Source organism: Tropicimonas aquimaris (assembly GCF_042676185.1).
Lineage (GTDB): Bacteria > Pseudomonadota > Alphaproteobacteria > Rhodobacterales > Rhodobacteraceae > Tropicimonas > Tropicimonas aquimaris.
The window spans coordinates 1-40630 of sequence record NZ_JBHTJT010000010.1 but is presented as its reverse complement, the minus strand read 5'-3'; the positions used below and the strand labels follow the sequence as shown (position 1 = coordinate 40630).

38 protein-coding genes and 1 pseudogene are annotated in these 40630 nt (G+C 61.6%); 22 read left to right on the top strand and 17 right to left on the bottom strand.

Annotated elements, in window-relative coordinates; translation table 11 throughout:
• Nucleotides 1-46: 46 nt before the first annotated feature.
• The 3 genes from ACFQ2S_RS10345 to ACFQ2S_RS10335 form a co-directional block, all read right to left on the bottom strand.
• Nucleotides 47-1288: a flagellin N-terminal helical domain-containing protein gene (locus ACFQ2S_RS10345; protein ID WP_386074385.1), complete on the bottom strand. Its 1242-nt coding sequence runs from the start codon at nt 1286-1288 to the stop codon at nt 47-49.
• A 213-nt stretch (nt 1289-1501) separates the two neighbouring features.
• Nucleotides 1502-1846 (bottom strand): hypothetical protein, encoded by a 345-nt coding sequence (locus ACFQ2S_RS10340; RefSeq protein WP_386074384.1) that lies wholly within the window; start codon nt 1844-1846, stop codon nt 1502-1504.
• A complete protein-coding gene (locus ACFQ2S_RS10335; protein WP_386074388.1) occupies nt 1836-2129 on the bottom strand; it encodes a rod-binding protein in 294 nt (97 codons plus the stop codon). Before ACFQ2S_RS10335 ends, ACFQ2S_RS10340 begins: the two co-directional genes overlap by 11 nt.
• Before the next feature lie 116 nt (nt 2130-2245).
• Here ACFQ2S_RS10335 and ACFQ2S_RS10330 point away from each other — a divergent pair, with 116 nt between their 5' ends.
• Together ACFQ2S_RS10330 and ACFQ2S_RS10325 are read left to right on the top strand one after the other, a co-directional pair.
• A complete protein-coding gene (locus ACFQ2S_RS10330; protein ID WP_386074383.1) occupies nt 2246-4705 on the top strand; it encodes a flagellar hook-length control protein FliK in 2460 nt (819 codons plus the stop codon).
• A 7-nt stretch (nt 4706-4712) separates the two neighbouring features.
• Nucleotides 4713-5384, top strand: coding sequence for a flagellar hook capping FlgD N-terminal domain-containing protein (locus ACFQ2S_RS10325; RefSeq protein WP_386074382.1), 672 nt, complete (start codon nt 4713-4715; stop codon nt 5382-5384).
• A 19-nt stretch (nt 5385-5403) separates the two neighbouring features.
• Here ACFQ2S_RS10325 and ubiB read toward each other — a convergent pair whose 3' ends face one another.
• Both ubiB and ubiE read right to left on the bottom strand, forming a co-directional pair.
• Complete coding sequence (gene ubiB / locus ACFQ2S_RS10320; protein WP_386074381.1) at nt 5404-6936, bottom strand: 2-polyprenylphenol 6-hydroxylase; 1533 nt, start codon at nt 6934-6936, stop codon at nt 5404-5406.
• A gap of 4 nt (nt 6937-6940) precedes the next feature.
• The gene (ubiE, locus tag ACFQ2S_RS10315) at nt 6941-7693 is read right to left on the bottom strand and encodes a bifunctional demethylmenaquinone methyltransferase/2-methoxy-6-polyprenyl-1,4-benzoquinol methylase UbiE (RefSeq protein WP_386074380.1); all 753 of its coding nucleotides are present in this window, start codon (nt 7691-7693) and stop codon (nt 6941-6943) included.
• A 92-nt stretch (nt 7694-7785) separates the two neighbouring features.
• Between ubiE and mutM the strand changes: the two genes are divergently transcribed.
• The 7 genes from mutM (at nt 7786) to gyrB (ending at nt 16800) form a co-directional block, all read left to right on the top strand.
• On the top strand, nt 7786-8637 hold the full coding sequence (gene mutM / locus ACFQ2S_RS10310; RefSeq protein ID WP_386074379.1) for a bifunctional DNA-formamidopyrimidine glycosylase/DNA-(apurinic or apyrimidinic site) lyase: 852 nt from the start codon (nt 7786-7788) through the stop codon (nt 8635-8637).
• Between the two features lie 64 nt (nt 8638-8701).
• On the top strand, nt 8702-9478 hold the full coding sequence (locus tag ACFQ2S_RS10305; protein WP_089233766.1) for an enoyl-CoA hydratase: 777 nt from the start codon (nt 8702-8704) through the stop codon (nt 9476-9478).
• An 87-nt stretch (nt 9479-9565) separates the two neighbouring features.
• Nucleotides 9566-9832 (top strand): 30S ribosomal protein S20, encoded by a 267-nt coding sequence (gene rpsT / locus ACFQ2S_RS10300; protein ID WP_089233765.1) that lies wholly within the window; start codon nt 9566-9568, stop codon nt 9830-9832.
• Nucleotides 9833-10400: 568 nt separating this feature from the next.
• Nucleotides 10401-11837, top strand: coding sequence for a chromosomal replication initiator protein DnaA (dnaA, locus tag ACFQ2S_RS10295; protein ID WP_386074387.1), 1437 nt, complete (start codon nt 10401-10403; stop codon nt 11835-11837).
• A gap of 105 nt (nt 11838-11942) precedes the next feature.
• A complete protein-coding gene (gene dnaN / locus ACFQ2S_RS10290; protein ID WP_386074378.1) occupies nt 11943-13061 on the top strand; it encodes a DNA polymerase III subunit beta in 1119 nt (372 codons plus the stop codon).
• 61 nt (nt 13062-13122) lie between these two features.
• Nucleotides 13123-14229, top strand: coding sequence for a DNA replication/repair protein RecF (gene recF, locus ACFQ2S_RS10285; protein WP_386074377.1), 1107 nt, complete (start codon nt 13123-13125; stop codon nt 14227-14229).
• Nucleotides 14230-14382: 153 nt separating this feature from the next.
• The gene (gene gyrB / locus ACFQ2S_RS10280) at nt 14383-16800 is read left to right on the top strand and encodes a DNA topoisomerase (ATP-hydrolyzing) subunit B (protein ID WP_386074376.1); all 2418 of its coding nucleotides are present in this window, start codon (nt 14383-14385) and stop codon (nt 16798-16800) included.
• Between the two features lie 466 nt (nt 16801-17266).
• On the opposite strand, the gene ACFQ2S_RS10275 is transcribed toward gyrB, so the two are convergent.
• On the bottom strand, nt 17267-17575 hold the full coding sequence (locus ACFQ2S_RS10275) for a hypothetical protein (protein WP_129634872.1): 309 nt from the start codon (nt 17573-17575) through the stop codon (nt 17267-17269).
• A 781-nt stretch (nt 17576-18356) separates the two neighbouring features.
• Here ACFQ2S_RS10275 and ACFQ2S_RS10270 point away from each other — a divergent pair.
• Nucleotides 18357-19184 carry a helix-turn-helix domain-containing protein gene (locus tag ACFQ2S_RS10270; RefSeq protein WP_386074375.1) on the top strand — a complete coding sequence of 276 codons (828 nt, stop codon included), beginning with the start codon at nt 18357-18359 and terminating at the stop codon, nt 19182-19184.
• Nucleotides 19185-19264: 80 nt separating this feature from the next.
• On the opposite strand, the gene ACFQ2S_RS10265 is transcribed toward ACFQ2S_RS10270, so the two are convergent.
• Nucleotides 19265-20590 carry an aspartate ammonia-lyase gene (locus ACFQ2S_RS10265; protein ID WP_386074374.1) on the bottom strand — a complete coding sequence of 442 codons (1326 nt, stop codon included), beginning with the start codon at nt 20588-20590 and terminating at the stop codon, nt 19265-19267.
• Between ACFQ2S_RS10265 and ACFQ2S_RS10260 the strand changes: the two genes are divergently transcribed.
• On the top strand, nt 20546-20869 hold the full coding sequence (locus ACFQ2S_RS10260; protein WP_386074373.1) for an integrase core domain-containing protein: 324 nt from the start codon (nt 20546-20548) through the stop codon (nt 20867-20869). The two genes, ACFQ2S_RS10265 and ACFQ2S_RS10260, sit on opposite strands and share 45 nt — an antisense overlap.
• Before the next feature lie 66 nt (nt 20870-20935).
• Here the strand turns inward: ACFQ2S_RS10260 and ACFQ2S_RS10255 are convergent, their stop codons facing one another.
• Both ACFQ2S_RS10255 and ACFQ2S_RS10250 read right to left on the bottom strand, forming a co-directional pair.
• Nucleotides 20936-21727 carry a COG3904 family protein gene (locus ACFQ2S_RS10255; protein ID WP_386074372.1) on the bottom strand — a complete coding sequence of 264 codons (792 nt, stop codon included), beginning with the start codon at nt 21725-21727 and terminating at the stop codon, nt 20936-20938.
• 2 nt (nt 21728-21729) lie between these two features.
• Nucleotides 21730-23046: a hypothetical protein gene (locus ACFQ2S_RS10250; protein WP_386074386.1), complete on the bottom strand. Its 1317-nt coding sequence runs from the start codon at nt 23044-23046 to the stop codon at nt 21730-21732.
• A 67-nt stretch (nt 23047-23113) separates the two neighbouring features.
• Here ACFQ2S_RS10250 and ACFQ2S_RS10245 point away from each other — a divergent pair, with 67 nt between their 5' ends.
• Nucleotides 23114-23659: a CIA30 family protein gene (locus ACFQ2S_RS10245; RefSeq protein ID WP_386074371.1), complete on the top strand. Its 546-nt coding sequence runs from the start codon at nt 23114-23116 to the stop codon at nt 23657-23659.
• 51 nt (nt 23660-23710) lie between these two features.
• Nucleotides 23711-24175, top strand: coding sequence for a tryptophan-rich sensory protein TspO (gene tspO, locus ACFQ2S_RS10240; RefSeq protein WP_386074370.1), 465 nt, complete (start codon nt 23711-23713; stop codon nt 24173-24175).
• Between the two features lie 173 nt (nt 24176-24348).
• Here tspO and ACFQ2S_RS10235 read toward each other — a convergent pair whose 3' ends face one another.
• The 4 genes from ACFQ2S_RS10235 to ACFQ2S_RS10220 all read right to left on the bottom strand — a co-directional run bounded on the left by ACFQ2S_RS10235 (nt 24349) and on the right by ACFQ2S_RS10220 (nt 29659).
• Nucleotides 24349-25338, bottom strand: a complete 990-nt coding sequence (locus ACFQ2S_RS10235) for a SphA family protein (protein ID WP_386074369.1) — start codon at nt 25336-25338, stop codon at nt 24349-24351.
• Between the two features lie 14 nt (nt 25339-25352).
• Nucleotides 25353-27173 carry a DUF3604 domain-containing protein gene (locus ACFQ2S_RS10230; protein WP_386074368.1) on the bottom strand — a complete coding sequence of 607 codons (1821 nt, stop codon included), beginning with the start codon at nt 27171-27173 and terminating at the stop codon, nt 25353-25355.
• 9 nt (nt 27174-27182) lie between these two features.
• Nucleotides 27183-29027 (bottom strand): DUF3604 domain-containing protein, encoded by a 1845-nt coding sequence (locus ACFQ2S_RS10225; protein WP_386074367.1) that lies wholly within the window; start codon nt 29025-29027, stop codon nt 27183-27185.
• A 77-nt stretch (nt 29028-29104) separates the two neighbouring features.
• The gene (locus ACFQ2S_RS10220; protein WP_386074366.1) at nt 29105-29659 is read right to left on the bottom strand and encodes a hypothetical protein; all 555 of its coding nucleotides are present in this window, start codon (nt 29657-29659) and stop codon (nt 29105-29107) included.
• Between the two features lie 400 nt (nt 29660-30059).
• Between ACFQ2S_RS10220 and ACFQ2S_RS10215 the strand changes: the two genes are divergently transcribed.
• The 6 genes and pseudogenes from ACFQ2S_RS10215 to ACFQ2S_RS10190 all read left to right on the top strand — a co-directional run bounded on the left by ACFQ2S_RS10215 (nt 30060) and on the right by ACFQ2S_RS10190 (nt 33745).
• Entirely contained in the window at nt 30060-30746 is a 687-nt protein-coding gene (locus ACFQ2S_RS10215; protein WP_386074365.1) for a Crp/Fnr family transcriptional regulator, read from the top strand.
• Complete coding sequence (locus tag ACFQ2S_RS10210; RefSeq protein WP_386074364.1) at nt 30709-31098, top strand: DUF3604 domain-containing protein; 390 nt, start codon at nt 30709-30711, stop codon at nt 31096-31098. The genes ACFQ2S_RS10215 and ACFQ2S_RS10210 overlap by 38 nt, the downstream gene beginning before the upstream one ends.
• On the top strand, nt 30983-31276 hold the full coding sequence (locus ACFQ2S_RS10205; RefSeq protein ID WP_386074363.1) for a DUF3604 domain-containing protein: 294 nt from the start codon (nt 30983-30985) through the stop codon (nt 31274-31276). Before ACFQ2S_RS10210 ends, ACFQ2S_RS10205 begins: the two co-directional genes overlap by 116 nt.
• 146 nt (nt 31277-31422) lie before the next feature.
• A complete protein-coding gene (locus tag ACFQ2S_RS24810) occupies nt 31423-31686 on the top strand; it encodes a DUF3604 domain-containing protein (RefSeq protein ID WP_449369415.1) in 264 nt (87 codons plus the stop codon).
• A gap of 261 nt (nt 31687-31947) precedes the next feature.
• A pseudogene (locus ACFQ2S_RS24805) lies at nt 31948-32150 on the top strand (transposase); the annotation flags it as partial.
• 410 nt (nt 32151-32560) lie between these two features.
• The gene (locus ACFQ2S_RS10190; RefSeq protein WP_386074362.1) at nt 32561-33745 is read left to right on the top strand and encodes a tyrosine-type recombinase/integrase; all 1185 of its coding nucleotides are present in this window, start codon (nt 32561-32563) and stop codon (nt 33743-33745) included.
• A gap of 368 nt (nt 33746-34113) precedes the next feature.
• On the opposite strand, the gene ACFQ2S_RS10185 is transcribed toward ACFQ2S_RS10190, so the two are convergent.
• Complete coding sequence (locus ACFQ2S_RS10185; protein ID WP_386074361.1) at nt 34114-34923, bottom strand: SDR family NAD(P)-dependent oxidoreductase; 810 nt, start codon at nt 34921-34923, stop codon at nt 34114-34116.
• Nucleotides 34924-35103: 180 nt separating this feature from the next.
• Between ACFQ2S_RS10185 and ACFQ2S_RS10180 the strand changes: the two genes are divergently transcribed.
• On the top strand, nt 35104-35739 hold the full coding sequence (locus ACFQ2S_RS10180; RefSeq protein WP_386074360.1) for a DUF6962 family protein: 636 nt from the start codon (nt 35104-35106) through the stop codon (nt 35737-35739).
• Here the strand turns inward: ACFQ2S_RS10180 and lgt are convergent.
• A complete protein-coding gene (gene lgt / locus ACFQ2S_RS10175; protein WP_386074359.1) occupies nt 35727-36668 on the bottom strand; it encodes a prolipoprotein diacylglyceryl transferase in 942 nt (313 codons plus the stop codon). The genes ACFQ2S_RS10180 and lgt overlap by 13 nt on opposite strands.
• A gap of 428 nt (nt 36669-37096) precedes the next feature.
• Here lgt and ACFQ2S_RS10170 point away from each other — a divergent pair, with 428 nt between their 5' ends.
• Nucleotides 37097-38668 carry a phytoene desaturase family protein gene (locus tag ACFQ2S_RS10170; RefSeq protein WP_386074358.1) on the top strand — a complete coding sequence of 524 codons (1572 nt, stop codon included), beginning with the start codon at nt 37097-37099 and terminating at the stop codon, nt 38666-38668.
• Nucleotides 38669-38946: 278 nt separating this feature from the next.
• Here the strand turns inward: ACFQ2S_RS10170 and ACFQ2S_RS10165 are convergent, their stop codons facing one another.
• On the bottom strand, nt 38947-39885 hold the full coding sequence (locus tag ACFQ2S_RS10165) for a LysR family transcriptional regulator (RefSeq protein WP_386074357.1): 939 nt from the start codon (nt 39883-39885) through the stop codon (nt 38947-38949).
• Between the two features lie 54 nt (nt 39886-39939).
• On the opposite strand from ACFQ2S_RS10165, the gene ACFQ2S_RS10160 reads away from it, so the two are divergent.
• Entirely contained in the window at nt 39940-40164 is a 225-nt protein-coding gene (locus ACFQ2S_RS10160) for a hypothetical protein (protein ID WP_386074356.1), read from the top strand.
• Nucleotides 40165-40360: 196 nt separating this feature from the next.
• Here the strand turns inward: ACFQ2S_RS10160 and ACFQ2S_RS10155 are convergent, their stop codons facing one another.
• A complete protein-coding gene (locus ACFQ2S_RS10155; protein ID WP_386074355.1) occupies nt 40361-40522 on the bottom strand; it encodes a hypothetical protein in 162 nt (53 codons plus the stop codon).
• Nucleotides 40523-40630 lie beyond the last annotated feature (108 nt).

Here is a 40630-nt window from a genome sequence, read left to right as displayed (position 1 = left end):
AGATGGAACCAAGGCGGGTCATGCACTAACAATCAAACCGGACCAGTCAGATCAGGCTCCCCAGCGACTGGTTCGCGATCGACAGCGACTGGATCCCGAGTTGCTGTTGAACCTGCAGCGCTTGCAGCTTGGCCGAGGCTTCCTCCATGTCTGCGTCGACCATCGAGCCGATGCCGGATTTCAGGGAATCCGTGAGGTTGCTGATGAAGGAGGCTTGAGTCTCGATGCGCCCTTCCACCGAACCGAAAGCGGCCGCTGCGTCGATGCCGGCCTGAATCAGGGTCTCGATGGTTCCAAGCGCATTTACTGCGCCGGTGGCGTCCGACACGTCAATCGTGGAAAGCGCGCCTAGCCCACCGGAACCGGCGTTGGTGAATTGACCAGAAATGGTCAGGTCGGCGAGCGTCGCGAATACTTCCGGCGGACCGGCAGAATAGGCAGCAGCTTCGGACGAAATATCGAGCTGTGCATCATTGGTACCATCGTCGGCCGTGAAGTCGACCTTCAAACCGACAATCCCGAGCCCGTCGATCTTGGATTTCAGCGAGGCTGCGATCAAGTCATGGGTCTTGGAGGCAGCGACCTCGTCAGCCGTCACGGTGTGGGACACCGTCTGGTCTCCGATCGAAATGGAGATCTTGTCGCCGGCCGCATAGGTTATGTCCGCGATTTCAACAGTCTCGGCAGTTGTCGACCCTTGGGCGAGCGTGGTGGCGAAGGTATCCGCGTTGGTCGAGACGCCGTCGGAAGCGGTGAATGCCGCTTTTGCAGTGTAACCGCCGGTAGAAAGGTTCTGTGCCGTGACGTTAATCGACGACGACGTCACCCCACCGGAGGCATCCCGGTCCAGAGAGGCGAGGATATCGGCGCTTGCCGTACTGCCGTCCACCAGGTTCAGACCGTTGAACTGGGCCGCGCTGACGACAGAATCGATCTGATCCTTCAGCGCATCGATATCGGTCTGGATCTTGGTGCGATCGACGTTGTCTTCCCGGGCGGCGACGATCTTTTCCTTCATCTGCGTCAGGAGGTCGGTCACCGTCTCCGATGCCTGGCGGGCCACTGCGACGGTCGACTCACCCAGCGACAGACTGTCGGAAATGGCTTGGAAACCAAGCACGTCGGACTCCATTACCTTGGAGATTGCCCAGATCGCGGAGTTGTCCTTTGCGGACGCCACAGACTTGCCGGTGGAAATCTCGGACTGCACCTGATTGAGATTGCTGTTGATACCTTTCAGGGTCTGCAGGGCGACCATCGAGCTGGTGTTGGTAAGAATGCTGGTCATATTCCATGTATCCTTTCGAAACGGCGCTTCACGCCGGGAACCCGACCGCCGGAATTGCCCGGCGGCTCAAATGGCCTTCTCTGCCCTGCGAACGGTCGATTGATCGTTCACGCCACCTCTTCGGAAGTGCGGATGAAGGTTTGGCTGAAGGTCCCTAAGAGAGTGCTAAAGCGGGAACTCGCCCTGCGCAGCATTTAGCTACAAGTCGACGCATCACGCGCGCCGCTCGACATTCACGTTGCCACCGATCAGGTTCCTTCGCTCTCCACCATGTGTGTAGGTTTCGAGCCTGTTTGCGGCCTGACGGACGTCCTCAAGACGCTTGCGGGCGGCTGCGACCCCCGCAAGCGCGGCCTCAAGAAGCTCGTGATTGCGCCGCGCCTCGCGTCTCAGGTCCGCCAAAGCCTCCCGATCTCCGACTTCGATTTGCTGCAGGACTTTCGCCAGATTCGCACGGCGGGTCGTCAACTCACCCATCTCCGACAGACGCCCTTGCAGTAACGCGTCGCGCTCATCGCGCAGGTGATTTCGCAGCCGTGCAACCACATCATCCGACATCAGCCGACTCCTTCAGAGCGTCGAAAATAGCTTCGGCCAATCCGATACCGCCATGGGCGGCTATCTCCTGGGCCTGGACGTCGCGAAGGAAACTGGAGAATTGCTCCTCTCCAATCCCTCCTCCAAACGTACCCGACGTCTCGCCCAGGCCTGCATGACCAAGCATTTCCGAAAGGAAGGACGACTCAAGATCACGGGCGACCCTTCTTAGATCCGAGTTGTCCGAGTCGACCGACGGCAAAGCTCGGTGCGTGACCTGGGAAGTGTCTAAAATTTTCTGCATTTCCATCTGGGGCTCACTTCGAAGTGGTTCGGTATTCATGAGTTACTTCGAGGCGAGTAAAGGATCGGTAACCCAAGACATGCATTGTCCCGAGAGAGAAGTAGCCCGGGATCGCAATGCAAAACGTCCTCCATCCTTCGCACGTTCGACTCGCCGGAACACCGGGAAAGACGCTCCCGAGTGGCGAGACTGCCGTCCCCGGACCGGCCGGCCAAACCTTCGCACTGCATCTCCATCGACTGGATGTCCCGACGACAGAGGTTCATCGTGCCGGTCAGGCAACGGACGGCACTCACGCCACTGTGGTCAGAACTCCGACAAGTGAAGTGAACTCTGCGCATGTTGAGCAGCTCTCCGAAAACCCTCACGATCCTGTGCCTCAATTGGCCGGCGCGACTGCGCCAGCAGGCAGACAAAGAGATCGTGTTACCTCGATTGTCGAGGGGCTGGGTTCTCTGCCGGGCGATACCCTGCACTTTGGCATTGCCAAAGTCAGCACCACATCTTTGGCTCGTCCTCTGGCAGCGACCGAGGCAGATTTGGAGAGCGTGTCGAAAGGGCAATCGACCGGGCCGGTGGCCGAAGTATCAAATGCGGGAGTCGCGCAATCGGATTTCCGGTTTCTGTCCTCGCTGCGAGCGCAGATCATTCTGGCGCCGGAAATCGGCTCGAAAGACGGTGTCCTTAACCTTTCGGAATTGGTCGCTGAAGCATCAACGAATGCAGCATCTTTCGAAGCACCTGGTGATGACTGCGTGATCCCGGAACAGCGTTCAAGTCGTAGGTGGAACCACCTGGAAACACCGGAAGGTCTCATCGCAAGCGCCGTCGCTCCCAATCAATCGAATGGCCGTGAAACGATGTCGGAAACCCTTGGATCAGACAGACCTGAAATGGTGGAGGCGGTTGCTTCGCAGGGCTTGGAGCGGCTGGCCATGCCGCTTCGTACACCGGGCGCGACCAGGGAAATGGATAGCCCCCGAAACCACATTGCCGAGGGGAACCAGCAAGGCGCGACCCGGCGGCTCGACGCCCTCGGCGACTCTGGCCCATCGATAGCAGTGGAAAATGCGTCGATCAGTTCCAAAAACCTGATGTCGGACGCACTGACAATGAAATCTGCCCCGCCTGGCTTTCCGCCACACGCAAGCCCTTTGGGTATAATCGCGGACGCCAGCGCATCTGCAACGGTCCCAACCGGATCAGCGCAGGGAGAAGAGACCGGGGCGCCACACTCCGCCCAGGCAAGACCACCCGTCGAAGCCTCGCGGACGTCTGAAGCGGGTATCAATGCCATCGCCGGTCCGAGGGTCGATCAGGTCAATAGTTCCGACATGGACGATGTTCAAAGGTCCGTGTCTACAAACGTCTCAAGTGGGCAATTTCCATCGGCCGCAGCGTCAAGGAAAAACCCCGAGTTGGCACAGCCCGGCTTGACGGCCGTCTCGCCTGAAGTCCTGACCGCCGGTCGGTTACCAGCTCAGCCCGGAGTCTACACGTCGCTCCACGAATTTGGCCGACAAACCGACTCACCGGCGAAACATATCCTCGACGCGCTTGGTTCTGAGGGAGCAGCCCTGCTCTCGACTGACGACGTCGGCGATCGCCTTTATTCATTCACCAGCATCCGCCGGACCTCCACGTTGCCCGGCTTTTCCGGGGACCTTGACGTTTCCAGCCTCCGGGCCGACCGAGCAAGTCACGACAATCTGGACGCCCTTGCCTCGAACCCGCAAATTGCCGGGCGCTTCAATCAGCCGTTTGAAGAGACAGCCCTACGAGAGCAGACCATCGCCGTCTCTCGGCAACCGACCTTCAAGACCGAACCATCCATGATGGAGCGCGAGAGCGTTGTTGCCGCTGACATGGCGGACACTTCCGCCACGTTCCGCGGCGTTGACAAGGCAAACCGAGATCCGATCGATCCAGCGACCCGGCCGACAACTGTCGCGACCATCAGCTGGGCCGCACCAGCCCTCAAGGCGTATCAAGAGACCGAAGCACCTTCTCTGAACAATGAGACGGCTACGAAAGCTGAAGCAGAGGCCCCATGGAAGGACCTGATCGTTCGAGACCTCGCACCTGGAGTGGAAGGAACTGGTCCGCGATTTGCAGTACAGACGACGGCCGCCTTCAACGCTTCGAGCGGCAGTGCGGCATCGGCCAGCATCGCTGGTCAAAGCACCGCCGTTCAGATTGCGGAAGCGTCCCGTGGCACGTCCGACGGCACGCTGGATATCCAGCTGGCTCCCGAAGAACTTGGTCGCGTGAAGATATCCTTCAACTCCCATGAAACCGGCCTCTCCGTTTCGATCCAGGCGGAGCGACCTGAGACTGTGGATTTGATCCGCCGTCACCTTAATGATCTGATTCGCGAATTGAGAGCCCAGGGATTGGAGCCCGCATCCGTCGATGTCGACTCGTCCAGATCGGAGAATTTCCAGGGCTCGGATAGCTCCATGAGCGGACACAGCGTTCCGGACGGCGAAACCGTCAGTCAGATCGATACTCCCCATGCAACCGACCATCGCGGGCGCCGAAATCAGGCGTCGGACGGCTTGGATCTGAGATTATGAGGGCCCAATGGACGCAGTTTCCTCAAGTACAACCGCAACGACCTCCACTACGAGCACGAATTCTTCGGGCAACCTGACGAGCGCGGTTTCCTCGGATTTCGAAACGTTTCTGAAAATGCTGACGGTTCAGCTCCAGAATCAGGATCCGCTCAACCCTCTCGATTCGAACGATTACGCGGTGCAACTCGCTACGTTCTCTGGCGTTGAACAGCAGGTCAGGACCAACGATCTGCTCTCCGCGATGCTCGAGCAATCCACCTCCGAGGACATGGCACGCATGGGAGAGTGGGTTGGGCAGACGGTACGGGTTGAAGCCGACGCCTTTTTCGAAGGCTCTCCGATCACCGTCGCGCCGTCGCCGGCGAATGGCGCCGACCATGCGGAACTGGTGATCCGCGATGCCTACGGGCTGGAAAGAAACCGGTTCTCGATTTTGCTCGACGGCACGCCGGTGGAGTGGTCCGGAATCGACAGCAGGGGCGCGACCGTGGGCTGGGGCAGCTACTCGTTCCAGGTTGAAAGCTACGATGCAAACGACACGCTGATGGCGCGGAGCGATGCGGAAATCTACGCCGAGGTCGTGGAGGCCAGGACCGACGGCAGGTCGGTCTCCCTCGTCCTGTCCGGTGGCACGGAGGTCGCCTCGTCACTGGTCACGGCGATCCGCGTTCCGTACTGAGTGCGGCCGGAAGATGAGGTCAGAGCAAGGATTGGATCCAGCCGGACAGCACGGCCACCCCAGCCCCTGCGGCAAACCAGGCAAAGCTGCGCGCCGGGTGAGATCGCTTCTCTTCGGGGGGAGGCGGCGCGGATTGCCGGGCCAGCGCGTCCTCGGCCAATTGCGGCAGACGCGGCGTGAAACGCGACAGAACGATTGCCGTCCGACTCAGATCGCGCAGGAACGCCTTTGGTCCGATGCTGTCCTTGATGTAATCCTCGACCACGGGCTGCGCGACATCCCACATATTGATCTGCGGATAGAGCGTGCGCGACACGCCTTCGACGACAACCATGGTCCGTTGGAGGTGGATCAGCTCGATTCGCGTTTCCATGCCGAAGCGTTCGGTCACCTCAAACAGGTACGACAGCACCCGCCCCATTGAGATGTCGCCAGCCGACATGCCGAAAATCGGCTCGCCGACGACCCTCAAGGCGCTCGCGAATTCATCAATGTCTCGGTCCGCTGGAACGTAGCCCGCCTCGAAATGCACCTCCGCGACGCGCCGGTAATCCTTCTTGATGAAGCCGAAGATGATCTCGGCATAGACCCGCCGGGTGTAGGCGTCGAGGCGCCCCATGATCCCGAAGTCGAGCGCGATGACGTCGCCATTCGGCGCGATCTTCAGGTTCCCCTGGTGCATGTCGGCGTGAAAGAAGCCATCGCGCAACGCATGGCGCAAGAACAAGGACAGGATCCGCTCGCCAAGCGCCTTGCGGTCATGGCCGGCCGCAATGATCCCGTCCATATCGTTCGCGGACAGACCCTCTGCCCAGTCAAGCGTCATGATCCGGCGGTCGGAGAGTTCCCAGTGCATCCGCGGCACACGGAACCCGGCGTCCCCCCGGGTGCTCGCTTCGAACTCCGACGCCGAAGCGGATTCGAGACGGAGATCCAACTCGCCGCGCACGGATCCTTCGAAATGTTCGATCACCGCGCGAGGATGCAGGCGTCGGGACGAGGGGGAAAGGGTCTCGATGATCCAGGCTGCCAGGTAGAAGGCGTCGAAATCCCGGCGAAACGCCTGCTCGATGCCCGGGCGCAGAACCTTGACCGCGACCTCCTCGCCCGTCTCCGCAACGCGGGCGCGATGGACCTGGGCAATGGAGGCGGCCGCGATGGGTTCGGAGAACTCCAAGAAGACCTCATCGACCTTGACCCCCAGTTCACGTTCGATCGACGCAACCGCCACGGCACGCGGGAACGGGGGCATCCGATCCTGCAGGATCTTCAGCTGGAGCGACAGGTCATCGCCGACCACATCGGGCCGGGTAGACAGGATCTGCCCGAGCTTCACATAGGCCGGCCCCATCGCCTGCAGCGCCCGCAGAAGCGGCGGCAGCGTTGGGTCGCCCTTGCGCCCCATCCAGGCAAAGGTCCAGCCGACGGTGCGCGACACGATCCGGACCGCCGGCGGCGCGTTGAACGCTTCCAGCACGACACCCATAGCGCCGGTTCGCTGGAAGGTGGCGCCGGTCCGGATCAGCCGCCAGATGTTGTGAGGGCCGCGCAAGGGGTCAGATCTTCCAGCCGGAGTGTAGGGCCACGATCCCCATCGACATATTGCGATACTTCACCTGCTCGAAGCCCGCATTGCGGATCATCTCGGCGAAGCGCTCCTGGTTGGGGAACTTGCGGATCGATTCGACGAGGTACTGATAGCTGTCGCGATCGTTGGCCACGATCTGCCCCATCGGCGGGATGACGTTGTAGGAATAGCGGTCGTAGGCCCATTGCAGCGCCGGGTTCGGAAGCTGCGAGAATTCGAGGTTCATCAGCCGGCCACCGGGCTTCAGGACCCGATAGGCCTCGGCCAGCGCATCCTCGATCCGCGTGACGTTGCGGGTGCCGAAGCTGTTGGTGACCACGTCGAAGGAGGCGTCCTCGAACGGCAGGTCCATCGCGTCGCCGACGATCCAGTCGAGCTGGTCGGCGAGGCGCTCTGCCTCGGCGCGTTTGCGCCCTTCCTCCAGCATGTCGGCGGTCATGTCGCAGACCACAGCCGACGCGCCCGGCGCGCGTTTGAGGAAGCGGAAGGCGATGTCGCCGGTTCCCCCGGCGACGTCGAGCAACCGCTGGCCATCGCGCGGGGCGAGCCAGTCCATCATCGCGTCCTTCCAGACGCGATGGATGCCGACGCTCATCAGGTCGTTCATCAGATCGTAACGCGAGGCGACGGAGGAAAAGACGCCTTCGACAAGGCCTTTCTTCTCGTCTTCGGGCACGGTGCGGTCGCCGAAATGGGTGGTTCTGGTCGAGTCGTTGCTCATGGGACTTGCCCCCGGTCGTTTCCCCCTTCTTATAGGGCGCTGCCGGGGGGTTACAATGCACCCTGCCGGCGACTGCGGCGAAGGGGACCAGCATGCCGGAGCTTCCGGAAGTCGAGACGGTGCGGCGCGGCCTCGAGCCAGCGATGAGCGGCGCGACGATTTCGCGGGCGGAACTGCGCCGCGCGGGGCTGCGCTGGCCATTTCCGGACGGCATGGCCGAGCGGTTGACCGGCCAGCCCGTGCTGCGCCTGCGTCGACGATCGAAATACATTCTCGCCGATCTCGGCAGCGGCGAGACACTGCTGATCCACCTCGGCATGTCGGGCCGGATGACCGTCGCGGGCGACGTGCCGGGCCTGTTCGTGCGCAGCCTGGAGCCTTTGGAGAAACACGACCACGTCGTGCTCGAGATGGACAACGGAGCTCGCATCACCTTCAACGATGCGCGACGGTTCGGCGCCATGGACCTCGTCGACACGCTGCAGGCCGACGCGCACCCGCTGCTCGCCAGCCTCGGCCCTGAACCGTTGGGAAACAGCTTCGACGAAAGCTACCTCGCCGCGGCGCTTCACGGCCGCCGGACACCGATCAAGAGCGCACTGCTCGACCAGCGTCTGGTGGCTGGACTGGGCAATATCTATGTGTGCGAGGTCCTGCACCGGACCGGCATCTCCCCAACCCGGCGCGCCAATCGGATCGCGCCGAAACGTGTCGCCACTCTGGTTCCGGCGATCCGGGAGGTGCTGACGGAAGCGATCGCGGCCGGGGGCTCCAGCCTGCGCGACCACCGGCAGGCGGATGGCGATCTGGGGTATTTCCAGCACGCCTTCCGGGTCTACGGCCGCGAGGGCGAAGCCTGCGCGACACCCGGCTGCGACGGCACGGTCAGACGTGTCGTCCAATCGGGCAGATCCAGCTTCTACTGCCCAAACTGCCAAAGATAGCTTGATTGCGGCTCACAGGGTGGTAAGCCTTCCTTCCTGTGAAATCACAGAAAGGCTCGGCCGCATGGCTTTCGAGACACTGATTGTCGAAATCTCCGATCATATCTGCCTGATCAGGCTGAACCGCCCCGAAGCCCTGAACGCGCTGAACACCCAGCTGCTCGGCGAATTGGGGCAGGCACTCCGCGAGGCGGAAGAGAACGAGAAGGTCCGCTGCATCGTCCTGACGGGTTCCGAGAAGGCTTTCGCCGCCGGCGCCGACATTGCAGAAATGTCGCAGCAGTCTTTCGTGGAGGTTTTCGGCTCCGACCTTTTCGGCGCGGAAGCCGAGGCGATTCTGCGGTGCCGCAAGCCGATCATAGCGGCGGTGGCCGGCTATGCCCTGGGAGGCGGTTGCGAGCTTGCGATGATGTGCGACTTCATCATCGCGGCCGACACCGCCAAGTTCGGACAGCCCGAGATCAACCTCGGCGTCGTCGCAGGCATGGGCGGCACCCAGCGGCTGACGCGATTCGTCGGCAAGTCCAAATCCATGGACATGCACCTGACCGGTCGTTTCATGGACGCAGAGGAAGCCGAGAAATCCGGCCTCGTGTCACGCGTCGTGCCGGCCAAGAAGCTGATGGAAGAGGCCATGGGCGCGGCGGCCAAGATCGCCCGCAAATCGGCGCTCACCACCATGGCAGTAAAGGAAGCGGTCAACCGCAGCTATGAAATGCCGCTGCGCGAGGGCCTTTTGTTCGAACGGCGGCTGTTCCACGCGCTGTTTGCGACCGAAGACCAGAAGGAAGGCATGGGCGCTTTCCTGGAGAAGCGCGAGGCGCAGTTCCGCGACAAATAAGTGGCACAACCGGGTTGACTCGTCCCGGCAAGCCGCCTAGAGACGCGGCTTCAAGAACGTAATCACCGACATTCGGAACCCGATCATATGGCAAATACGCCCCAGTCCAAGAAGCGCGCCCGCCAGAATGAACGGCGCTATGCCGTAAACAAGGCGCGCCGGTCGCGCATCCGCACGTTCCTCCGGAACGTCGAGGAAGCGATCGCCTCCGGGGACCAGGAGGCCGCTGCCGCAGCCCTTCGTGCCGCTCAGCCCGAGCTGATGCGCGGCGTGACCAAGGGTATTCTGCACAAGAACACCGTGGCACGGAAAATGTCCCGCCTGTCGTCCCGCGTTAAGGCCATCAGCGCCTGACCGCACTCGACTACCGAAATTGACGGACGCGTCCCCTCTTCGGGGTGCGTCCGTTTTTCGTTTCCGGGTATGTTGTTTCTTTTCAGGGACTTAGTGACATTTTTGGGATTCGCCGCGACAAAGCGTGAGTCAAGATCGAAGTTCAGTTGCGCGATCTGAGCCCCTGTTGCTAGCTTGCTCCTGCGATTCACATCGTCCGGGGGGACATGGATCGATCGCGGCTGACAGGGGTTTTGGGGAAGTTTCCGCTGTCCGTTCGCAAACAGATCGAACGCCTGCTGCACCGGCTCTGCCGCCGGTCAGTGGGAGGGGAAAGGGAAAAAATCGGGTATATCCCGCGCTTTAACCGACCCCATGTCCATAGTGTTTATTACGCGCAGCCGTCCGAAATGGCGGTAACTTGCGTTTTTTCGGGGTCCTCGATCCCGGGAATCCAGTGTTCTGTGGCACTGGAACGATAAGCATCTGCCCCCTGATCATTTGAGCCGCGCCTCCGCCGGGCCCAACCGATTCTCCGAGATCGGCCGGCCATGCGGAAACAAAAAGAATGAAAACGGACAAGGGCACGATGACAAAAGACACCTGGGGACGTGTGCAGCAAGATCTTCTGAAGGCAGTGGGCAAGAACAACTTCGTTACCTGGATCGAGCCGATGGAATTTGATGGCGTTGAAAACGGCATCGCGCGATTCCTCGTGCCAACGAATTTCATCGGTAACTGGGTGTCCCGAAACTTCGGCGAGCAGATTCAGCACCATTTCTCGCGGGCCGGTGAGCCGGTCGAGCGGATCGAATTCAGCGTCGCGGCCGAGCGCCCGGCGAAAGCCGCGAATGCCGGCGCGGATGACGTTGCAAACGAGCCGGAACTGGAACACGCAGCGGCGAAGCCCGTCATGAACGGCCATGTTGCCGCATACGGTCGCAGCTCCGCGTCCCGGCAGTCAGCGAGCGGTTCCGGCATCGAGCTTCCGGGCGCTCCGCTCGACAAGCGTTTCACCTTCGACAGTTTCGTCGTCGGCAAGCCGAACGAGCTGGCCCATGCCGCCGCGCGTCGCGTGGCCGAAGGCGGGCCGGTGAGCTTCAATCCGCTGTTCCTTTATGGCGGCGTCGGTCTCGGCAAGACCCACCTGATGCACGCGATCGCTTGGCACCTGCACACCACCCGGCCCGAGTTGCGCGTGGTCTACCTCTCGGCGGAGCAGTTCATGTACCGCTTCGTGCAGGCACTCCGCGAGAACAGCTCGATGCAGTTCAAGGAAATGTTCCGCTCCGTCGACGTGCTGATGGTCGATGACGTGCAATTCATCGCCGGCAAGGACAGCACCCAGGAAGAGTTCTTCCACACGTTCAATGCGCTGGTGGACCAGAACAAGCAGATCATCATCTCCGCCGACCGTGCGCCGGTCGAGATCAAGAAGCTGGAAGATCGTATCGCGAGCCGCCTGCAGTCCGGCCTTGTGGTCGACCTGCACCCGACCGACTACGAGTTGCGCCTCGGCATCCTGCAGCACAAGGTCGATCAGTATCGCGAGAGCTATCCGGGGCTGAGGATCCAGGACGGGGTCCTCGAGTTCCTCGCGCACCGGATCTCGACCAATGTCCGCGTGCTCGAAGGTGCGCTGACCAAGCTCTTCGCCTTCGGCTCTCTGGTGGGCCGCGAGATCACGCTGGAACTGACCCAGGATTGTCTCGCCGACGTCCTGCGCGCCTCGGACCGCAAGGTTACGGTGGAGGAGATCCAGCGCAAGGTGTCGGAGCATTACAACATGCGCCTGTCCGACATGATCGGCCCCAAGCGCCACCGCACCATCGCCCGCCCCCGCCAGATGGCCATGTATCTCGCCAAGAAACTGACCTCCCGGTCGCTGCCCGAAATCGGCAAGCGGTTCGGCGGTCGCGACCACACGACCGTGATGCATGCCGTGAAGCGGATCGAGGAGCTGAAGGCCGTCGACAACCAGATTGCCGAAGACCTCGAATTGCTGCGACGCATGCTGGAGGCCTGAGGCGCGCTAAACGCTGTTCAAACTGCCGAACTGTGCTCAATATGCACTTGTGCGGCAGGGCGAAAGCGATAGGGTGGCGGTCCCGGTGGAATTGGGAGCGATTGCATGAAAATCAGCATCGAACGCGGCACCCTTCTGAAGGCGGTGTCTCAGGCGCAGTCGGTGGTCGAACGCCGCAATACGATCCCGATCCTGGCCAACGTGCTCATCGAGGCGGAGGGCGACACGGCCAGCTTCCGGGCGACGGATCTCGACATCGAGGTTGTCGACAAGGCGCCCGCGGTCGTGGAGCGCGCCGGTGCGACGACCGTGTCGGCGGTGACCCTGCACGAGATCGTGCGCAAGCTGCCCGACGGCGCGCTGGTCAAGCTTTCCGACGACGGCGCTTCCGGCCGGCTGACGGTCGAAGCGGGTCGCTCGAACTTCACTCTCGCCACGCTGCCGAAAGAAGATTTCCCGGTGATGGCGAGCGCGGAATACACGTCGAACTTTGCCGCGCCGGCTCCGGTACTGCGGCGGCTTTTCGACAAGTCGAAATTCGCGATCTCCACCGAGGAGACGCGCTACTACCTGAACGGCGTTTACATGCATGTGGCCGATGGCGAGGGCGGAAAGGTCCTGCGATGCGTCGCTACCGACGGCCACCGCCTGGCCCGGATCGATGCCGACCTGCCGCCCGGCGCCGAGACAATGCCCGGCGTGATCGTGCCCCGCAAAACGGTGGGCGAGATGCGCAAGCTGCTCGACGATGACGAGGCGCAGATCGCGGTTTCGGTTTCCGAGACCAAGGTCCGTTTCGCCACCCCGGAGATCACCCTGACCTCCAAGGTCATTGACGGCACCTTCCCCGACTACGCGCGCGTCATCCCCGTAGGGAACCCGCGCAAGATGGAAGTCGACGCCAACGAATTCGCCAAGGCGGTGGACCGCGTCGCGACCGTCTCCTCGGAGCGCTCCCGCGCCGTCAAGCTGGCGCTGGACGAGGACCGGCTGGTGCTGTCGGTCAATGCGCCTGACAGTGGTGCGGCCGTCGAAGAACTCCCGGTCGCCTATGGTGACGAGAAGCTGGAGATCGGCTTCAACGCGAAATACCTGCTGGAGATCGCAAGCCAGGTGGACCGCGAGAACGCCGTGTTCATGTTCAACTCCTCCGGCGACCCGACGCTGATGCGCGAGGGATCGGACACCAGCGCCGTCTATGTGGTCATGCCGATGCGCGTCTGATGCACGGCGCGCGGGCTTACAGGTCGCGCCGGGGTATTTTTGCCAAGAAGAAGAGGGTTGAATGACGGGTCTGGCCGTCACCTCTCTGGCGGTTTCGCATTTCCGCTCGCACCGTTCCGCCCGGCTGACGCCGGGAGGCGGGCAGGTTGCTTTGTTCGGACCGAACGGAGCGGGAAAGACCAACCTTCTGGAAGCAGTGTCGATGCTGTCGCCCGGGCGCGGCCTGCGCCGGGCGGCGGCGGAGGAGATGGCGCGACGGCCGGAAGCGCTCGGCTGGAAGATCTCGGCGGAAGTGTCGGTCCTCGGCAAGGTTCACGAGGTCGAAACCTGGTCCGAGGGCGGCGCCGCGCGGCAGGTCAGGATCGACGGGAAGACAGCGACGCAGCTTGCGCTCGGACAGATCGTCCGGGTCGTCTGGCTGGTGCCGGCGATGGACCGGCTCTGGATCGAAGGCGCCGAAGGGCGGCGGCGCTTCCTCGACCGGCTGGTTTTGAGTTTCGAACCCGGGCACGGCGAGGCCGTGCTGACCTACGAAAAGGCGATGCGGGAGCGCAACCGGCTGCTCAAGGACCAGGTGCGTGACGGCGCCTGGTACGATGCGCTGGAAATTCAGATGGCGGAGTCGGGCGCGCAGGTGCAATCCAACCGCCTCGCCGCCCTCAAACGGATCACGGCGGCGCAGCAGGCGGCGCGCACCGCCTTTCCGGCGGCCGATCTGGAACTCGCCGGTCCGGACGGGCCGGAGTTCCCCGTAACTGAGGAGGAGCTGCGGAAGGCTTTGCTGACCAGCCGCCGGGCCGACATGGCCGCGGGCAGGACCCTGGTCGGCCCCCACCGCGCCGATCTCGCCGCACAATATGCCGAAAAGGGGATCGCCGCGCGTCAGAGTTCCACCGGTGAACAGAAGGCGCTGCTTCTGTCGTTGATCCTGTCAAATGCCCGCGCACTTGCGGCGGAGGGCGGAGCCCCGCCGCTCCTGCTGCTCGACGAGGTGGCCGCGCATCTGGACGAGACACGGCGGGCCGCGCTCTACGACGAGATCGCGGCGCTCGGCGTTCAGGCCTGGATGACAGGCACCGGGCGCGAGCTTTTCGCCGAACTCGGTGCGGATGCACACCGGCTGGAAGTGGTCGACGTGGCGGGCATCTCGGAGGTGCGCGGGGGGTAAGCCGGAGCCTGCGCCGCGTTTTTCCCTGCCCCGGCTTCCGGCCCGGCAGGGACCGTGGTGGTGGCGCAAACGGACCCCCAAATCTTGTGTCATTGGCGTGACAAAGCCCCGAGGGGGAAGTATAAACTCGCAAGGTTGATAAGGAAGGGCCGCATGGCAGACGACGCGAACCGGGCAGAAGAATACGGCGCAGGATCCATCAAGGTTCTCAAGGGCTTGGAAGCAGTCCGCAAACGCCCCGGCATGTATATCGGCGATACGGACGATGGCTCGGGCCTGCATCACATGGTGTACGAGGTCGTCGACAACGGGATCGACGAGGCGCTCGCGGGCCACGCGGATGCGGTGACGGTGACGATCCGCTCCGACAGCTCCGTCTCCGTGTCGGACAACGGCCGCGGCATCCCCGTGGACATCCACCCCGAAGAAGGCGTGAGCGCAGCCGAGGTCATCATGACCCAGCTGCACGCCGGGGGTAAGTTCGACAGCAATTCCTACAAGGTGTCCGGCGGCCTTCACGGCGTCGGCGTCTCGGTTGTGAACGCCCTGTCGGACTGGCTGGAGCTTCGGATCTGGCGCAACGGCAAGGAGCATTTCGCCCGTTTCGAACACGGTGAATGCGTGGAACATCTCCGCGTCGTCGGAGATTCCGACGGGCGCAAGGGGACCGAGGTCACTTTCATGGCCTCGACCAACACGTTCTCCAACCTCGAATACTCCTTCAAGACACTGGAGACGCGCCTGCGCGAACTAGCTTTCCTCAACTCCGGCGTGCGGATTGTTTTGCGTGACGAGCGCCCCGCGGAACCGCTGGAAGTGGAGATGTGCTACGATGGCGGCGTGAAGGAGTTCGTCAAGTATCTCGACCGCTCCAAGTCCTCGACAATGGCCGAGCCGATCTACATGGAAGGCGAGCGCGACGGGATTGGCGTCGAGGTTGCGATGTGGTGGAACGACAGTTACCACGAGAGCGTCCTTCCTTTCACCAACAACATTCCGCAGCGCGATGGCGGCACCCACCTCGCCGGGTTCCGGGGGGCACTCACGCGCACCATCAACCTCTATGCCAACACCTCCGGGATCGCGCGCAAGGAGAAGGTGAACTTCACCGGCGACGATGCACGCGAAGGCTTGACCTGCGTGCTATCCGTCAAGGTGCCCGATCCGAAATTCTCCAGCCAGACCAAGGACAAGCTGGTGAGTTCCGAGGTTCGCCCCGCCGTCGAGGGGCTGGTGAATGAAAAACTTGGCGAGTGGTTCGAGGAAAACCCGGCACAGGCCAAGATCATTGTCGGCAAGATCATCGAGGCGGCGCTGGCCCGCGAGGCTGCGCGCAAGGCGCGCGAACTGACCCGCCGCAAGACGGCGATGGACGTGGCCTCGCTGCCCGGCAAGCTCGCCGATTGCCAGGAGAAGGACCCGGCCAAGTCGGAGCTGTTCCTCGTCGAGGGTGACTCCGCCGGGGGATCGGCCAAACAGGGGCGGCATCGCTCCAACCAGGCCGTCCTGCCGCTCCGGGGCAAGATCCTCAACGTGGAACGCGCGCGCTTCGACCGGATGCTCTCGAGCCAGGAGATCGGCACGCTGATCACCGCCATGGGCACCGGCATCGGCCGCGAGGAGTTCGACATCTCCAAGCTTCGGTATCACAAGATCATCATCATGACCGACGCCGATGTCGACGGCGCGCACATCCGGACACTGCTGCTGACCTTCTTCTTCCGGCAGATGCCTGAGATCATCGAAGACGGTCATCTCTTCATCGCCCAGCCGCCGCTCTACAAGGTGTCGCGCGGCAAGTCGGAGGTCTATCTCAAGGACCAGGCGGCGCTGGACGACTACCTGATCGAAATGGGGATCGAGGGCGCGCGCCTGCGTCTGGGAACCGGCGAGGAGATCGTTGGTCAGGACCTGAAGCGCGTGGTCGAGGAGGCGCGGCAGGTTCGCCGTATGCTCCAGGCCTTCCCGACCCACTACCCGCAACACATCCTCGAACAGGCCGCGATCGCCGGCGCTTTCGTTAGCGGCCAGGTGGATTCCGACCTGCAGGGCACTGCCAATCGGGTCGCTGAACGGCTGGACCGGGTCTCGGTGGAATACGAACGCGGCTGGCAAGGCCGTCCTACCCAGGACAAGGGCATCAGCCTGTCCCGCTCCGTGCGAGGTGTCGAAGAAGTTCGCCGGCTCGACGGCCAGGTGCTCCGCTCACGCGAAGCCTTGCGCCTCGGCGAGCACACAAAGCCGCTGCAGGATGTTTATGGCGACGGGGCGGCTCTGGTTCGGAAGGACAAGGAATTCCCGATCCTCGGCCCGCTCGGCCTGCTCGCCGCGATCCTCGAGGAAGGGGAGAAGGGCCTGAGCCTTCAACGCTACAAGGGTCTCGGAGAGATGAACCCGGATCAGCTCTGGGAAACGACGTTGGACCCGGAGGCGCGAACCCTGCTGCAGGTGCGGATCGAGGACATGGCGGAAGCCGACGATATCTTCACCAAGCTGATGGGCGACGTGGTCGAACCGCGACGCGAATTCATACAGTCGAACGCCCTCAGTGTGGAAAACCTGGACGCCTGAACCTCTGGAGGATCGCGCAAAACCGTACATTCCACCCAAAGGATTGCACGATTAGCGCAAAGGTTTGCGTGCTCTCTAAGCAAACGAACCCGTTAGGGTGAATGAACCTCTGCCGAGGTTCGTCTTCGTCTCCCATCAAGGCGCGGCATCATCTTCACGGCCATAGGCATTCGCGTCGCCTTTGTCATACTCCGGACCGCCTTTCCTCGCCGATGCAGTATCGGTCAGGAAGGGCGGATTCCGGTCATTCGCCGCGACCGGCGCAGATGACCGGGTTGCGGGACGAAGTGGACCTTCGTTCGCTGAGCCCAAACCATAAAGAACGACCCTGTTCTGACCTCCACCATGGCCCAGACAGAGGCCACTGATCCCGACGAAGCTGCCGTTGTGCCTATCGCGGCAAAGGTCCAGAGGGCGGGCCAATGCTTCGGCCTTCATGAAGCACCGGGATGAGTGAGCGTCGCCCTCAGTGCAGGAAAAGGAGGTAGGCTGTGAGCACGATGATAATCGCCCCCAGTGCCCAACAGAGGCGCTCCACTGATTTCTCGTGCGGAATCTTCGCATAGGCCGCCGTAAGGCCCGCGACACCTACGACCGAGACGATCAGGGTGGCCCAGAGCGCGTAGGGGATCGCCAGGAACACTCCGACGGCGAGGGCGGCGTAGGCGATTCCGAAGGCGAGCGGAGGCTCGTTTCCCTTCACGCCGAAGCGAGCAATGATCATCCCGTGCAGGACCGCGTTCACCGCAAGAAGCGAAGCAAGTATCGAAATCATCGCGCCGTCCCCCCGACCTCACGCCAACGCTTTCACCTTCAGGGAATTCGCTGGCGAGGCAAGCTCTTTCTCGCAAGTCCCTCGGGAGGCCGTACTGCTATTTCCATAGGGAGCAGCTTCGCTCTCCGACGCTCCGATCGTCGTACCATGGCGGGTATCCGCCTGATGACACAGAAGTCACCAAAATCGCCGAACCGGACCTCAGAGCTTTGTGCGACGAACGGCCCCGTTCCGCCTTGAGTGTCGAATGCTGCGCTCAACCCGAAGGTCCGAGATGGGCTCGTTGCAGCCGTCCGCCGCGGCTCGCGCAAAAGTCGGCTCTGGGCCGAAAGCGACGATCGGTGATTTGAGCGCCGCACCCGCTGCGCTGCGGCGCGCAGCACAACAGGGAGGGCGGTATGCGTACTTTCGCTACGGGTAGAATCAAGGTCCGGTTAATGTGATTGTTTTCTCGTTGGCAGGCGGAAGAGTTCAGGACTCCGTAAGCTATGCCACTTCGAAAATGGCCTTTCCAAACAGGTCTTCATGTTCCTGACCATTCTTTGCATCAGCATGATGGGAGACAGGCTGCGTAAGCTCACCGATGTCAAACCTGGCAATGGCTGAGCCGAGACCCGCCAGCCGAAGATCCCCTGCCCCGCCGGCGTGCAGCCCCAACCGGACACGGCACGCCCGACTCGATCGGCCGGCGGCGGCACAGGCTTGACCCGCTTTTCCTTGGCTCTATCGTCCGAGGTGTGCATGTCGCCACATGGCGCTTCAGAGGATACAGCACGCTCGCATGACCGATTTCACGACCGAGAACTTCATGGCGAACCTCAAACTCGCCGCGAGCTACTATCCCTCGATCTCTGAAATGTGCCGAAAGCTGCAGATCAATCGGCAGCAATTCATGAAGTATCTGTCAGGCAGTTCCTTTCCGTCCCGATACAACCTTCGTCGGATCTGCGATTTCTTCGGTTTTGACGAGTATGAGATCCTGCTTCCGCACGACCAGTTCAAGAACCTCGTTCGGCTTCGTCCGGTTCACGGCGGCGAGGACATCCTGATGCCACCTGGGCTCTCGGATATGCTCTCTCAGGCACAAAGAAATCGAGGAATGCTGAGCCGGACTCAAGGATACTATCACCAGTATTATCTGTCCTTCTCGCATCCGAACCACATCCTCAAATCACTCGTCTACATATACGGCTGGAACGACTACACGTTGTACAAGCGCCTGGAACGTTTGAAGTACGATGGAAAGGTCGGTCCGCCCGACGTTTTCAAATATGCGGGTCTCGCTACGGTCGTGGGCGATAGAATGCATATGCTGGACCAGGAAACCCTCACTGGATCAGAATTGACCCAGACGGTTCTCTTCATGAATTACAGGAACCGCGTATCAATGCTGACCGGGTTGAACATGGGTGTTTCGGGGCGTGATACACATGAACCGTCAAGCTCACGGGTGGTCATGGAGTACATCGGGCGATCCGTGAACTTGCGGCAGGCCATATCCGATTGCCGGCTGTATGCGATGGAGTCCGAGAGCGTCCCCGAGCGCATTCGCAGCCACCTGACGGCGGCAGGACGGATCGGCGGCCCGTTGCGAGGCGCGACCTTCTGACCCCCGTCAAGATGATCGCGTTTCCGTCATGCAGAGCAGGTCACGCTGCGTGACCGCATCCGACGCGCAGACACTCAACCTCAATTAGAAACAGTGGCTTCGATTCCCAGTTCAATCAATGCCTCGGAAATGGACAGGTTTTTGGCGAGAGCGTACTTGGCGGCCTGCGCAGCTCTCTCATATCCGATCTCCGGCACCAGGGACGTCGCATATGCAAGGCTGTTGTTCAGCAGAAAATGGCAACGCGCTTCATCAGCCTCGATGCCTAATACGCATCTATCCGTAAGGCATGCCATGCCGGACTTCAGAATTCGCAATGATTGCAATATATTCAGGATGGCGACGGGTTTCATTGCGTTCAGTTGCAACTGCCCCGCCTCGGCAGCCATCGTGACGGTCAAGTCGTTCCCGATAACCTGGAAAGCGATCTGGTTCACCACTTCGGGAATGACCGGGTTCACCTTGCCCGGCATGATCGAGGAGCCGGCCTGAACCGGCGGAAGCCGGATCTCTCCGAATCCCGAACGGGGTCCGGAACTCAAGAGGCGGAGATCGTTGCAGATCTTGGAGAGCTTTACCGCCACGCGTTTCAGGATGCCGGAGAACGCAACAAATGCTCCCAGATCCGAGGAGGCTTCAACGAGGTTGCGTGCAGAACGGAGCGGGAAACCGGAAATGCGCCGCAACTCCCCTACAGCGACTTCGGCGTAGTTGGCAGGCGTGTTCACCCCGGTACCAATCGCCGTGCCGCCAAGGTTGACCTCCCACAGCAACCGGCTCGTGTCCCGAAGGCGTTCGATGTCTTCTTCGATCGTGTTGGAGAATGAACGGAACTCCTGGCCGAGCGTCATAGGCACGGCGTCCTGCAACTGCGTCCGGCCGAGCTTTGCAATGCCGTCGAATTCGAGAGCGTTGGCTTCGAACGCGTCGCACAAGCGCTGATGCTCTTGCGTGAACGCCTGCATGTTCAGAAGGATCGCGAGACGAAGGGCTGTCGGATAGACATCGTTCGTCGACTGGGATTTGTTCACGTCGTCGTTCGGGTGAAGATGCTGGCATTCGCCCTTCGAGAACCCCAGTTCGAGCAATCCGAGATTGGCGATCACTTCATTGGCGTTCATGTTGGTCGAAGTGCCCGCCCCACCCTGGATCATATCCACGATGAAATGGTCATGGTGCTTCCCGGCCAACAGTTCGTCACAGACGGCCTCAATCACAGCCGCCTTCTCAAGGGAGAGAACGCCAAGCATTCTGTTCGCCCTGGCCGACGCCTTTTTGACCATCGCGAGCGCCTGAACCATCTCTGGGAACTGGTGCAGCGACAGGCCGGAGATGCGGAAATTGTCACGAGCCCGAGCGGTGTGCACGCCGTAAAGCGCTCCCTCAGGGACCTCGTAGACGCCCAAGGAGTCGCGTTCCGTCCGCGTTTCGGAGCCTACACCGCTCTGGTGCGCAACTACGGGCTGAAGCAGGAGTTCATCACCCCGCACTGCCCGCAGCAGAACGGCATGGTCGAACGCGTGATCCGGACGATGAAGGAGCAATGCATCCACCGTCAGCGCTTCGACAGCATCCAGCACGCGACGCGCGCCATCGGCGACTGGATCAGCTTCTACAACCATGGCCGCCCACATCAGGCGCTGGACATGAAAACCCCCGCTGAGGCATTCGCATTAGCAGCTTAACCTGAGCAGATTCCGCTGGGTCGATACACTTCTTCGGTCAATGATCTCAACCACAGCCCGTCAGCGTCATTCTGCAATTTCGGTAGCAATCCGGCTTTCGACGAGTTCTTCCTCGACAAGAACGTAGATCTGATCGGGTGGTGTTGCGAGGGAATGGACCATTACACCCGGATCGATGCCCATCTCAATAAGATACTCCATTGTGCGGCCTTGACCGGTCTGAATGCCTTCGACCGCAAGGAAGACGGGCATGTAGCCCGGCGCATCGTAATAGTGCTGATGCAGCCCCACAGCGCTTCGAAGCGACACCGAGCGCTCTGTCCCTGCGGCAAGCATGTAGGGACATGCCGAAAGACAGAAGTTGCCAGGCAGCATGATGGTGTTGGCCTCCATCGCTCGCAGGGCACGACCGATCCTCAAGGATTCCTGGACAGCTCCCCCGGTGCTGTTGAGAGCAAACGTATCCGGCGGTGTCTCGAGCCCGGCTATGAACGCTTCGAGGCGTTGCGCATCGCCGGGCGCAATCGCTCCGTTGACCAGCACGAAATCTCCGACCCCCTCCAGCGACTCCAGCGTGAATTCAAGCCGTTCAGGGACGTCGTCCGGGAACTCGATCTGCGGCAAGGCTCCAGGATTGGTGAAGTCCGGGTGGGTGCGCGACGGCTCGTAACGACGCACCTGATCCCCCGGGCTGACCGGACCGGCCGGAAGGTCCGTATTGCTACCAGGTCTGAGCAGCCATTCGAGCTGAAAATCCGAGAGAACCAGCAATACGGCGAGAACCCCCTGAGCGATCAACACCCAACGCAAGGCACGGCGCATCGAGATGCGGGAAAGCGATGTGTTCGGAGACAGCATTGCTATTCAGCCGCATCCTGCCTGATAAGCGGTTCCGGCTCGATTGCTGCGACACGACGTTGGATCTCCCCATCAGCGAGGCCCATGGTGGCCTCGACGTCCTTCATCGCGTTGATCGCAGCCTTCAGATCGGCAAGGGTCAGCGTTTCCTCGATGCTCAGGCCGTCGCGACCGCTGCGGATTGCCGCCTGCGCGATGGCCAGAACGAAGACAAGGATGGCCGGGAGCAGATCGATGGCGATCGCTCCCGCCCAGGACGGAACGAAGCTGCCCGCATACCGGATGACGGCATCGGCGCTGGAAATCGGATTGTAGGCTGTCTCCTGCGGGGGCTCCAGGGCGAGCACCTCATCGGCGGCCTGCTTGAGTGTCCGGCTGCGCTGATCGAGAGCATCGAGCACGGATGCGATGGTCGATGATTGCGCATCCCGGACGGCGCTGTTGCGGCCATCCAGTTCAGGCAGGACAACCGACGCAGGAAGGTCTGCCGCCGCACGCGATACCAGCGGGGCGACCGAGTACTGGTTCAGGTTCGAGATCACGCCGGCCAGCCGGACGCTTTCTTCCGAGAACGCCACCGAGCGCTGTTCGACCGGTCCGGGCGCCACAGTGAGCGCACGCATTCTTCCGAGGATCGCGTTGCCTTCTTCATAGGCTGCCTCGATCAAGGGTTGCTGCCCGGCGATCTGCCCTTCCAGGTTCCGCAGCTCCTCGTTCTTCTGGGTCAGCACACGGAAAACAGCGCCCTCCCCTGCGGCTCCGGACAACTCGCCGGACCTTTCCTGGTCGGCCAGAGCTTCAAAGGCTTCCCGTGCACGCTGGACCTCGCGGCCCAGAGCCTGTCCCGACAAGGCGATGTCGTGGGATTGCTCCAGCGCGGCCTGGTAGTCGCGGACGGTATAATCGAGATGTTGCTCGACCGCCGCCGAGCCCGCCAGCGCTGCCGCATTCAGCCAACTCGACATGGCGACGATGGCAAGGGAGCCCACGATGGTGGAGACCGTGAGGCCAATGAACCCGGCAGCGCTGCGCATCGACGGTAGCAATCGAAGCATGTAGCTCCAGAAGACGAAAATCCCCACCGACACCGCAATCGAATAGGCGACCGCCGCAAAGAAAGACATCGCACCCGTGTCCTCCAGAAGCGTCGAAACCCCGAGGTAGGTGTAGATGCCGGAGGCGATTGCCAAGACGCCGAGCGCCGCCGGGGTGAACGTGTCGAGCCATGCCAGGTGGCCTTCGAGTTCCTTCGCCGTCCTGAGCCCCTTGGCTTCGGCAGCGGTCAATCCTTGCGTGGCTTCTGTCACCTTGTGCCTCATCACCTGCGTTAAACTTCCTTAATATAGGTACAGGAATCGGGTCGCGCATGTAGGACAGGTGAGCTTCATGATCAGAAGAACTATTCTCGCGACCATCTTTGCATTTGGAGCGTCTCTCGCATCGGGTGACAGTGCCGGGGGTGAACAAATGAAAGCGGCGTCGGAGCTGTCATGGACCTACGTCGCAGACAACGTGATGGGCGGCGTGTCCCAAGGGCAGTCCAGCCTCGGCAACGACAATGGACAGACCTTCATTCGGCTGACAGGAGAGGTCAGCACCGCAAATCGAGGCGGTTTCATTCAGGTCCGCACGATGGTCGACACCCTTGAGGCGGACAGCTCCGGGCTGGTCCTCAGGGTTCGCGGCAATGGTGAGCGCTACTTCATTCACCTGAGGACGCGCGCGACGAGGCTTCCCTGGCAGTATTATCAGGCAGGCTTTGAGACCGGGCCGAACTGGAGCGAGGTTAGGTTGCCCTGGTCCGCCTTCCAACCTTCGGGACGGTTGCTGCCGCGTCGTGTGTCACCGGAATCGATCCACTCGATCGGACTTGTTGCGTTCGGAAGGGATCACACAGCGGATGTGTCGCTTGCCGAGATTGGTGTCTACTAGGTCCCTGAGTATTCACGACCGCCTGAACCGGTCCATAGTGGAGTAGGAGCTTTGACTTTTCTTTTGTTCCTGATCTTCCTGGCAGCTTGCGTCGCAGCGGGATCAACTGGCGTGTTGTTCGCTCCGGGAGATTGGTATCGCGATCTTCGAAAGCCCGACTGGACACCCCCTTCCTGGGTGTTCTCCGTCATGTGGACATCGCTCTACCTGGTAATGTCCTGGGCTGCGGCCCGTGTCGCCGTCACGGGAGAAAGCGGTCTTGCTCTGGCCTTGTGGGCGCTCCAGATCGCGCTCAACACCCTGTGGACGCCTGTCTTTTTCGGCCTGCATCGCATGCGTGCCGGACTGCTGATCATCGTTCTGTTGTGGGCATCGGTTGGGGCAACGACCGTTGCATTTCTTCAGGTCGATACTCTTTCCGGCATCATGTTGATCCCCTACCTGATCTGGGTAACCGTCGCCGCATGCCTGAATTACGCGATCCTCAAGATGAACCCTGACGAGGCTCACCTTTGACAATGTCTATCGTTGCCGGGCCGAGGCAGGTTGATCACCCGAAGTTCTCAAAGCCCTATCTCGCGAAACGCACCTTCGATTGCCTGTCGTCAGAAGACTTGGGCCACCGGAATGGACGACGCGCACCAAGCCTGACGTTCCGCACGCCCAACCTCATTGGTGCCGAATGCAGGTCATAACGCGAAGGCTATGTTCAATATGAAAGTGTCGCTCTCGAAGCGGCGCTTGGCGGCAAACTCCGTAACGTATTTCGCCTTAAGGCTCATTTCGGCTCCGAACATCGTCCCCCCGCTGTAGGTGACGATGAGACCGGCGCCGGCGACACGCGCCTGGAGGCTTTCGGCGCCGAGGGCGGCGCGGGTCTGATCCGCGCCTTTGCCACTGTCGTCGTCAAGCTGCTGGTAGAAGTAACCGGTCACCCCGAAACCCCAGCCCGAGCGGATGCGCTGGACGACCGCTCCCTCGAGTTGAAGCGCCGGTGCGGTCTGGTAGTCTGTGGCGGAATTCTCGGTACTGAAGAGGAAGCTCATCGCTCCCGATGCTTCGAACCCCGTGGAGGTGTCGAGCCAGGTCGCCGCGACGAAGGGTTGGAAGGTCCAGACGTTCTTGCCGTTCGACAGGGCGTCGACGGTCCGTTCCTTCAGGTTCACCGTGGCCGTGTCGTAATTGCCTGTGGGCGCATAGACCGTGAGGCCGGTACTGTAGTGAAGCTTGTCGCTATGCCAGCCGACGAGCCCCGTCACCGAAAGGTCTCCAATTCCCGACGTGCTGTCGTCGATCGCAGCCCCGTCAAGTGGTGGCGTGACGGCAGTCCAGGTCAGCTCCGGGTTCAAAAAGGGAACGGTCAGGTTCAGGGCCGGGGTGCCGCCCCAGAGAGGCGCCGCGAAGGACTGCGTGATCCCGACGCGGAGAAGGTCGAGTGTCAGATCTGTGTCCGCCCGGATCGGAAGGCCGCCGGCGGACAATCCCTCTACATTGCCCTCGAGGCGGTCGTAAGTGAAGGACAGGTAGGTGCCGGGCGGCGGGACGATCCCAGCCAAGGTGTCGCGGGTCCCCAGGAAGTAGGCGCCGATCCCGCCCTCGACGGCAAGTGCGGGCGCAGCAAAGCCGGCGAGCGCTGTTCCAAGCAAGGCCGTCCGCAGGGGCGAATTTCCAATCTTCATGGCGGAGGTCCCTTTCACGGCGTGTACCAGATGGGCGAGGTCCAGGCGCGTTCCTGTATCGTCGCCGGCACGCCCTCGAGCAGCGGAAGGCCGTTGCGGACCGCGTCGTAGGTCGTCCATCGCGGCGTCGGGATCTCGAGGACCCGCAGATAGTAGACGGCGTGCGCCGCCGGATCGAACGCGTCGTCGGTCCAGTGTCCGACAAGCTCGGCCGCTCCGATCGTGTTGGAATAGGTCGCTGTCGTCAGGTCGACCGTGTTGCCGACGGCGGGAAGCCTGCCGTCAGGCGCAGGCATGCGGTCATCGGACCAAGCGACGTCCACGATCTTTTCCTGGGGCTCTCCGTCTTCGTCTATCCAGCCCTTGACGATCTGGATGCGGTCAAGATTGGCGCCCTCCGGGTCCTTCAGCGCATGGACGGTGAACTGCGGCGGGCCATCGAGCGCGCGCAGCGTCCCGCCCATCGGCACGCCGTTGGCGTAGCCGTCCATCACCATCCGCACGGGGTCGTCCGTTTCGACCAGCCCGGCTCCGGCAAAGAAGCGAGGCTTGATGCGGGGCCCGGAGGTCACGAAGGTCTCCCGCGCGCGCATCGCGTCGAAGATCGCGCCGCGGGTGTTCTTCGGCGCCCAGACGCCGGCGATTGATCCGGGGTTGGCTTCGGGTCCCTTCACCCACCCGTCGATCTCGCCCTCGCGTCGCTGCGCAACAGTACCGTCGGCGACGCCGTGGCTGCCGTTGTAGGTTGCCTCGGTCACATCGCTCGGCATGCCGTTGTGGTTGTCAGTACCGCCAATGAAGCCGAGCTTCCACGGGTTCGCGCCGAGCTTGGCCTCGTAGTCGAGCCCCTTTGTCACGGCCCAGCGGGCGAAGTTCTGCTCCCGGAATGTCCGCTCGCTGTAGGTGGCGAGGCTCTCGGCGTTCTCGAAATCCGCGAACTCGTCATTCGGCCATAGCGAGGCCACGACCTCCGAATTCCCCTTGATCTGCATCATCTCGATCAACGGCTCCCACTTCGCGCGGGTCTCGGCGTATTCTTGAGTCAGGGGATTTCCGGCGTTGTCGAGGGGTTCGAACATCCGCCCCTTGCTGCCGTTGGAATTGTGCGGGATAGCCAGAAGTGTCGAGCCGTTCGCCTCCTGTTCTGCCATCCAGGCCCAGAGCATCTCCTCGTCCACGGTGTCGAGCGCGCTCAGCGGCTGGTCGGGCACAACGGTGTCCCGGAATATGACGTTGCGGTGCATGTTCCCGCCGCCGGGCGCGGAAGTCCATTCGAAGGCGATGAAGGTGGTGAAGGCGCCGGGCTCGTAGTGCGCCTCGGCCGCCGCCACGATCACGTCCTTCCAGGCCGAGATGGTTGTCTCGGGTCCAGCGAAAAAGGGCGGGTGCTCGGGTGCGCCCGAGCGGTTGTTTTCGACCACATACTTCAGGAACCACGCGCGTTGGGTGTCGATGTCCTTGAGGCCGCGCAGCTCGACGAGGGCATCCTGGTAATGGCCCGGCGCGTCGGGGTACTGGGTCGACAGCATCTCGCCCAGGAATTCTGCATGGTCGGAAACGGCGGCGAAATCGAGCGGGCGTCCGATGCTGCGCTGCACGTTGTTCGACGAGACGCTCTCCCCTTTCGCGAACCGGTAGGCATCGAACGGCGTCAGTCGGGCCCCGCCGATATAAGCATCGAGCGAGAAGGCCGTATGAACATGGGTCTCGCCGAAATAGGCGTTCTTGAGGGGGTTCGCGGGGACTGATGCCTCGCGTGCGGTCCAGTCCTCCTGCGCAAATGTGGAAGAGGCGATTGAGGCGAAGAGTAGTGTGATCAAGCCGGTGCGTGTCATGATGGCCTTTCAGTTTTCCGGTGCGTACCAGATCGGCGAGGTATAGGCGCGGTCCTGCGTGATCATGCTCACGTCGGGGCCCATCTCGACGCCGAATTTCACCGCGTCGTAGGCCGTCCAACGTGGCGTCGGGATCTCGATGACGCGGGCGTAGTAGAAAGCGGATTCGGCCGGGTCAAAGTCAGGGTCCGTCCAGATCGCACCCAGTTCGGACGCCCCGATGTCGTTCGTCCACGACGGGACGGAGAGATCAACGGTATTGCCCACCGGAGGAAGCTTGCCATCGGCGCCCGGGGCGCGGTCTCCTCCCCAGGCGACATCGTAAACTTTTTCCATTGCCTCACCGGTCTCGGCGTCGATCCAGCCCTTGATGATCTGGATGCGATCGAGGTTCGCGCCGATCGGGTCGCGCAATGCATAGACGAGGAAATCGGGGGCGTCGCCCTCGGCCGGCGCTGCGAGATCGCCCCCCATCGGAGCCCCGCCGGAATAGCCAACCTGGGCGAGGTCGCGACGGCGGAGCGCATCCTCCGCGAAGTCGCCTCCGAAGAAACGCACGGTCATGCGCGGGCCGGTCGTTGCGTATGTTTCGCGCCGCTCCATGGCGTCGAAGATCGCACCGCGCGTATTGTCGGTTGCCCAGACGGCTGTCAGCCCGGCGGCCGAGTAGATCCACGATTCATAGGCAATCTCGCCGTCGGGAAAGGTGCGGCCGACATTTTTGGCGCGTTCCGGGTTCGGCTCGTAGGCGGTGAACTTGCTGAAGAAGTTCTCTTCCTCGACGGTCGTCATGCCCGTGTGGGTGTCTGTCGCACCGTCGGCTCCGAACTTGAACGGGTTGACGCCGAGTTCGCTTTCCAGTTCGAGCCCCCGCAGCAACCCGGACCTCGCATATTCGCCGGGCAGCATCTCCGGCGTCTTGCGCTCGGTCGCGTCGAGGTTGCCAAAGTCCCAGGTCTCGAAATTGGCGAATTCGTCCTCGGGCGACAGAAGCGGGTGCGCCTCGCCGTCGCCCTTCATCTGTGTCCATTCATAGAGCCGCTCCCATTTCTGGCGCTGCTCGGCATAAGCGGCGTCAAGCGGCGCACCGTCCGCGAAGTCATCCACGAGCGCGAACATCATCCCGTTCGAGAGGTTCCCGTTGTGCGGGATCGCGGTGACATCGCCGCCCGTGGTCGCCTCGTAATTCTCGAGCCAGGCCCAAAGGTCTCGCGGGTCCGGGGAGCCGAAGGGCGGGGTTGTCGTATAGGGGACGACCTGACCGGCCCGCTCTGGCCCGTCGCGGAAGATCACGTTGCGGTGCAGGTTGTTGCCCTTGACGAGCGACGTCCATTCGTAGGCGATGAAGGTCGTGAACACGCCGGGATCGTTGAATTCCTCGGCCGCCGCAATGATGTCGTCCCATACCCGTTTGTAGGCGGGATTGCCGGGCTGGTAGTTGAGCGCGGGGGAAATCGTGCCTTGCGCAAACTGCTTCGTCAGTTCCTGGGCGGCCATACGGGCCATCTGGCCCCCCTGCGCGAACGCTTCGTGGAACTGCTTGCCCTGCTCGTCGGCCAGGATGTTCGGCGCGCCGGCCAGGATGTCGGTGATCGCCCCCATCCCATCGGAGTGATCGGTGATCATGTAAAAGTCGAGCGGCCGTGACAGCTTCACCGGTTGACCCGTGTTCGAGACGATCTGTTCTCCCCGCGCGAGCCGGTAGCTGTCGCGCGGCAGAAGCGTGGTTCCACCGCCGCCCGCATCCGCCGATAGGGCAGTGTGGACATGGGTATCCCCGAAAAAGGGACGCGTCGGGAAGGCGCGGTCGGCGTAGGGCGAATAGGGCCGCCCGGGCAGGACATCTTCTGTCACGTCGGGGGGCACATCCTGCGCTGAGACCGGGCACGCCAAGAGGAGCGCAAAGATCGAAAAGAGTTGCCGCATGAGTATCACCCCCCCTTGGGAACCAGGATCTTGACGGTGAATCCGATCGTGTCTTCGGGCACGATGCCATCGTCATAAAAATTGTGCTCGTAGGAAACCTGAAACTGCATCGGCCGCCCGCCGACCTGAACGAGCTTCGACACCTTCATGCCCAGCGGGAGCGAGGTGAACTCGTCCCGGTCCCAGTCCCAGACGAAGGTCATCTCGGACGCACCCACCGCCCAGCCATTGCCCAAAGGCACGTTGAAGATCGGCTGCAACGTCGAGAGGTTCACATCGGGTCGGTCGTCGTCGCCCGCCACGTCGAAGATGTTCTGGTTGAACAGTCCGTAGAGCCCCCAGTCGGGCCGCGCCGTGAAGCCGAGCGCGGGGCCAAGGCCCCATTTCTCGGCGCTCACACCGTCGGCGCCCGTGGGCAGCAGCGCCACCGCGCCCACCCCGAACCGCCCCCACGACCGGTCGAAAGCCGCAAGGTTGAACAGCGTGGCGTCGCCCAGCCCGCTCACGCCCGAAGGGCTGTCGGTGACAAAGGGCAGGGTCAGGCGCGCGATGTTGTTCACCCCGCCAAGCGTGAAGGGGATCGCCCCCCCGGAACTGGACGATGTTCAGCGGGTCGTCCGAGTTGTGAAGGCTGGGCGACCAGAAATCCTGAAGCTTGAAGGACATCAGCGACGCCGTCGGATCGCTCGCCTGGCTTTCGAGAGACTGGCCGCTCTGGGCGAAGGCGGCCGTGGGAAGCAAGAAGAACAGGGAGAGCGCCTGGCGGGCCATCGCGCCCAATCGATCCGTCCTCCGCGTCGGGCCCGCCAGCCCGCAAGCCAACCGCCGCCTGTGATGCCCGCTACACTCCTCCGCCAGATGTTTCATGCGTCCTCGACCTCCTATCGTGGCGAGGACCTTACAGAATCGAGACCCCTATATAGTCCAGTTTTGCACAATTCGATGCAGGGAAGGCCCTGAGTGGATTCAGTAACCGAACGGACCCTTTCCTCCGGTTGGCTCGGACAAGTGGAGCCCGAGCTGAAGCGGGAGTTTCTGCGCGCAGCACAGCCGAGGATGTTCGCCGACGGAAGTGCGATCCAAGGCTTTCAGGAGGAACAGACCTGTCTGTGGGGCGTCGGATCGGGGGCGGTGCGCCTCTATGTAGCCATGAACGAACAGGTGCCGAAGCTTGCCCACGTCGCCGGGCCCGGATTCTGGTTCGGGGATGCGCCCGTGGTCACCGGCCAGCCTCGCGCCTTGCAGGCGACAGCGGCCGGCAACACGAGGCTGTTTGCCATTGACCGCGCCGTGATCGCCAATGTTGCGCTGCGCAACCCGGATGCCTGGCTGGCCGTCGCGAAGCTGGTGCTGATGAATGAACTGACGGCTATCGGGGCCGGGGAGGACTTGATGATCCGCGACTCCCGGGCGCGGCTTGTCGCGGTGTTGTTGCGGCTGTCGGGGCGCCGCAACGCATTTCAGGGCGTCGCGCCCATTGCAACGGTCCCGGTGACTCAGCACGAACTCGCAGAGGCCTCCTGCCTGTCCCGGTCCTCTGCTGCATTGATTCTGAAGGATCTCGTTGCGCGCGGGATGATCCGGACGGTCTACGGGTCGATCACGATACTTGACGCAAAGGCGCTCGAGTCCGTTCTTTTTGAGTGAACTGCCTGCCTGGGCTCCGAGCGAACTGGTTGGCGGGGCACAGGCTTGGGGCAGCGTTGCAACGCTCAGAGCGGACATCGCTATCTCGCGCATTGAAAGGTGCCTGCCCGCCGATCCCGTTGACGAAGAAGAGCTTTGGGCCCGGATGGCGGAGCAGAAAGCCAAAGGATCGCCCCTGTTGGCCATTCCGCACTCTTCGAACGGTAGAAAGGACCCTATGTTCGAGCCGGTCAACAATGCCGGCAATCCTCTGGCACGGGACGATGCGGAAACACGCGCGGGAGGCCTTCGTCACCTCGGGACCGCGAATCCAACCTCGTTTCTTCGGTGGCGCGAGCCTGGCAACACATGATGATCCCGTGCGTCTAGTCGTGGACGGCTATGCCAACCGCGCGCCGATGTGCGGCACCCTGACCGCGCTCGATGGCCCGTCGCAGTTTACCGTCCAGGCGCGGAAGGACCGCGAGAGCGCCAATCGTGACCGGATCCAGTTCGGCAAGGGCTGGGGCGGTGACGCGGGCCAGCTGTAAGAGCGGATCGTCCTCGTTGGATGGTCGGACTGACACCAGCCCGAGGCCAATGGCAACCCTCCTCCGGTCCGCAACGACACTGGGTCCGCCGATCTGCTCGTGCACTGGACCGACGTTCCGCCCAAGCATGACACGCTCTCTACCACATTCGCATCTTCGCGTCTCCAAGCCCACGCTGGACAACTTACGACGCAGTCAGGAATGGGTTGCCGCGGCCCGAGGGAGTGCGCGCGACGATACAGGAACGCGCCTGGACATCCCCCATCTGGCACGCAACGGCAAACGAGGTCGACCAGAGACGTTCTCCAAAATACGAGGATCAAGAAACCCTCCTGTGGATGGTTTGCCCGTCGAATGCGATCCCGGTCTGTCGGAGCGTGAGGGTTCTGTTCGGTCTGCCGCTTCGCTAGAGCGAGTCGGGGAAGCGCCGATGGTTCGAACCCGCCGGCGAACAGATTGGTCGCCAGCCGTCTGAAAATGGCATGTCTCGATTGGCCCGTGTTGGACTTCAGCACCCCGTTACGGCAAAATGGAACGCTGATTGTCCAGAGCCCTTGTCGCAGTGCGGATGGACCGTAGGACTTTTCAGGCAGGCAGCACGGGGATCAGTTTCCCAGGCGAATGAAGAGTGACCGTGACCTCGGCAGGGCCGCATCAACCCGGTGAACGGCTGGCCGGTCCGCAAGCACGGCACCTAGAGCAGACGTCAATGGCGCAAGGCGCATCTTGCCATGGACACCACCACTGCCGACATCCGAACGGTCGAGTTAGACCCAGTCGAGTCGGCGATAGCCCGGTCCTGCCGGACCTGTTCAACCAGATGCGCGCAGACGAAACCATCGACACCGTAACCGATGATGGCGCGTACGACACCGAGATCCACATCCGCATTGCAAACATGAACCGCGTCCCAGCCTTTGGAACGGCTGACAACATCTGGGAGTGACGGACTCGTTGGGGAACGGGGGAGTGCGCCTTCAGGAAGCGCTATGAAACAACACCTTCACGCTGCTTCCAACAGCAACCCACCGGGAGAAACGCGCAGTACCACGCGCAACAGTAGATTTCACACTTCAAGATGGTGAGCCGTACAGGATTCGAACCTGTGACCCACTGATTAAAAGTCGTTCGACACAGGCTTCTGCGTACTACCGCACATTTCCCGCGCCTACACTTAGTATTTGAAATTAAAATATTTTTAAGAAGAAACGGATCTCGACACCACTCTTGCCTTCTTGCCATTTCTCTAAATCATGCTTACCTCACGCTTACCCGGCGAGACACATGATCGAGATGCCCAAGGTAAAGTTGTCCAAGACCTTCGTTGAAAAGACCGCGCCCGAGGACCAAGAGGTGATCTATTGGGACGAGACCCTCCCGGGCTTCGGGTTGCGCGTGAAGCCATCGGGTTCGAAGGGCTATCTGGTACAATATCGAAATCGTCGCACCGGCGCCTCTCGCCGGAAGACCATCGGGCAGCATGGTCCGCTCATGACGCTGCATCAGGCGAAAGAGATCGCACGTGGCTTTCTGTCGGATGCGATCCGAGGGCAGGATCCCGTGCTTGAACTGCGAGCAGCCTCGGAGCGACGCACCATCAAGGATCTCGCCCGCCGGTACCTTGAGACCCATGCCATTCCCAAGAAAAGGCCACGAAGTGTGAAGATGGATCGATCAACCTTGGATCGCTTCATTCTACCGGCATTCGGCTCCAGGTGCGTGGCGGACATCGGTCACGAAGACGTCCAGAGGTTGCACAACCGGATGCTGGACACGCCGTACCAGGCCAATCGTATGCTGGCCCTGCTTTCGAAGATGTTCGAACTCGCGATCCGCTGGGAATGGCGACCCAACAATCCCGCGCGCGGGATCTCCCGCTTTCCAGAAGAGAAACGATACCGTTGGCTAACCGATGCTGAACTCTCTCGCCTTCTGCTTGCACTCGACCGGCACTCCAATCAGGTGGCCGCAAATGCCATCCGTTTCCAGTTGTTGACCGGCGCCCGCATCGGCGAAGTGTTGACCGCGACCTGGAAGGACCTCGATCTTGAACGAATGGTCTGGGTGAAACCGTCACATCATACGAAACAAAAACGCACGGAACATCTCCCCCTGTCCGGCGCCGCTACGGCGCTGCTCCGGCGGATGGCGTCCGAGCGAGATCACGGCAATCCACACGTATTTCCTGGCCGCAAACCCGGAGAACCGATCAAGGATCTGAAGCGTTTCTGGAAAGCCGTAACAACTGAGGCCGGCCTTGACGACTACCGGATTCATGACAATCGCCACACCCATGCCTCGCATCTTGTCTCAAGCGGGCAAAGCCTGGCAATTGTCGGACGCCTCCTTGGCCACACGAACCCGACCACGACGCAAAGGTACGCGCATTTGGCGGATGATCCATTGCGACAGGCCGCGGAAGTCATGGGAGCCAAGATGGCGCGGGAAAAAACGCAGGACCCGACGTGATTGCTGTCGCGAAGCCTGAATAAAATGATGACTTTGGACTCCGTGAACAAACGTCAGAGGCTAGATTCGAATTGGTCACTTTTCGGACCGGCCTCCACTTCGCCTCAGCCGACTGGTGTTCTCGACCTGACACCTGGCTCCCGATCGTCCTGTAGTGTGCCCTCCGTTGCTCGTAAGAAGCTCCGGGGCCAGCGATGCGGACGGAGCTACCGTCTAGGAAGATGGCCGAACAGTCCACTCTCTGCGCATTGCCGACCTTCAAGCCGTTTAAAAGCTCTGCATCTGTAGCCCTGCTTCAGACCGCGCCATCGACCGAAAACGACCACTCGAAACGGGAGCAGCGAACGGCCGTGACGCGCCGAAGCGCACTAGACCCGGTCCATGATCCATCCTGTGAAGCGTGCCTTAAATGCACGGGGCGCCACGTCCGCCGCCATTGCAAAGAGCCGGTTTCGGAGCCCTGGGACAATCATCTTCTTGCCCCGCATCATCGCGTCGTAGCCATGCGCCGCGACCTCGGATGGAGACATGGTCTGCATCGGCCATCCACTCGCTAGTCGAACATCGTTCATCCCGGCGCGTCTGAAAAAGTCTGTTTGCATCGGGCCGGGACACAGACAGGTGACATCGACGTCTGTGCCGCGGAATTCCTCGGAAAGCGCAAGAGAAAAGCTGAGAAGATGTGCGCGGGTCGCAAAATGTACAGATACGAACGGCCCCGGTACGAGGGCCGCAACGGAGGACACGTTGAGAATCCGGTTTCGCCGGCTCCGATCACGCGTGTGGAGAAATCCCTTCGTCAACTGCATCACTGAAATCGTATGGAGCCGAACCATTTCGATTTCTGCCTCTAGATCGGATTCTTCAAAGCGACCATAGACGTTGAACCCGGCGTTATTGATGAGCGTGTCCGCAGCGGTGCCTTGATGCCGAACGTGCGTGAACACAGCCGGTGCCGATTCCGGAAGCGACAGATCAAGTGCCAGGGTGTCGGCCTTCACCCCGTAGCTTTCGATGAGATGTTCGGCGCAGGCGTGGAGGCGGGCCTGGTTTCGTGCCACGAGGACGAGGTCGCTGCCTGCTTGTGCAAGGCGCTCGGCAATCATACGACCCAACCCGCTTGACGCACCGGTTACGATCGAAAGTCGCGGTGGCATGCGATCCGTTCTGTTTCCCATTTTCGAATTCTCCCGATCCGCGGGCTTTCAATGCCCGGAGGTCGTGGGAAATGTCACAACCTGGAACCCTCCTCGCAATGATCCAGAACAGGGCGGCGTCGCCGAAACCAGGCTACGAGGGCGCAGAGACCATCATCGAAAACCAGGTGAAAACGAAAGAGCAGTGCCAGGCGCGCGACCATGCTTGAACCGGATGTGACCGTCACCGATTTGGTCCTCGCCGCGCAATGCACGGCGTATTCCGTCCTTCTCTCTCGCAATGGTGATGAGGAGCCGCTGGTGCGCCGCCTTTACGCGATGCTTTTCGCGGCGCTCGGAGTGGCCTCCCTGTTTGGCGGTCTGTGGCATGGCGTCTTCTCAGAGCGCGAAACAGTGCTGGGACAATGGGTTTGGCTTTGCGTCATGGCCGCCCTTGCCGTAGCGGCGGCCTTGCTCTGGTACATCTCGGCGGCGCTTTTCTGTTCGGCGAAATGGGCGCCCATCGTCCGAATGATTGCCTTGGTGTACCTGCTGTTTCAGATATCCGTTTCGGCTTTCGTGACCGACAGTTTCGCCATAGCCACCGTTGGGTTGTTGCCGCCGGTCATCACCATGATTGCGGGGAATGCATCGCGTTTCAGGCGGACGCGGTCCCGACGGGCTCTATACGGCGCAGCAGGGTTCAGCCTGGCTGTGCTGGCCGGCCTGATCATCGCATTCGACGTCTCGCTTCATCCACGCTTGGCCACCGCGCTCGCCGTCTACCACATGGTCCAGTTCGTGGCGTTCTGGATGATCTTTTGGTCAGTGCCGGGTGGCGCCTCTCATCCCCGGTAGAACCTCGCGGGGCGCAGGTCTAACCGCGCCTCTTCCATGGTTTCCTGGCGTTTTTCGGTGATGTTTGCACGGGTCCAGCTTGTGGGAATACCCAGAGGGTAAAGGATCAATGCGATCAAGACGACGATCTGAAGCCAGCTTGCGGACCGTTCCGTTGGTTGCGAGGTGGAGTCCGATTGCCTCGGAGACCGCAATGTCCAAATCAACAGGATCAGGCCAGCCGCAGCCATCAGCAGATTGAACACTTGTCCGGTCCCGATCCCAAGCCACGCCGCCTCGTAGTCTCGGAACAGGTCCACCAGGAAGCGCAGTCCCGCGTAGAGGAATATGAACAGGCTGGCGACAACCCCGCGCCCCGGCGGCCATTTCCATATCGCAACAATCAGGATGGGCAGAATCAGGAAGTTCTTCGCGCTTTCATAAAGGGCGACAGGATGGCGGGCCCCTTCGAGATCCGGATAGACGAAGCCCCATGGCATATTGGTTGTCGACCCGATAACGCCGCCTTCAATGAAATTTCCGAGCCGACCGATGGCCAGAAGAAACACGGCGGGAACCGCGACCTCGTCCAGCAGTGCTATCAGAGAGAGCCCACGCATTCGTGCAAATATGGCCGTTGCGAGCAATCCGCCGAGCAACACCCCGTGAGAGGCCATGCCGCCCTCCCACCAATTGAGCGCGGCCAGCGGGTGCTCCCGGTAATAGTCGAGTTCATAGACGAGGATATCAAAGACACGCCCACCAACCATAACGCCGACGGAGAAGAGGATCGTGAACGAAAACACATCGGCGTTCGTCAGGCCGCGCGCACCACGCCGGATCCAGAACCAGATGAAGATCCCGAGAAACCCGAGCGAGTAAACGGCTCCGTACCAATAGATTGCACCGATTGGAGTGACGGCAATCGCCGGATCGAAATCATGTATCATCCTGTGCCTCCCCTCATCAATTCGCCCGAAGACAGTCCAGAAGCGAGGTGCGCGAACTCGAAATGCACGATGCCTCGATCGCCTAGAGGTCGTTTTCGGCTCATAAGACAAGTCTAAAGCTCGTGGAGCATCCAGCGTTTGATCAGTATCAAACGGACTTGCGCCGCCGGATGTCTTTCACGACCTTCTCGGCAGGCTCTTTCCGTGTTTCGGGTTTCTGTCTCATCTCCACTCCTTGGTGGTTACGATGAGCCAGAAACCCTCCGTTGCGAAATCAAATCAGAAGTCCCAAAGGTGCTGACGGGGAACAAGTGGTTGAGGGAAAGAACGCTGATCCCGACCTCGCAGAACTGATCGCGATCAAAGCCCCTTTCGCGGCCACGTGTTATCCACACCACACCAAGACAGCATTTCTCTGACCACACGCGATGCGAAGGAGATCCGGCATGACTGACGCTGACAGGAACGGCTGGGATGCCATCGTCATCGGCTCCGGCATCGGGGGCATGGCCGCAGCGGCCGCGCTGTCGAAGAACGAGTACAGGGTGCTTCTGCTGGAGCAATACCAGACGCTCGGCGGCCTGAGCCACAGTTTCAAGATCGAGGGTTTCCAGTGGGATGCGGGCATCCACTACCTCAATCATGTTGCCCCAGAAGATCGCGAGCGCCGCATACTGGACTGGCTGTCGGACACGCCGATCGAACTGGCCTCGATGGGCGCGATATTTGACAATCTCCATATCGGAGACGCCCCGCCGCTGGCCCTGTCCCGCCCATACGAAGCGCAGGCGCGCGATCTCAAAGACAGGTTCCCGGAAGAAGCGGAGGCCATCGACGAATGGATCGCCGCGCTGAAGGAGGGCCGGGACGCGGTCCACAAGCTCACCATGACCCGCGCAATGCCCGAGATCATGGGCGCAGCGCTGAAATGGTGGCACGGCCACGCCATCGACCGCTGGTGCAAGCGGACGACACAGGAGGTGATTGATGAGATCACCGACAATCCCGATCTTGCGGCGGCCTTCGCCGCGCAATGGTTCGACCATGGCGGCAGGCCCAGCAAGGCAAGCTTCGCGATGCATGCGCTCATTACCGGGGGCTACCTGCAAAGCGGCGCCTGGTATCCCAAGGGCGGGGGCGCAGCCTTTGCCAATCATATCCTGCCGACGATCTGGAAGGCGGGGGGCGAAGTGCGGGCGGACACCAAGGTAGTGACGCTTATGATCGAGGACGGCCGTGTCGTCGGCGTGCGGACGGCGCAGGGGGAAGACATACGCGCGGATACGGTGATCTCGGATATCGGCGCACGCGAGACCGTGAACCATCTTCTGCCACAGGGTTGCGGGCATCAGGACTGGATCGACGAGATCAACGCCCTGCCGCACTCGGTTGCTCATTTCAGCCTGTTCGTGGGCTTCGAGGGCGATATCCAGCGCGCCGGGGCCAGCCGCTCGAACCACTGGATTTACCCAGGCGGAAAGGTCGACGTCGTCTGGACAGATGCACCCGATAGCCCACCGCCAGGCCTGTTCGTGTCTTTCGCCTCATTGAAGGACCCCGGCCATGACCCCGGACCGTCGCAGAAATACGCAGGCGAAATCGTCGCCTGGGCCGACTGGTCGGTGGTGGAGCGATGGGCCGATATGGAGCCGGGCGCACGCGGCGATGACTACCGGTCGTTCAAGGCCCGGGTCGAGGAGGTGATGTTTGCGCAATTTGAAGCCTGCTTCCCGGAATTGGCCAAGCTCGTCGTGTTCCGCAATCTGTCTACGCCGCTTACGACCCACGCGATCACCGGGCATCACAAGGGAGCATTTTACGGGATCGACACGACCCCTGAACGATTGATGAGCGAAGCGCTGCAAACCCGGACACCGGTCCCGGGACTGTTCCTTGCCGGTCAGGATGTCCTTACTCCAGGTATTCCCGGGGCGCTTTGGGGCGGCGTGCTGGCCGCTGCTACCGTCGATCCGAGGTTGTTTCGGCAACTTCCCGGTTAGAAGGCGTTTGGGTACAAGTTCCTGCTATCCAACCCTCGCAACAGTTGACCTTCAAGCAACAAACCCAAATGCCCGCTCCGTCCGCTGACCCGACCTCGGTGTGCGTCGCCGCGAACGTCCGGTTCTTGTCCGCATGGACCACTGTAGAAATGCGAGCGCGAGAAATGCTGCGCTCGCGGCGAAGGTCCGGAAGGTCGGCAACTGAGCTAAAAGTGCAAAATGCGTCAGCGGGACTGGTGCAAGCAATAACCTTGCCGGAAGCAGGAGCTTCGAGGTTCCTATTTGAATATCGCAGCGTAGCGCGGGGCGAAGAACCGGGTGAACTCTTTGACCTCGGGCCGGCGATAGGCTTCCGGCGAGATCAACATCAGGTGCTGCGCCGACATCTCCTCTGGCGGGGCGAAGCAGCGGATAAGCCGTCCGGCCGCCTCGTACTCTTCTGCAATCCTCAGGTTCATGACGCCCAGACCATGCCCGGCGAGAATGGCGGCCCCCAGCAATTCGAACTCGCTAACCGACATGACGATCTGGTTCGGCGAGATGTGCCGCGCCAGCCAGTCGTGGTAGACAGCGGGCGCGCCTTTGGGCTCATAGGACACGAAGACATGCCCAGCCATGTGATCGGGCGACTCGGGAAGCCCCCGGTGCTCGGCGTAGCTCGGCGACCCGAACAGGGTGAAGCGCGCCGTGCTGATCTTGCGGCAAATCAGCGACGGGTCGGGTGTCTGCCTGGTGATGCGCAGGGCGACGTCCGCTTCGCCGGCGGCGAGGTCCAGAACCTTGACGCCGGGAAGGAACTCGAAGCGGATGTCGGGACGCGACGTCAGGAACTCGCTGAAGATCGCGGTCACACGTGGAGAGAAATTGGATGTGAAGGCGGTCACCCGAATCGGCCGCGGGCGCGTCAACTCAAGTGCCCTGTCGGCGAAGGCCGCCGCGGCCGCCTCCAGCGCCTCGGCCAGCGGCAGAAGCTTCTGGGCCGCGTCAGTGGGCCGGAAGCCGCGGTTGTCGCGCTCGAACAGCACCAGCCCTATCTCGTGCTCCAGCGCTTCGATGCGCCGGGCGACGGTCGGCTGCGCGGTCCCGAGCTTGCGCGACGCGGCCAGTGTCGAGCCTTCCCGAACCACCGTCAGGAAGGTCCGTACATCCGACCAGCTGCGGAACCGGCTCTTCATTTCTGTAGAACAGCACATCGCCGCGCCGGATACCAGCAGCATGGCTCGCCCGATAGTCTGAACGTCGAACCGAGGTGGTTCGAAAGGACCCGAGACATGACATCGCTCACCCTCTCCCCGACCGGCCTGTTTGCCCGTTTCCTGTCTTTTCCGTGGGGTAGGACCGAAGGCGAGAGGCACATCTCAGGTACCGACGTTGCCGCCGACGACATGCGTGCCAAGCGGGACTTCATCCAGGACATGATCGAGAGGAACCCCGATGCTTTCTCGAGCAACCTAGACATTCAGACGGCGATGCTCGTCTTTCCGGAAAGTTTCTGATCCTCAACCTTGATGCACACTCGAAAGATCCTCACGGCATTGCACGCAACGACGGTCCGAAGGGTCCGCCGATTTGCCCTCTTTGCGAACGTCCGTCTCTCTCCTTTTAAGTTTTGCCCCGTTCGAGGGCGGTCACTACGCTGCGATCCCAAAATGCTGACGCGTCACGCGCAGTCTGTACCTGCGAGACGGACCCCTACCTCCGCCAAAATTCACGGTGCGGGGCAAGAAGCTGGTCTTCAATTTCGGGGAAGGGGCCATGCACCTCGATCTCTTTCTGCCCATGGCTGAGCACAGTGCGCGACGGCAGGTTCATGGTCGGATTCTCAGGATGGTCGCCCGTCAGCTCGAGTAGCATCTCCTCCTCGTAGCCATAGACCAGACGACCGATATTCGCCCAGTTGGGGAGCCTGATCTGACTGGTCCGGTTTGATTGTTAGTGCATGACCCGCCTTGGTTCCATCTT

Excerpts from the sequence above, each read along its gene's own strand:
- ACFQ2S_RS10345 (WP_386074385.1), bottom strand. The coding sequence starts at position 1,288 with ATGACCAGCATTCTTACCAACACCAGCTCGATGGTCGCCCTGCAGACC.
- ACFQ2S_RS10340 (WP_386074384.1), bottom strand. The coding sequence starts at position 1,846 with ATGTCGGATGATGTGGTTGCACGGCTGCGAAATCACCTGCGCGATGAG.
- ACFQ2S_RS10335 (WP_386074388.1), bottom strand. The coding sequence starts at position 2,129 with ATGCAGAAAATTTTAGACACTTCCCAGGTCACGCACCGAGCTTTGCCG.
- ACFQ2S_RS10330 (WP_386074383.1), top strand. The coding sequence starts at position 2,246 with ATGCAAAACGTCCTCCATCCTTCGCACGTTCGACTCGCCGGAACACCG.
- ACFQ2S_RS10325 (WP_386074382.1), top strand. The coding sequence starts at position 4,713 with ATGGACGCAGTTTCCTCAAGTACAACCGCAACGACCTCCACTACGAGC.
- ubiE (WP_386074380.1), bottom strand. The coding sequence starts at position 7,693 with ATGAGCAACGACTCGACCAGAACCACCCATTTCGGCGACCGCACCGTG.
- mutM (WP_386074379.1), top strand. The coding sequence starts at position 7,786 with ATGCCGGAGCTTCCGGAAGTCGAGACGGTGCGGCGCGGCCTCGAGCCA.
- ACFQ2S_RS10305 (WP_089233766.1), top strand. The coding sequence starts at position 8,702 with ATGGCTTTCGAGACACTGATTGTCGAAATCTCCGATCATATCTGCCTG.
- rpsT (WP_089233765.1), top strand. The coding sequence starts at position 9,566 with ATGGCAAATACGCCCCAGTCCAAGAAGCGCGCCCGCCAGAATGAACGG.
- dnaA (WP_386074387.1), top strand. The coding sequence starts at position 10,401 with ATGACAAAAGACACCTGGGGACGTGTGCAGCAAGATCTTCTGAAGGCA.
- dnaN (WP_386074378.1), top strand. The coding sequence starts at position 11,943 with ATGAAAATCAGCATCGAACGCGGCACCCTTCTGAAGGCGGTGTCTCAG.
- recF (WP_386074377.1), top strand. The coding sequence starts at position 13,123 with ATGACGGGTCTGGCCGTCACCTCTCTGGCGGTTTCGCATTTCCGCTCG.
- gyrB (WP_386074376.1), top strand. The coding sequence starts at position 14,383 with ATGGCAGACGACGCGAACCGGGCAGAAGAATACGGCGCAGGATCCATC.
- ACFQ2S_RS10275 (WP_129634872.1), bottom strand. The coding sequence starts at position 17,575 with ATGATTTCGATACTTGCTTCGCTTCTTGCGGTGAACGCGGTCCTGCAC.
- ACFQ2S_RS10270 (WP_386074375.1), top strand. The coding sequence starts at position 18,357 with ATGACCGATTTCACGACCGAGAACTTCATGGCGAACCTCAAACTCGCC.
- ACFQ2S_RS10255 (WP_386074372.1), bottom strand. The coding sequence starts at position 21,727 with ATGCTGTCTCCGAACACATCGCTTTCCCGCATCTCGATGCGCCGTGCC.
- ACFQ2S_RS10250 (WP_386074386.1), bottom strand. The coding sequence starts at position 23,046 with ATGAGGCACAAGGTGACAGAAGCCACGCAAGGATTGACCGCTGCCGAA.
- ACFQ2S_RS10245 (WP_386074371.1), top strand. The coding sequence starts at position 23,114 with ATGATCAGAAGAACTATTCTCGCGACCATCTTTGCATTTGGAGCGTCT.
- ACFQ2S_RS10235 (WP_386074369.1), bottom strand. The coding sequence starts at position 25,338 with ATGAAGATTGGAAATTCGCCCCTGCGGACGGCCTTGCTTGGAACAGCG.
- ACFQ2S_RS10230 (WP_386074368.1), bottom strand. The coding sequence starts at position 27,173 with ATGACACGCACCGGCTTGATCACACTACTCTTCGCCTCAATCGCCTCT.
- ACFQ2S_RS10205 (WP_386074363.1), top strand. The coding sequence starts at position 30,983 with ATGCCGGCAATCCTCTGGCACGGGACGATGCGGAAACACGCGCGGGAG.
- ACFQ2S_RS10190 (WP_386074362.1), top strand. The coding sequence starts at position 32,561 with ATGATCGAGATGCCCAAGGTAAAGTTGTCCAAGACCTTCGTTGAAAAG.
- ACFQ2S_RS10185 (WP_386074361.1), bottom strand. The coding sequence starts at position 34,923 with ATGGGAAACAGAACGGATCGCATGCCACCGCGACTTTCGATCGTAACC.
- ACFQ2S_RS10180 (WP_386074360.1), top strand. The coding sequence starts at position 35,104 with ATGCTTGAACCGGATGTGACCGTCACCGATTTGGTCCTCGCCGCGCAA.
- lgt (WP_386074359.1), bottom strand. The coding sequence starts at position 36,668 with ATGATACATGATTTCGATCCGGCGATTGCCGTCACTCCAATCGGTGCA.
- ACFQ2S_RS10170 (WP_386074358.1), top strand. The coding sequence starts at position 37,097 with ATGCGAAGGAGATCCGGCATGACTGACGCTGACAGGAACGGCTGGGAT.
- ACFQ2S_RS10165 (WP_386074357.1), bottom strand. The coding sequence starts at position 39,885 with ATGCTGCTGGTATCCGGCGCGGCGATGTGCTGTTCTACAGAAATGAAG.
- ACFQ2S_RS10160 (WP_386074356.1), top strand. The coding sequence starts at position 39,940 with ATGACATCGCTCACCCTCTCCCCGACCGGCCTGTTTGCCCGTTTCCTG.
- ACFQ2S_RS10155 (WP_386074355.1), bottom strand. The coding sequence starts at position 40,522 with ATGCTACTCGAGCTGACGGGCGACCATCCTGAGAATCCGACCATGAAC.